At 72.4% G+C, this 57,671-nt stretch carries 41 protein-coding genes (1 of these 41 running past the window's edge); 16 read left to right on the forward strand and 25 right to left on the reverse strand.

Features of this window, described 5'->3' with window-relative positions; genetic code table 11:
• The 7 genes from AC07DC_RS39120 to AC07DC_RS39150 all read right to left on the reverse strand — a co-directional run.
• A partial coding sequence (locus AC07DC_RS39120; RefSeq protein ID WP_478919572.1) for an SDR family NAD(P)-dependent oxidoreductase occupies window positions 1–9,094 on the reverse strand: 9,094 nt, incomplete at its 3' end.
• 190 nt (window positions 9,095–9,284) lie between these two features.
• Complete coding sequence (locus AC07DC_RS39125) at window positions 9,285–9,533, reverse strand: phosphopantetheine-binding protein (protein WP_478919574.1); 249 nt, start codon at window positions 9,531–9,533, stop codon at window positions 9,285–9,287.
• 23 nt (window positions 9,534–9,556) lie between these two features.
• Window positions 9,557–10,585 (reverse strand): methyltransferase, encoded by a 1,029-nt coding sequence (locus tag AC07DC_RS39130; RefSeq protein ID WP_478919575.1) that lies wholly within the window; start codon window positions 10,583–10,585, stop codon window positions 9,557–9,559.
• A 53-nt stretch (window positions 10,586–10,638) separates the two neighbouring features.
• Entirely contained in the window at window positions 10,639–12,471 is a 1,833-nt protein-coding gene (locus AC07DC_RS39135; protein ID WP_478919576.1) for a non-ribosomal peptide synthetase, read from the reverse strand.
• A 3-nt stretch (window positions 12,472–12,474) separates the two neighbouring features.
• Window positions 12,475–13,278: a hypothetical protein gene (locus AC07DC_RS39140; protein ID WP_478919577.1), complete on the reverse strand. Its 804-nt coding sequence runs from the start codon at window positions 13,276–13,278 to the stop codon at window positions 12,475–12,477.
• Between the two features lie 127 nt (window positions 13,279–13,405).
• Entirely contained in the window at window positions 13,406–14,173 is a 768-nt protein-coding gene (locus AC07DC_RS39145; RefSeq protein ID WP_478919578.1) for a thioesterase II family protein, read from the reverse strand.
• A gap of 8 nt (window positions 14,174–14,181) precedes the next feature.
• Window positions 14,182–15,705 carry an amidase gene (locus tag AC07DC_RS39150; RefSeq protein WP_478919580.1) on the reverse strand — a complete coding sequence of 508 codons (1,524 nt, stop codon included), beginning with the start codon at window positions 15,703–15,705 and terminating at the stop codon, window positions 14,182–14,184.
• 228 nt (window positions 15,706–15,933) lie between these two features.
• Here AC07DC_RS39150 and hypE point away from each other — a divergent pair, with 228 nt between their 5' ends.
• The gene (hypE, locus tag AC07DC_RS39155; RefSeq protein WP_478919666.1) at window positions 15,934–16,941 is read left to right on the forward strand and encodes a hydrogenase expression/formation protein HypE; all 1,008 of its coding nucleotides are present in this window, start codon (window positions 15,934–15,936) and stop codon (window positions 16,939–16,941) included.
• Between the two features lie 65 nt (window positions 16,942–17,006).
• Window positions 17,007–17,834, forward strand: a complete 828-nt coding sequence (locus tag AC07DC_RS39160; RefSeq protein ID WP_478919581.1) for a helix-turn-helix domain-containing protein — start codon at window positions 17,007–17,009, stop codon at window positions 17,832–17,834.
• Here the strand turns inward: AC07DC_RS39160 and AC07DC_RS39165 are convergent.
• Complete coding sequence (locus AC07DC_RS39165) at window positions 17,807–19,174, reverse strand: MFS transporter (protein WP_478919583.1); 1,368 nt, start codon at window positions 19,172–19,174, stop codon at window positions 17,807–17,809. The genes AC07DC_RS39160 and AC07DC_RS39165 overlap by 28 nt on opposite strands.
• A gap of 246 nt (window positions 19,175–19,420) precedes the next feature.
• On the opposite strand from AC07DC_RS39165, the gene AC07DC_RS39170 reads away from it, so the two are divergent.
• The 5 genes from AC07DC_RS39170 to AC07DC_RS39190 all read left to right on the forward strand — a co-directional run bounded on the left by AC07DC_RS39170 (window position 19,421) and on the right by AC07DC_RS39190 (window position 29,126).
• Complete coding sequence (locus AC07DC_RS39170; protein ID WP_478919585.1) at window positions 19,421–20,824, forward strand: helix-turn-helix domain-containing protein; 1,404 nt, start codon at window positions 19,421–19,423, stop codon at window positions 20,822–20,824.
• 331 nt (window positions 20,825–21,155) lie between these two features.
• Window positions 21,156–22,157, forward strand: a complete 1,002-nt coding sequence (locus tag AC07DC_RS39175) for an AfsA-related hotdog domain-containing protein (protein ID WP_478919586.1) — start codon at window positions 21,156–21,158, stop codon at window positions 22,155–22,157.
• Between the two features lie 79 nt (window positions 22,158–22,236).
• Window positions 22,237–24,993 (forward strand): AfsR/SARP family transcriptional regulator, encoded by a 2,757-nt coding sequence (locus AC07DC_RS39180; RefSeq protein WP_478919587.1) that lies wholly within the window; start codon window positions 22,237–22,239, stop codon window positions 24,991–24,993.
• Between the two features lie 102 nt (window positions 24,994–25,095).
• Window positions 25,096–27,357: a helix-turn-helix transcriptional regulator gene (locus AC07DC_RS39185; protein WP_478919588.1), complete on the forward strand. Its 2,262-nt coding sequence runs from the start codon at window positions 25,096–25,098 to the stop codon at window positions 27,355–27,357.
• Window positions 27,348–29,126 carry an AMP-binding protein gene (locus AC07DC_RS39190; protein ID WP_478919589.1) on the forward strand — a complete coding sequence of 593 codons (1,779 nt, stop codon included), beginning with the start codon at window positions 27,348–27,350 and terminating at the stop codon, window positions 29,124–29,126. The genes AC07DC_RS39185 and AC07DC_RS39190 overlap by 10 nt, the downstream gene beginning before the upstream one ends.
• 11 nt (window positions 29,127–29,137) lie before the next feature.
• On the opposite strand, the gene AC07DC_RS39195 is transcribed toward AC07DC_RS39190, so the two are convergent.
• Window positions 29,138–30,091 (reverse strand): polyprenyl synthetase family protein, encoded by a 954-nt coding sequence (locus tag AC07DC_RS39195; protein ID WP_478919590.1) that lies wholly within the window; start codon window positions 30,089–30,091, stop codon window positions 29,138–29,140.
• A gap of 312 nt (window positions 30,092–30,403) precedes the next feature.
• On the opposite strand from AC07DC_RS39195, the gene AC07DC_RS39200 reads away from it, so the two are divergent.
• The 3 genes from AC07DC_RS39200 to AC07DC_RS39210 all read left to right on the forward strand — a co-directional run bounded on the left by AC07DC_RS39200 (window position 30,404) and on the right by AC07DC_RS39210 (window position 32,469).
• A complete protein-coding gene (locus tag AC07DC_RS39200; protein WP_478919592.1) occupies window positions 30,404–30,652 on the forward strand; it encodes a hypothetical protein in 249 nt (82 codons plus the stop codon).
• Window positions 30,653–30,798: 146 nt separating this feature from the next.
• Window positions 30,799–31,560 (forward strand): SAM-dependent methyltransferase, encoded by a 762-nt coding sequence (locus tag AC07DC_RS39205; RefSeq protein WP_478919594.1) that lies wholly within the window; start codon window positions 30,799–30,801, stop codon window positions 31,558–31,560.
• Window positions 31,561–32,469 carry a hypothetical protein gene (locus AC07DC_RS39210; protein WP_478919596.1) on the forward strand — a complete coding sequence of 303 codons (909 nt, stop codon included), beginning with the start codon at window positions 31,561–31,563 and terminating at the stop codon, window positions 32,467–32,469. It begins immediately after the preceding gene.
• Here AC07DC_RS39210 and AC07DC_RS39215 read toward each other — a convergent pair.
• The 3 genes from AC07DC_RS39215 to AC07DC_RS39225 form a co-directional block, all read right to left on the reverse strand.
• Window positions 32,434–32,655: an MbtH family protein gene (locus AC07DC_RS39215; RefSeq protein WP_478919597.1), complete on the reverse strand. Its 222-nt coding sequence runs from the start codon at window positions 32,653–32,655 to the stop codon at window positions 32,434–32,436. The two genes, AC07DC_RS39210 and AC07DC_RS39215, sit on opposite strands and share 36 nt — an antisense overlap.
• 51 nt (window positions 32,656–32,706) lie before the next feature.
• Window positions 32,707–35,556 (reverse strand): helix-turn-helix transcriptional regulator, encoded by a 2,850-nt coding sequence (locus AC07DC_RS39220; protein ID WP_478919598.1) that lies wholly within the window; start codon window positions 35,554–35,556, stop codon window positions 32,707–32,709.
• Between the two features lie 239 nt (window positions 35,557–35,795).
• Window positions 35,796–36,641, reverse strand: a complete 846-nt coding sequence (locus AC07DC_RS39225; RefSeq protein ID WP_478919599.1) for a metallophosphoesterase family protein — start codon at window positions 36,639–36,641, stop codon at window positions 35,796–35,798.
• Window positions 36,642–36,978: 337 nt separating this feature from the next.
• Here AC07DC_RS39225 and AC07DC_RS39230 point away from each other — a divergent pair, with 337 nt between their 5' ends.
• Window positions 36,979–37,701, forward strand: coding sequence for a 4'-phosphopantetheinyl transferase family protein (locus AC07DC_RS39230; RefSeq protein ID WP_478919601.1), 723 nt, complete (start codon window positions 36,979–36,981; stop codon window positions 37,699–37,701).
• Window positions 37,702–37,777: 76 nt separating this feature from the next.
• Here AC07DC_RS39230 and AC07DC_RS39235 read toward each other — a convergent pair whose 3' ends face one another.
• Window positions 37,778–37,990, reverse strand: coding sequence for a hypothetical protein (locus AC07DC_RS39235; RefSeq protein ID WP_478919602.1), 213 nt, complete (start codon window positions 37,988–37,990; stop codon window positions 37,778–37,780).
• A 222-nt stretch (window positions 37,991–38,212) separates the two neighbouring features.
• Here AC07DC_RS39235 and AC07DC_RS39240 point away from each other — a divergent pair, with 222 nt between their 5' ends.
• The gene (locus AC07DC_RS39240) at window positions 38,213–39,244 is read left to right on the forward strand and encodes a LuxR C-terminal-related transcriptional regulator (RefSeq protein WP_478919603.1); all 1,032 of its coding nucleotides are present in this window, start codon (window positions 38,213–38,215) and stop codon (window positions 39,242–39,244) included.
• Between the two features lie 30 nt (window positions 39,245–39,274).
• Here AC07DC_RS39240 and AC07DC_RS39245 read toward each other — a convergent pair whose 3' ends face one another.
• The 8 genes from AC07DC_RS39245 to AC07DC_RS39280 form a co-directional block, all read right to left on the reverse strand.
• Window positions 39,275–40,123, reverse strand: a complete 849-nt coding sequence (locus tag AC07DC_RS39245) for a 4'-phosphopantetheinyl transferase family protein (RefSeq protein ID WP_478919604.1) — start codon at window positions 40,121–40,123, stop codon at window positions 39,275–39,277.
• A gap of 63 nt (window positions 40,124–40,186) precedes the next feature.
• A complete protein-coding gene (locus AC07DC_RS39250; RefSeq protein ID WP_478919605.1) occupies window positions 40,187–40,447 on the reverse strand; it encodes a phosphopantetheine-binding protein in 261 nt (86 codons plus the stop codon).
• Window positions 40,434–42,374 carry an HAD-IIIC family phosphatase gene (locus AC07DC_RS39255; protein WP_478919606.1) on the reverse strand — a complete coding sequence of 647 codons (1,941 nt, stop codon included), beginning with the start codon at window positions 42,372–42,374 and terminating at the stop codon, window positions 40,434–40,436. Before AC07DC_RS39255 ends, AC07DC_RS39250 begins: the two co-directional genes overlap by 14 nt.
• Before the next feature lie 29 nt (window positions 42,375–42,403).
• Entirely contained in the window at window positions 42,404–43,423 is a 1,020-nt protein-coding gene (locus AC07DC_RS39260; protein ID WP_478919607.1) for a 3-oxoacyl-ACP synthase III family protein, read from the reverse strand.
• Window positions 43,424–43,469: 46 nt separating this feature from the next.
• Window positions 43,470–46,514: a type I polyketide synthase gene (locus AC07DC_RS39265; protein ID WP_478919609.1), complete on the reverse strand. Its 3,045-nt coding sequence runs from the start codon at window positions 46,512–46,514 to the stop codon at window positions 43,470–43,472.
• Window positions 46,514–46,807, reverse strand: coding sequence for an acyl carrier protein (locus tag AC07DC_RS39270; RefSeq protein ID WP_478919610.1), 294 nt, complete (start codon window positions 46,805–46,807; stop codon window positions 46,514–46,516). Before AC07DC_RS39270 ends, AC07DC_RS39265 begins: the two co-directional genes overlap by 1 nt.
• Window positions 46,808–46,845: 38 nt before the next feature.
• A complete protein-coding gene (locus tag AC07DC_RS39275) occupies window positions 46,846–48,627 on the reverse strand; it encodes an acyl-CoA dehydrogenase (protein WP_478919612.1) in 1,782 nt (593 codons plus the stop codon).
• Window positions 48,621–50,441 (reverse strand): fatty acyl-AMP ligase, encoded by a 1,821-nt coding sequence (locus tag AC07DC_RS39280; RefSeq protein ID WP_478919613.1) that lies wholly within the window; start codon window positions 50,439–50,441, stop codon window positions 48,621–48,623. Before AC07DC_RS39280 ends, AC07DC_RS39275 begins: the two co-directional genes overlap by 7 nt.
• A 386-nt stretch (window positions 50,442–50,827) precedes the next feature.
• Here AC07DC_RS39280 and AC07DC_RS39285 point away from each other — a divergent pair, with 386 nt between their 5' ends.
• Window positions 50,828–51,835 carry a helix-turn-helix transcriptional regulator gene (locus AC07DC_RS39285; protein WP_478919614.1) on the forward strand — a complete coding sequence of 336 codons (1,008 nt, stop codon included), beginning with the start codon at window positions 50,828–50,830 and terminating at the stop codon, window positions 51,833–51,835.
• Window positions 51,836–51,989: 154 nt separating this feature from the next.
• On the forward strand, window positions 51,990–52,181 hold the full coding sequence (locus tag AC07DC_RS39290) for a hypothetical protein (protein ID WP_478919615.1): 192 nt from the start codon (window positions 51,990–51,992) through the stop codon (window positions 52,179–52,181).
• A 312-nt stretch (window positions 52,182–52,493) separates the two neighbouring features.
• Here the strand turns inward: AC07DC_RS39290 and AC07DC_RS39295 are convergent, their stop codons facing one another.
• The 3 genes from AC07DC_RS39295 to AC07DC_RS39305 all read right to left on the reverse strand — a co-directional run bounded on the left by AC07DC_RS39295 (window position 52,494) and on the right by AC07DC_RS39305 (window position 54,589).
• Entirely contained in the window at window positions 52,494–53,126 is a 633-nt protein-coding gene (locus tag AC07DC_RS39295) for a hypothetical protein (protein WP_478919616.1), read from the reverse strand.
• Window positions 53,127–53,426: 300 nt separating this feature from the next.
• Window positions 53,427–53,915 (reverse strand): glutathione peroxidase, encoded by a 489-nt coding sequence (locus AC07DC_RS39300; protein ID WP_478919617.1) that lies wholly within the window; start codon window positions 53,913–53,915, stop codon window positions 53,427–53,429.
• Between the two features lie 23 nt (window positions 53,916–53,938).
• The gene (locus AC07DC_RS39305) at window positions 53,939–54,589 is read right to left on the reverse strand and encodes a pentapeptide repeat-containing protein (protein WP_478919667.1); all 651 of its coding nucleotides are present in this window, start codon (window positions 54,587–54,589) and stop codon (window positions 53,939–53,941) included.
• Between the two features lie 99 nt (window positions 54,590–54,688).
• Here AC07DC_RS39305 and AC07DC_RS39310 point away from each other — a divergent pair, with 99 nt between their 5' ends.
• Both AC07DC_RS39310 and AC07DC_RS39315 read left to right on the forward strand, forming a co-directional pair.
• Window positions 54,689–56,038, forward strand: coding sequence for an FtsW/RodA/SpoVE family cell cycle protein (locus tag AC07DC_RS39310; RefSeq protein ID WP_478919618.1), 1,350 nt, complete (start codon window positions 54,689–54,691; stop codon window positions 56,036–56,038).
• The gene (locus tag AC07DC_RS39315; protein ID WP_478919619.1) at window positions 56,035–57,486 is read left to right on the forward strand and encodes a penicillin-binding transpeptidase domain-containing protein; all 1,452 of its coding nucleotides are present in this window, start codon (window positions 56,035–56,037) and stop codon (window positions 57,484–57,486) included. Before AC07DC_RS39310 ends, AC07DC_RS39315 begins: the two co-directional genes overlap by 4 nt.
• Window positions 57,487–57,525: 39 nt before the next feature.
• Here AC07DC_RS39315 and AC07DC_RS39320 read toward each other — a convergent pair whose 3' ends face one another.
• On the reverse strand, window positions 57,526–57,671 hold the 3' end of the coding sequence (locus AC07DC_RS39320) for a polysaccharide deacetylase family protein (protein ID WP_478919620.1). The gene runs 625 nt beyond the window's last position; only the last 146 of its 771 coding nucleotides appear in the window; its start codon lies off the right edge, out of view; its stop codon occupies window positions 57,526–57,528.

Here is a 57,671-nt window from a genome sequence, read left to right on the forward strand (position 1 = left end):
CCGGGATCTCCCCAGTGTCGGAGTCGGTGTCCAGAAGGACGATACGGCCGGGATGTTCGGACTGCGCGGAGCGTATGAGACCCCACACCGCCGACTGACCCAGATCCGTCACATCCTCACCCGGCAACACAGCCACCGCACCCCGCGTCACCACCACCAACCGACGGTCGTCATCGGCAGCCAACCAGTCCTGTGTGAAGGTGAGTACGGCGTCGAGCGTCTCGTTCGCCGTCGCCCCGGCCGGGCACCGGTACACCGTCGCGTCGCCCGTTCCGTCGGCCGAAGCTGCCGGCGCGGGGAGCGCGGTCCAGTCGAGGTGGAAGAGCGAGTCGTGGGCGAGCCGCTCAGGGGTGGCGAAGTCGTCGGCCGCGATCGGCCGCAGCACGAGTGCGCCGACCGTCGCCACCGGTACGCCCTGGTCGTCCGCGAGCTGCAGCGCATAGCCCGAATCCGCGGGGGTGATGCGCACCCGCAGCGCGGTCGCGCCGGTCGCGTACACAGCGACGTCGGACCAGGCGAACGGCAGCTCGGCCGCGCCGTTGTCCGTCTCCCGCAGGGCGATGCCGTGCAGGGCGGCGTCCAGCAGGGCGGGGTGGAGGGCGAAGGCGTCGGCCTCGGCCCCCTCGGGCAGGACGACCTCGGTGAAGACCTCCTCGCCGCGCCGCCAGGCGGCGTGCAGACCCTGGAAGAGCGGTCCGTACTCCAGGCCCAGGCCGGCCAGATCGGCGTAGAGGCTCTCCACGGCGACCGGCTCGCTCCCGGTCGGCGGCCACTGCGCCAGGTCGAACCCGGCGTCCGGAACGTCGGCGCTCAGAACACCTTCGGCGTTCCGCACCCACTCCCGGTCGTCCGCCGTGTCCTCGCCGCGCGAGAACACGCTCAACGTCCGCCGGCCACGCCCGTCGGCCTCGCCGACCTGGACCCGCAGCTGTACGGCGCCCTGTCCGTCGAGTACCACGGGCGCCTGGAGCATCAGCTCCTCCAGCGCGCCGCATCCGGCCTCGTCTCCCGCCCGCACGGCGATCTCGACGAGCGCCGCGCCGGGCACGACAACCGTGCCGGACACCGCGTGCTCCGCCAGCCACGGGTGCGACGACAGCGACAGCCGGCCGGTGAAGAGCACCCCGTCGGAGTCGGGAAGGGCGATGGCCGCGCCCAGCAGGGGGTGTTCCGCGTCGGCCAGCCCGGCCGCCCGGACGTCGCCCGCGGTGACGGCCGCCCGCTCCGGCCAGTAGTGCTGGTGCTGGAAGGCGTAGGTGGGCAGATCCAGCGGCGGGATGGTGGCGCCGATGCCGAAGAAGGCCTGCCAGTCGACCTCGACGCCCCGCGTGTGCAGCGCGGTGACGGACGACACGAAAGTTTCGGCCTCGTCCTCGTCCCGCCGCAGCGAAGCGATCAGCGCGGTACCGGCCGCATCCGTGACGCTGTCCGCGCCCATCACCGTCAGAACGGCGTCGGGGCCCAGCTCCAGGAACGTGGTGACGCCCTGCTCCTGGAGGGTGGTGACGGCGTCGGCGAAGCGGACGGCCTCGCGAACGTGCCGGACCCAGTACTCGGGGTCGGTCAGCTCCTCGATGGTCGCGGCCTGCCCGGTGAGCGTCGACACGATCGGGATCGAGGGCGCGTTGTACGTGAGCCCGGCCGCGATGGCACCGAACTCGGCGAGCATCGGCTCCATGTGCACGGAGTGGAAGGCGTGGCTGACGGTCAGCCGCTTGGTCTTACGGCCCACGGTGGTGAAGTGGGCGATGACCGCGGCGACAGCCTCCTCGTCACCGGAGACGACGATCGACGTCGGGCCGTTGACGGCCGCGATCCCCACCCTGTCCGTGAGCTGGGGCAGCACCTCGGCCTCGGTGGCCTGAAGCGCCGCCATCGCACCACCGGACGGCAGTTGCTGCATCAACCGGCCACGAGCCGCGACCAACAGCGCCGCATCCTCCAGCGACCAGAGCCCCGCCACATGCGCTGCCGCCAGTTCGCCAATGGAGTGACCCGCCAGCACCTGCGGCCGGACCCCGAAGGACTCCAACAGGCGGAAGAGTGCGACCTCCAGCGCGAACAACGCCGGCTGCGTGAAGCCCGTCTCGTTCAGGCGGTCGCCCTCGGCGAACAGGACGTCCTTGAGCGGCAGTTCCAGCTTCCCGTCGAACGCCGCAGCAACCGTGTCCAGCGTCTCCGCGAACACCGGGAACGCCGCGTACAGCTCGCGTCCCATCCCGGCCCGCTGGCTGCCCTGACCGGTGAAGAGGAACGCCAGGTCACCAGGGCCGGCCACAGCCGTCTTGGCCTCGCCGTCCACCACCGCACCGAGAGCGGCCAGCAGACCGTCACGATCAGCGGCCACCACACCCGCACGGTGTGCGAACCCGGCACGCGTCGTCGCCAACGCCGCGCCCACCGAGGCCGGATCCAGACCCGCATCGGCCAGCACGAAGTCCCGCAGTCGCGCCGCCTGAGCCTTCAACGCCTCCGGCGTCTTGCCCGACACCACCCACGGCACGACCGGAAGATCAGCCGAGGAAACGACTACCGGAACGTCGGCGGCCGGAGCCTCCTCGACGATCACATGCGCGTTCGTGCCGCTGATCCCGAACGACGACACACCCGCACGGCGCGGACGCTCCCCCGCCGGCCACGGCTGCGCCTCCGTCAGCAGTTCAACAGCGCCCGCCGACCAGTCCACGTGCGAACTCGGCGCGTCCACACCGAGCGTGCGCGGCAGCTCCTCGTGCCGCATCGCCAGCACCATCTTGATGATCCCCGCGACACCGGCCGCGGCCTGCGTGTGCCCCAGGTTCGACTTCACCGAACCGAGCCACAGCGGACGACCCTCCGTCCGCTCCTGCCCATACGTCGCCAGCAGCGCCTGCGCCTCGATCGGGTCACCCAGCCGGGTGCCCGTGCCGTGCGCCTCGACGGCGTCGACGTCACCCGTGGTGAGCGAACCGGCGGCCAGCGCCTGGCGGATCACTCGCTGCTGGGAGGGGCCGTTCGGAGCGGTGAGACCGTTGCTGGCCCCGTCCTGGTTGATCGCGCTGCTGCGGACGACCGCCAGCACGCGGTGGCCGTTGCGCCGCGCGTCGGAGAGCCGCTCCAGGAGCAGCATGCCGACGCCTTCGCCCCAGCCGGTGCCGTCGGCGGCCTCGGCGAACGGCTTGCAGTAGCCGTCGGGGGCGAGACCCCGCTGGCGGCTGAAGTCGACAAAGGTGTCGGGCGTCGCCATGACCGTCACGCCGCCCGCGAGGGCGAGCGAGCACTCGCCGGAGCGCAGCGCCTGGCCGGCCAGGTGGACGGCGACGAGCGAGGACGAGCAGGCGGTGTCCACGGTCACCGCGGGGCCTTCGAGGCCCAGGGTGTACGAGACGCGGCCGGAGGCGATGCTGCCGCCGACGCCCATGAAACCCTCGGTGTTGCGGTGCGCGGACTGCTCCAGGACCGATGTGTAGTCGTGGTACATGACGCCCGCGAAGACGCCGGTGGAGCTGCCGCGCACCGAGGCCGGGTCGATGCCGGCGCGCTCGAACGCCTCCCACGACGACTCCAGCAGCAGCCGGTGCTGCGGGTCCATCGCGAGCGCTTCGCGCGGGCTGATCCCGAAGAAGCCGGGGTCGAAGTCCGCGGCACGGTCGAGGAAGCCGCCGTGGCGCGAGTACGTCTTGCCGACCGCGTCCGGGTCGGGGTCGTAGATCCCTTCGATGTCCCAGCCACGGTCCAGCGGGAACGACGAGACACCGTCACCACCGGCCGCCAGCAGGGCCCACAGCTCCTCGGGCGAGGTGACCCCGCCGGGGAACCGGCAGGCCATTCCCACGATGGCGATCGGCTCGTCGAGCACGGATCCGGCCGCCGGAACCACCGGGGCGGTCGCGTCGGCCGCTGCCGCGGCCTCCTCGCCCAGCAGCTCCACGAGCAGGAACTCGGCCACGGCGATCGGCGTCGGGTAGTCGAAGACGAGCGTCGCCGGGAGCCGCACCTCGGCTTCGGCGCCGAGGCGGTTGCGGAATTCGACCGCCGTGAGCGAGTCGAAGCCGAACTCCTTGAACGGCTTGTCGCCCGCCACCTTCTGCACGCCGTCGTAGCCGAGCACGGCGGCCACGTGCCGCCGGACGAGGTCGAGCAGCAGCCGTCCGCGTTCCGCTCCCGTCAGCGCGCCGAGGCGCTCCGCCAGCCCGGCGGCGTCCGCCGAGGCCGAGCCCGCCGCCTTGCGGGCGGTGGGGGCCGGACGCGTCAGGCCGCGCAGGACGGCGGGGAGGGTGTTGACCCGGGCGCGCTGCTCCAGGGCGCTCTGGCCGAAGGCGACGGGGAGGAGGTGGGCGTGGCTGTCGGCGAGGGCTGCGTCGAGGAGGGCCAGGCCCTGCTGCCGGCCGATGGCGAGTACTCCGGAGCGTTCCATCCGCTCGACGTCCGCCGTGGTCAGTTCGGCGCCCATGCCGCCGACGGCCGGGTCCCACAGGCCCCAGGCGAGCGACAGTCCTGCCAACCCCCGGCTCTGGCGGTGGATCGCGAGCGCGTCGAGGTAGGCGTTGGCGGCGGCGTAGCCGCCCTGTCCCGAACCGTCGAACGTGCCGGCGGCGGACGAGAACAGCACGAACGCGTCGAGGTCCGCGCCGGCCGTCAGCTCGTGGAGGTGACGGGCGGCGTCCGCCTTGGGGGCCAGGACCGCGGCCACCCGGTCGGCGGTGAGCGAGGTGATCATGCCGTCGTCGACCACGCCCGCCGCGTGCACGATCGCGGTGATCGACTCTTCGGCGAGCAGCTGAGCCAGCGCGGCACGGTCGGAGACGTCGCACGCGGCGACGCTCACCGACGCGCCGGCCGCCTCCAGTTCGGCCACCAACTCGGCCGCGCCGGGGGCCTGGAGGCCGCGGCGGCTGGTCAGCACCAGGTTGCGGACGCCGTGCCCGGCGACCAGGTGGCGCGCGGTGAGTGCACCCAGGCCGCCGGTTCCGCCGGTGATCAGTACGGTGCCGTCGGCACGCCACGTCACTCCGCCGGTGGCGGGAGCGGTACGCGCCAAACGCGGGATGAGCAACTGGCCGTCTCGAAGGGCGAGTTCAGGCTCACCCGAGGCGAGAGCCGCGGAGACGAAGGGATCGGTGTCCGCGTCGTTCGCGTCGAGGAGGACGATGCGGCCCGGGTGCTCCGTCTGCGCGGCCCTGACGAGCCCGTGGACGGCCGCCTGGCCCAGATCGGTGATGTCCTCGCCGGGAAGCGCGGCGACCGCACCCCGGGTGAGGACCACGAGGCGCGCGTCCGACGCTTCCTCTGCGGCCAGCCATTCCTGCAGCCGTGCCAGGACTCCGGTGACCGCCTCGGCGGGGTCGAGACCCGCGGGGACGCTCAGGATCTCCGCTGCAGCACCCGCGTCCTCGTGCGACGCCTGCTGCGGCAGCGGGCTCCACCGGACTTCGTACAGCTCGCGGTCGCGCGCGCTCTGCAGTTCACCGGTCGCGACCGGTCGCAGCACCAGCGAACCCACCGTCGCGACGGGCGCGCCCTGGGGGTCGGCCAGCCGCAGGGTGTAGCCGGAGGCGGCAGGGGTGATCCGCACCCGCAGCGCGGTCGCGCCGGATGCGTGCAGGGCGACGTCGGACCAGGCGAACGGCAGCTCGGCCGCTCCGCCGTCCGGCTGCGCGAGCGCGATCCCGTGCAGGGCGGCGTCCAGCAGCGCGGGGTGGATGCCGAAACCGGCCGCCTCGACGCCTTCCGGCAGTGCGACCTCGGCGAAGATCTCCTCGCCGTGTCGCCAGGCGGCCCGCACTCCCTGGAACACGGTCCCGTACTCCAGGCCGCTCGCGGCCATCGCCGCGTACAGCCCGTCGACCGCCACGGTCTCGGCCCCGGCCGGCGGCCACTGCGCCAGGTCGAACCCGGCGGCCGCGATGGAGTCGTCGGGCGCGAGCAGACCGTCGGCGTGCCGCGTCCAGGCGCTCTCGGAGGCGTCCTCGACGCGCGAGAACACCACTACCGTCCGCCGTCCGTCCCGACCGGGCTCACCGATCTGGACCCGCAGCTGAACCGTCCTGCTGCCGGGCAGCACCAGCGGTGCGTGCAGCGTGAGTTCGTCCAGTACGCCGCAGCCGGTCTCGTCGCCCGCCCGGACGGCGATCTCGAGGAGCGCCGCACCCGGCACGACGACTGTGCCCGCGACGGCGTGATCCGCCAGCCACGGGTGGGAGCCGAGCGACAGCCGGCCGGTGAAGAGCAGCCCGTCCGATTCCGGCAGGACGACGGCCGCGCCGAGCAGCGGGTGTCCTGCGTCCACGAGCCCGACCGCGGCCATGTCCCCGGCGGCCGAGGCCGTCGGGGTGTCCAGCCAGTAGCGGCTCGACTGGAAGGCGTAGGTGGGAAGGTCCACGACGGGGCGGCCGGTACCGAAGAGGGTCGGCCAGGCGACGGTGACGCCCCGGGTGTGGAGGGTCGCGAGCGAAGTGACGAAGATCTGCGCTTCGTCGTGGTCGCGGCGCAGCGTCGGGACGAGGGTCGTGTTCTCGGTGGCGCTGTCGGCGGCCATCGCGGTCAGGACCGCGTCCGGACCGAGTTCGAGGAACGTGCTGACGCCCTGGTCCTGGAGGGTGGTGACGGCGTCGGCGAAGCGGACGGCTTCGCGGACGTGCCGGACCCAGTACTCGGGGTCGGTCAACTCCTCGGTGGTGGCGGGCCGCCCGGTGAGCGTCGACACGATCGGGATGGTGGGTGCGCTGTAGGTGAGGCGGGCAGCGATGGCACCGAACTCGGCGAGCATCGGCTCCATGTGGAGCGAGTGGAAGGCGTGGCTGACCGTGAGGCGCTTGGTCTTCCGTCCCAGAGCGTCGAAGTGCGCGATGATCTGGGCCACGGCCTCGTCGTCACCGGAGACGACGATCGACGTCGGACCGTTGACGGCGGCGATGCCGACCCGCTCCGTGAGCTGGGGCAGGACTTCGGCCTCGGTGGCCTGAAGCGCCGCCATCGCACCACCGGACGGGAGCTGCTGCATCAGGCGACCACGAGCAGCCACCAGCAGGGCCGCATCCTCCAGCGACCAGACGCCCGCCACGTGCGCGGCGGCCAGTTCACCGATGGAGTGACCCGCCAGCACCTGCGGCCGGACCCCGAAGGACTCCAGCAGCCGGAACAGCGCCACCTCCAGGGCGAACAACGCCGGCTGGGTGTAACCCGTCTCGTTCAGCGAGCCGCCGTCACCGAACAGCACGTCCTTCAGCGGGCGGTCCAGGTGCGCGTCGAAAGCCGCCGCCACCTCGTCCAATGCCTCGGCGAACACCGGGAACGCCGCGTACAGCTCACGCCCCATCCCGGCCCGCTGGCTGCCCTGACCCGTGAACAGGAACGCCGTCCGGCCGGAGCAGGCCAGGCCGCGCACCGTGCCGGGCGCGTTCTCGCCCTCGGCGAGTACCGCCAGCCCGGCCAGCAGGCCGTCACGGTCGGCGGCCACGACGGCGCCGCGGTGCGCGAACACCGCGCGCGTCGTCACCAGGGCCGAACCGACCGCGGCCGGGTCGAGACCCGCGTCGGCCAGCACGTACTCCCGCAGGCGTGCCGCCTGTGCCTGCAGCGCCTCGGGCGACTTGCCCGACAGCACCCACGGCACCACCGGCAACTCCGGGACCACGGGCGCCACGGCGTCCTCCGCCGGAGCGTCGGCCGCAGCCTCGGCCGGGGCTTCCTCCACGATGACGTGGGCGTTCGTGCCGCTGATCCCGAACGACGACACGCCCGCACGGCGCGGACGCTCCCCCGCCGGCCACGGCCGCGCCTCGGTCAGCAGCTCGACCGAGCCCGCCGTCCAGTCCACGTGCGAGCTGGGCGCGTCCACGTGCAGGGTGCGGGGCAGTTCTTCGTGCCCGAGCGCGAGCACCATCTTGATGATTCCGGCGACGCCGGCGGCGGCCTGCGTGTGGCCGAGGTTGGACTTGACCGATCCGAGCCACAGCGGACGGCCGTCCGCCCGCTCCTGCCCGTACGTCGCGAGCAGCGCCTGCGCCTCGATCGGGTCGCCGAGCCGGGTGCCGGTCCCGTGGGCCTCGACGGCGTCGATGTCCTCGGCCGAGAGCCGGGCGCCGGCCAGTGCCTGTCGGATGACGCGCTGCTGGGAGGGCCCGTTGGGGGCCGTGAGCTGGCTGCTGGCGCCGTCCTGGTTGACCGCGCTCCCCTTCACAACGGCCAGCACGCGGTGGCCGTTGCGGCGTGCGTCGGAGAGTCGCTCCAGGACGAGGACGCCGACCCCTTCGCCCCAGCCCGTACCGTCGGCGGCGTCGGCGAACGGCTTGCAGCGGCCGTCCGCGGCAAGGCCGCGCTGCTGGCTGAAGTCGACAAAGGTGTCGGGTGTCGCCATGACCGTCACGCCGCCCGCGAGGGCCAGCGAGCATTCGCCCTGGCGCAGTGCGGAGGCGGCCAGGTGGACGGTGACGAGGGAGGAGGAGCAGGCGGTGTCCACGGTCACGGCCGGGCCTTCGAGGCCCAGGGTGTACGAGACGCGGCCGGACAGGACGCTGCCCGCGGTTCCGGTGCCGAGGAACCCTTCGACGCCTTCGGGGACGACCGTGCGGTCGGTGCCGTATTCGTGGTACATGATGCCCGCGAAGACGCCGGTGGAGCTGCCGCGCATGGTGGCGGGGTCGATTCCGGCGCGCTCGAACGCTTCCCAGGACGCCTCCAGGAGCAGGCGCTGCTGGGGGTCGGTCGCAAGGGCCTCGCGCGGGCTGATGCCGAAGAACTCGGCATCGAACTCCGTGGCGTCGTGGACGAATCCGCCTTCGCGGGAGTACGTCTTGCCGGCGGCTTCGGTGTCCGGGTCGGGGTCGTAGATGCCCTCGACGTCCCAGCCGCGGTCCGACGGGAAGTCCGATATCGCGTCGCCACCGGCGGCGAGCAGGTCCCACAGTTCCTCGGGATTGCGTACACCGCCGGGGAAGCGGCAGGACATTCCGATGATGGCAATGGGTTCGCGCTGCTTGTCCTCCTCTTCACGGAGGCGCCGACGAGTCTCCCTCAGCTCGGCCGTAGCCCGCTTGAGGTAGTCGAGGAGCTTTTCTTCATTCGACTCTTTCGACACGTGGTCCACCTCATGAGGAAGAACTGGAACAGCCATTCGTTCCGGCCACGCTATTTCGGCCCTTCCGGACCAACCACCCCTGCCCACCCCTATCCGGCGATGGCGGTCAGGGGTGGGCAGGGGTGGCCGGGATCGAACGGTCCCAGTCCCCGCAAACGCCGCAGGGCACGGCATCCCGCCAAGGATGCCGTGCCCCCGTTGCGTTGCTCAGAGCCCTCTTCGCCGGTCAGCCGACGGGGACCAGGAGACCCGACAGGGTGCCCCACAGGGCGCCCGGCGTCTCGAACGTCTCCATGGCCAGCGCGTCGTCGGTGAACTTGACCTCGTAGGCGTTCTCCAGCGCGATCAGCAGATCGACGATACCGAGGGAGTCCAGGCCGAATTCCCTGAGGTCGAGCTCGGGGGTGAATTCAGCTTCCTCGGGGAGGAAGGAGAGATGGGGCCGGACGATTTCTTCGAACTGGGCGTCCCACATACGAATGCTTCCTTTCGGTCCCGTCAGTCCCGGGCCAGGATCATTTCGACCACGCTGTGCTCCGTGGACAGGTGCTTGATCGAGCGGATTTCAAAGCCGGCGCCTTCCGCCTGCTTGCGCATGTCCGGCTCGGAGCGGATACGGGTGCCCTCCTCGCAGACGACCATCTGGAAGAGCGAGCGGATCGCGGACGCGTTGTCGTGTCCGAGCAGTGGCTCGATCACGAAGAGCACCGGCTCGGCCGCCAGGCCCTCGGAGTCCTCGACGGTGCGGACCATGGCCTTGCGCACGGTCTCCAGGATCTTGACGCTGCTGTCCGGGCTCCAGTTGTGCAGCACGTTCTTGAGGAAGTACGCGTCGCCGCCCGCCGGGACCTCCGCGAAGAAGTCCGACTCGACGAACGTCAGCCGGCGGATGAGGTCCTCGTTGCCGGTGGCGGCGAGCTCCTTGGTGCCGCGCTCGGCGACGTCGGCGCGGTCGGCGACGACGCCCTCGACGTCGGGGTGCGCGCCCAGGATGCCCTTGAGCAGGTGGCCGGTGCCGCCGCCGATGTCGACGACCTTGCGGATCCACGAGAAGTCGAAGTCACGGGCGAGCTCGGCGGCGGCCGGGCGGGTGATGTCCGCCATGGCCTTGTCGTAGATCTCGCCGGCGTCGGTGTCCTGGTCCATGTACGCGTAGATGGAGCCGCCGTACTCGGACTGGGAGGCCGGCTTGCCGGTCTTGACGGTCGTCAGCAGGTCGCGCCAGACGTCGTAGTACATCTCGCCGCCGAGTACGCACCAGTAGCGCATCGACTCGGGGTGGTCGTCGCGCAGCGGCTGCGACGTCTCGGTGTGCTCGAACGTACCGTCCTCGTTCTCCTTGAAGACGCCGACGATGCCGAGCACCCGCAGCAGGTACAGCACCCCGTCCGGGTCGGAGTCGGTGAGCTGCGCGAGCTCCGCGGGCGACTTGGGACCGTCCGCGAGGTGGTCGGCGATACCCAGCCGGGCGGCGACGCTGAGCGAGCGGGAGATCCACCCCATGCCCGCGAGTTGCAAGAGCGACATCGTGTTCATCCTCTACTGGTTGAAGACCGAAGGGCAGGAGGGAGTTACCGGACCTACGTGGTGGAGAGCGAGGGGACCGGGGCCGCGGCGTCGGAGTCCTCGGAGACGGCCGCGGCCAGCCGCAGCGCGGTCCGGTGGTCGACCACGTCCTGGAGGCTGAAGCGGATCCCGGTCTTGCGGGCCTTGTTGGCCACCTGGGCGGCTCCGAGGCTGGTGCCGCCGAGAGCGAAGAAGTCGTCGTCGACGCCGACCCTGGCCGCCCCGGAGTACTGGGCGAAGAGCTCGCACAGCAGCGTCTGGACCTCGGTCCACGGCGCGCGGAACGCGGTCAGGGAGGCGAAGCGGGGCACCGGCAGGGAGCCGGCCTCCAGCTTGCCGTTGGCGTTCAGCGGGAGGGCGTCCAGGGTGAGGATCACGCTGGGGACCATGTACTCGGGCAGCGTCTCGGCGGCGTACGCGGACAGCCGGCCGACATCGATGCCGCCCTTGGACGACGGCACCACGTAGGCGATCAGGTGCGCGCTGCCCGCGCCCTCCTGATGGACCGTCACCGCGGCCTGGCCGACCTCCAGCCGGCGCAGCAGCGCGGACTCGATCTCGCCCAGTTCGATACGGAAGCCGCGGATCTTGACCTGGCCGTCGAACCGGCCGAGGAAGTCGAGGGTGCCGTCCGCCGAGCGGCGCACCCGGTCGCCGGTCCGGTACATCCGCGAGCCCGGGGCGCCGAACGGATCGGCGACGAAGCGTTCCGCGGTCAGCCCCGGCCGGTTGAGGTAACCGCGGGCCAGCTGGCCGCCCGCGATGTACAGCTCGCCGGTCTCCCCCGTGGGGACGGGCCGCAGGGCGCCGTCCAGTACGTGGAGTTCGCTGGTGTGGGTGGGGCGTCCGATGGACACCGCGCCGGGCGCGACCTCGTCGTCGGGCGCCAGGATGTGCACGCAGCAGCCGACGGTGGCCTCCGTCGGGCCGTACTCGTTGACGACGGTGACGCCCGGGTTGTCCTTGCGGAACGCCTCGACGGTCTCGGAGAGCAGCAGCTCGCCGCCCACCACCAGTTCCCCGGTGGGCGCGGACTCGGGCGGCAGCGTCGCGAGCAGCGCCATGTGCGACGGGGTGACCTTCAGGAACGTGGGCCGCTCGCGCACCTCCTCCAGCGGGCCGACCTGCACGCGGCCACCGCAGATCAGCGGCGCGTACAGGGTCGTGACGGTCATGTCGAAGGCCACGGAGGAGTGCAGCAGGGCCCGGCCCGCGGCGCTCGGGTAGGTGTCGCGGGCGTAGTCGAGGTAGGCGGCCAGCGGGCGGTGGGTGATGACCACGCCCTTGGGCCGGCCGGTCGATCCCGAGGTGTAGATGACGTACGCGGGGTTGTCCGGGCGCAGTGGCGCGGTCCGGTCGGCGTCGCGGGGGTCGGTGGCCGGCGCCGCCGCGATGAGGGCGGCGGTCTCCGGGTCGTCGAGGGCGATCACCGGCTGGTCGCCGGTGGCCGGGCCCGCTTCGGCGGCGGTGGTCACGAGCAGCGCGGGCCGGGCGTCGGCCATCATGAACGTGAGCCGTTCGGCCGGGTTGTCCAGGTCCAGGGGCAGATAGGCGGCCCCGGCCTTGAGCACGGCGAGGAACGCGACCACCAGGTCGAGAGAGCGGCGCATGCCGACCGCGACGAGCTGTTCGGGGCCGGCGCCGCCGCGTATGAGGTGGTGCGCCAGGCGGTTCGCCCGTGCGTTGAGTTCGGCGTACGTGAGTTCCGTGTCGCCGCTGGAGACGGCGACGGCCTGGGGCGTGCGCCGTACCTGCTCCTCGATCCGGGCGGGCAGCAGCCCGCTGTCCGTGCCGTCGGTCGTGCCGGTCCCGCCGGGACCGGCGTCGATTCCCCCGTGGTCAGCCATGGGTCACCTGCCTGCGGTTGATTCGGTGCGGTCGCCGGAGAGCAGTTCCGACAGGGCTCGGGCGACGCCGTTGATGCGCAGCAGGTCGTCGTGGTCGACGTCGAAGCGGATCTCCCGGCCGACGGGGTACGACGGCGGGCCCGAGGTGATCGCGATGCCGCGGGTCCACAGCGGCAGCGGGTCGATGGACGAGGCGGCGGCGAGGTAGCCGACCAGCGAGCCGAAGACTCCGGCGAGTTCGTCGCGGATGTCGTCGTCGAGTTCGAGGCGTTCCGCGGCGGTGCCGACTGCGCGGGTGAAGATCAGGGCGAGTTCGGGGCCGACGGCCGCCAGGTCGTCGGCGTAGCGCCGCTCGATCCGGCGTCCGGCCTCGTGGAACTCGGCCAGCTCCTCGGGCATCAGCAGCGACGCCATCGAGTCGCCCGCGGCGTGGAAGTCCTTGTACAGGCCGACGGTGTTGGGCAGTTCGGGGTCGAACAGCACCAGTGCCGGGGTGTCCTGCCACTCGCCGATCCGTTCGGCCAGCGCGGCGGCGAAGACCGCTCCCGCGCAGTAGCCGAGGACGGCGGTGACGCGGCGGCCGCTCTCCCGTACGTCGGTGAGCCACCAGTCGACATAGCCGTCGAGGGCGACCGCGTCGTCCGCGGTCGGCGGGAGCGTCGTCCAGACGGCGGCGGCGGGTGGGTCCAGTCGGGGAGCCAGGTCGGCGAAACTCGCCTGGGTGCGCCCGCTGGTGCTGAAATCGACCGACAGAATCAATTCGTCCCGGTCGCCTTTTGTCAGCGATTTCCATGAAAGGAGACTCACGTGATTCCCTATCCAGCCGATTCCAGGAATTCTTCCGTTGGCATGACGCTAGACGAAAGGTGCTGACGGGCGGACCCCCTATGGCCGCCCGCCGCACCCCTAACCGTCGCGGGCGCCGGGGCGCGACCTAGCCGGCGACCGTCACGCCCATGCGCCGGGTGATGGCGTCGAGCACTTCCTTCGGCCGGTCGGCGAGGTAGAAGTGGCCGCCGCCGGGGAACACCTGGAGCTCGCACGCTCCGGTGGTGTGGTCGCTCCAGGCCGCGGCCTCAGCGAGCGTGGTCGTCGGGTCGTTGTCGCCGACGAACACGGTGACGGGGCAGTCGATCCGCACTCCGGCGTCCGCCCGGTACGTCTCGACGGCCTTGTAGTCGTTGCGGATCGAGGGGATGGCGAGGCGCATGATCTCCTCGTTGCCCAGCACTCGCGAATCGGTTCCGCTGAGCCGGCGCAACTCCGTGATCAGGCCTTCGTCGTCCTTCTGGTGCACCCGGTCGGTGCGGGTACGGGACGGGGCGCGGCGGGCGGAGGCGATCAGCCGGGCGGGTGCGGGCAGGCCGGCGTCCGCCATGCGCCGGGCGACCTCGAAGGCCACCGTGGCGCCCATGCTGTGGCCGAAGAACGTCAGCGGTTCGTCGGCGAACTCCCGCAGGTCCTCGAAGACCCGGTCGGCGAGCTCGGCGATGTTGTCGATGAGCGGTTCCTTGCGCCGGTCCTGCCGGCCCGGGTACTGCACGACCAGAACGTCGATGTCCGGGGCGAGCGCCTGCGACACCGGGAAGTAGAAGCTCGCCGATCCGCCGGCGTGCGGGAAGCAGACCAGGCGCGGGGTGCCCGCGAGGGCGGTGTGGTAGCGCCGTATGTACTGATTGCTGGTGGTAGGGGCGGTGGTCATGGTTCTCCTCACGAAGGGGGCAGGGTGGGCGTCAGCGGGCCCTGGTCCACCGGCAGTTCGGGAAGGAATCCGAAGAGCATCGAGGTGAGCCCCCACATCCCGGTGAACTCCGCGACCTCGGCGTCGTCGAGGTCCACTCCGGTGTCGCGCAGCGCGGCGGCGAGCCACCGCTGCTTCTCCGGGTCTCCCGGGGACGCCTGCGGTTCCGACACCGGGACGGCGGCGGGCAGCGATCCGGCGGCGAGATCCGGGCGCCGCAGGTGCCAGTTGGTGTTCGACTGGTAGACGTCGGCCAGCGCCGCGAGCCCGAAGTCGCTCCACGGCAACCCCGCGAGCTGCAGCGACAGCGGCATGCCGTCGCCGCCGAAGCCCATCGGGACGGCGACCGCGGGGAACCCGACGGCGCTCCACAGACCGGGCAGCCAGGAGACGGTGCCCAGGGCCGCGGGGTCGTCGTAGCGGGGTGCGGTGGTCGGCCAGGTCGGGGTGGCCATCGCGTCGAGGCCTTCGAAGCGTTCGCGCAGGCTCGCTGCGGCCGAGGCGCGGACCCGCTGCGCGTGCAGATAGGTCGGCGCACCGACCAGCCCGCCGAGGACGGCGGTGCGGCGGAACGGCCGCCCGTACTCCGCCCAGCGGGTGCGCAACCCGGCGCCGTGCAGCTCGAACGCCTCCGCGAGGAGGGTGATGAACTGCGCCGCGAACAGCGGGTACACCTCGGGAAGTTCCACGGTGACGATCTCGGCGCCGGCTTCCCGCAGCTCTTCGAGGGCTCCGGCGAATGCCGCCCGGCAGTCTTCCGACAGCTGCGCCGACTCCTCCAGCGCCTTGGCCGGCACGCCGATGCGGGCGCCGCGCAGGTCGCTCCGCCAGCCGGTGGCGTCCGGCCGCCCGGCCAGCACCGCGAGGGTGCTCGCGCAGTCCCGGACGTTGCGGGCCAGCGGGCCGACGACGTCCAGCGAGCGGCTCAGCGGGCGGCAGCCGCCGTCGGGGACCAGGCCGTGGGTGGGTTTGAAGCCGGTGACGCCGCACAGCGCCGCCGGGATGCGGATGCTGCCGTTGCTGTCCGTGCCGAGTCCGACGTCGAACAGCTCGGCGGGCAGCCCGTTGGCGCTGCCGCAGCTGGAGCCGCCCGTCCAGCGGTTGATGTCCCACGGGTTGCGCGGCACGGGGAAGTCCAGTGCCGGGTCGGGCCGGCCCAGCGCGTGCTCGGCCATCGTGGTGCGGCCCAGCGGTACCGCGCCCGCCGCCCGCAGCCGGGCGACCGGTACGGCGTCGCGGCCGGCCCACCAGTCCGCGTCGTGCACCTGGCTCTGGCAGGTCGCCGGCGCCTCCCGGGTCGCGAAGACATCCTTCACGCCCAGGGTCAGCCCGTGCAGCGGCCCGGCCTCGGCGCCGTCCGCCACGGCCCTGTCCAGCTGTTCCGCCGCGGCGGCGGCCTGTTCGGTGAACCGGCCGAGATACGTACCGAGCACCGGGTCGAGCCGGTCCGCCCGGTCGAACGCCTCTGCCACCCGGGTCCTGACGTCAGCCATTCCCGTCCATCCTGTCCTCGGCCGATCCCCGCTGAATTCGGACTCCGAGTCTAGGTAAGAGGAATTGTGGTCCAGACCCCCTTTCCCGCCCCCTAACACCCCCTGTCCACCTGCTGTCAGACCTTTCCCCGACTACCGTGAACGTGCCTGGAGGGAACAAGGTGCGACCGTGCCCGTCCGGGCTCTGAGGGCATATTCGGCCGGTTCACGGGGGAGCCTTCCTTGATAATGGATGTGAATTCCTGGCCGGTCGGGCAGGTCGCGCTCGCCGACGACTCCGGAACCGGTCCACGGCAGTTGACGACCCTGGTTCTCGACGTGCTCGGGCCGGGGCTCGCGCCCGCCGGGCTCCCGGCGCTGTCCGGCGACACGCTCGCCGTCCGAACCGGCTGCTATGTCGTCGATCCGCCGTTCTTCGGCAACGGCGACCTCGGCCGGCTCGCGGTGGCCGGGACCGTCAACGCGATCGTCGCGACCGGCGCCGACCCGTACGCCCTCACGCTCGGGCTGATCGTCGAGGCCGGGACACCGCTGCAACTCCTGCGCCGGATCACGGAGTCCATCCGCGATACCGCCCACGAGGGCGGGATCGCCATCGCCGGTGTCGACACCCAGGTGGTGCGGGCGGGCGACGCCGACCAGCTCTTCCTCACCACGACGGGCATCGGGGTCCACCGCCGTCCGCCGCTGCCGATCGCCGGCGTCCGGCCCGGCGACCGCGTCCTGGTGACCGCGCCGCTCGGCAACCATGCCGTCCATTTGCTGTCGCTGCGCGCCGGACTCGGCTTCGAACACCATGTGCCCAGCGACTGCGCCCCGTTGACGTCCCTCCTGAACGGCCTGCCGCCGGACGCCGTCCGGGCCGCCGCGCCGATCACCTCGGGCGGGCTCGCCGCGACGCTGCGCGCCTGCGCCACGGCCCGCGGCCTCACGCTCCGGATCGACGAGGGCGCGCTGCCCGTGCAGTACGAGGCCCGGCCCGCCTTCGAACTCCTCGGACTCTCGCCCCTGCACGCCGCGAACGCCGGCTCGATGTGCCTGTTCGTGCCGCCGGCGGCGGCCGACGCGGTCCTCGCCGCGCTCCGCTCGCACCCGTACGGCCGGCAGGCCGCGATCGTCGGCACCGCCACCGACGAGCCCGCCGGGGCGGTCGAGCTCCGCTCCCCCGACGGCTCGGTCCACCTGCTGCCCGCCGGGGTGCCGCCGGGCAGCGCGGAACCGCCGCGGCTGCGCTGACGGCCGGCGCCGTCCGGAGCGGAAGGCGGCTGGCCAAACGGCCGGGTCCGGGTTAGAACTGGCCCGTGACCACCGGAATCGAGCCGAACCAGTTCGCGACCGAGTTGCGCCGCTGGCGCAGCGCACGCCGGGTGAGCCAGCTGGAGCTCGCCATCCGCGCGGGTACCACCCAGCGCTATCTGAGCTTCATGGAACGCGGCCGGTCGATGCCCGGCCGGCCGATCGTCGTCCGGCTCGCCGAGTCGCTCGGGCTGAGCCTGCGGGAGCGCAACGCGTTGCTGCTCACCGCCGGTTACGCGCCGGTGTTCGGCGAAACGCCCCTGGACGAGCCGCTGCTGCGCCCGGTCCGGGAGGCGCTCGACAGCATCCTGGACGGTCATCTGCCGTTCCCCGCCATGGTCGTGGGCCCGTACGGCGACCTGATCGCGGCCAACAGCGCCGTCTCCGTCCTCACCGAGGGCGCCGCCCCCGAACTCCTCGAACCGCCCTGCAACGTGCTGCGCCTCGCGCTCCATCCGCGCGGTCTGGCGCCCCGGGTGGCGAACCTGGACGCGTGGGGCCGGCACATCATCGAGAGCCTGCGGGCGCGCGCCCTGCGCAGCCCGGACCCGCGGCTGGCCGAGCTCATCGCGGAGCTGGAGGGGTACGTCCCGCTGACGCCTCCGGACCCTGATCACCTGGGGTTCGCCGTTCCGCTGCGGTTGCGTTCGGACGAGGGCGAGCTGCGGCTCCTGACCACCATCACCTCGTTCGCCACCGCCGTCGACATCACGCTGGCCGAACTCCACCTGGAGGCGTTCCTGCCGGCCGACGAGGCGACCGCCGCGATCCTGAGGAAGCGGGCGGCCTCGGACACCGGGCTGCCTCAGGCCGCCGAAACCAGCCGGTCGTAGCCGCGCAGGAGCGTCAGTGCGGCCGCTGTCGCCAGGACGGGCAGCAGGGTGAAGCCGAGCAGCACGCCCAGTTCGGCCGTGGAGCTCTGTCGGGCGGACTCGCCGTCGGTGGACGACACATAGCCGAAGATCTGCAGGACCAGCCCGTAGAGGAACGGCGCCAGGGCGAGGCCGAGCATCTCGCCGGTGGTGAAGACACCGGAGAAGACACCGGCCTGGCGGCGGCCGGTGCGTTCGGTGTCGTGGGTGGTGCGGTCGGTGAGCATCGCGTACAGGAAGAGCAGCTGGCCGGCGTGGCCGGTGCCGGTCACGGCGATGGCGAGCGCGACCACGGCGAGCGGCAGACCGGGCGAGGCGAGCAGCAGCAGGCAGCCGCCGATGAAGAGCCCGCAGGCGGCGGCGTATCCGCGGCGGTTGCCGATACGGGAGCCGAGCCGCGACCAGAGGTTGACGGTCAGCAGGTTCGGCAGGACGAAGGCGCCGACGACCAGCCCGGTGGCGTCCGAGTCGTGCAGCACGTGATCGGTGAAGTACGGGGCCCCGACGAGCATGAAGCCGGTGGCGAGCGACTGGACGACGCCGCAGCGCAGCAGCGCCATGAACGGCGCGTTGGCGCGGGCCACGGCGAACTGGTGGCGCAGGCTCGGTTCGCTCTCCAGCACCCGGTCACCGCGGGTCCCGGCGGTGCCGAGGAAGGCGCCGACCGCACCGACGGTGATGACGAGCGCGCCGAACAGGCCGACCCAGCGGTGCCCGGGAATGCCCCCGCCGCCGGCGTCGGCGATGGCGGGTCCCGCGGCGCCCGCGATCAGGGCCGCGACACCGATGACGGCCACCCGTCCGCCGACCAGCCGCAGTTGGTCCTGGCGCCGGGTGGTGATCTCGGCGGGCATGGCCGCGTAGGGCACCTGGAAGAACGCGAAGGCCGTCGCGGAGAGCAGGAATCCGGCGCCGGTGAACCAGGCGCCGGCCGTTCCGGCCGCCACTCCCGAGAACATCAGCGCGAACGTCAGGGCGGCGGCGAGACCGCCGAGGAGCACGTACGGCCGGCGCGCGCCCCAGCGCGTACGGGTACGGTCACTGGCCCGGCCGACCAGCGGGTTGAGTACGGCGTCCCACACCTTGGGGAGCAGCACGACGGTGCCGGCCAGGGCGGCCCCGATACCGAGGGTGTCGGTGAGGTAGGGCAGCAGCAGGAGCCCGGGCAGGGTGTTGAAGGTGCCGGTGACCAGCGAGCCGGAGGCGTAGCCGAAGCGCAGGCGCGCGCCCGGGACGGCGGGCGCGGCCTGCGGTCGGGGCCGCGGCGGCAGGACAGCTTGTTCGGGTTCGACGGCTGTCATGACGTGCTCCTCCGGCATCGGTCGGGGCGTGGCGGGATGCCGTCAGGCCCACTTGCCCCCGAGCCTGACCAACGGGCAGCCTGGGCGGAAGTCGGGGATTCCCCCCACATGGCACTTCCTGTCGTGCAGGTTCCGGACAGGGGAACGCTCTTGGCTCGGCCGCCCGGGTACGGGCACGCTGCGAGAGCCGCCGAGATCACCGGGACCCCTGGAATCACCGAGGACAGCGAGGACAACGTGCCGCCTGTGGAGACCGCCCTGTCGCAGGCCACCGGCTCCGCACCGGTCGGCCGTCACAAGGAACTGCACGTCCTGGAGGAGTCGTTGCGGCTCGCCCGGACGTCGGCGCAGATCGTCTCGCTGGCCGGTGAGCCATGGGTCGGCAAGTCCCGGCTGCTGGCGGAGCTGATCGCCTCGGCGCACGACCGCGGCTGGACCGTGGCCGCCGGCCGGGCCGGACGGCTCGGCGGGACCGTGCCGTTCGAGGTGTTCGTCGACGCGCTCGACGACCGGCTGGCCCGTATCGGCCCGGAGCTGGCCGGGCGGCTGGGCCCCCAGGAGGCGGCCCGGCTCGCCGAGGTCTTTCCCGCGCTGGCCGCGGGGCGCGCGGAGCCGGCCGCGCCGGCCGCCGCCGACCCGGACGCGTACTGGCTGATCCGCGCGATGCGCACCCTGATCGGGCGGGCGGCGGACGCGAACGGCCTGCTGCTCGTCCTCGACGACGTGCACCGCGCCGATCCGCTGTCGCTCCAGCTGCTGGACCATCTGGTCCGGCATCCGCCCGAGGCACCGGTACTCATCGCGCTCGCCTACCGCGACTCCCCCACCGCGCGCCATCTGTCGTCGCTGCGCACCCTGCGCGCCCACGGCGCGACACCCTCCTGGCTCCACCTCGATGTCGGCCCGCTCCCCGAGCGGGACGCCGCCACGCTGCTGCCGTCCGGGCTCGACCCGATTCGCCGCCAGTTGCTGCTGCGCGACGCGGCCGGGGTGCCGGGTCTGCTCCACGCCCTGCGCGACGCGGGCCGGCTGCCGGTCAATCCCGACGCCGCGTCCGTGGACTTCCGCGCGCTGTCCCCGGTGGCGTGGCGGACCGCCTGCGCCGCCGCCGTGCTCGGCGACCCGTTCGCTCCGGCCACCGTCGCCAAGGTGGCGGAACTGCCGCTGGAGCGGGTGCTCAGCGGGCTCGACGATCTGCAGAGCGAGGGCCTCGTCCGGCCCGACGGCCATCTGCGCCGCTTCCGTTTCCGGCACCCGGCCGTCGCGGGTCTCGTCCTGCGCGCCACCGACGCGGGCTGGCGCTACGGCGCGCAGGGCCGTGCGCTGGGCACCACGGCATCGGCGGTCGCCGCCGCGCCGGCCGTCACGGCGATGCCGCTGTCGGCGATGACGGACGCGATGGCCGCGGAGGCGCTGACGGCCGAACTCCCCGACGGGCCCGGCGCCGTCGAGCTGGCGTCGTTGAGCCGCCGCGAGGTCCAGGTCGCCGTACTCGTCAGCGCCGGGTTCACCAATCAGCAGATCGCCGGCCGGATGCAGCTCAGCCCCAAGACCGTGGAGACGTATCTGAGCCGGATCTTCAAGAAGCTGGGAGTGGTGTCCCGTACCCAGGTCGCCCATCTGGTGGGGCGCGGCGGTCGTCACCTGTAGGGGAGAGCGGCGACATCCGCAGGGGGCCGCACCGCCCGGCTCATGGCGAAGGCCCCGCCCAGGGGTCCGGGGGAAGACCCGGGGGCGGGGCTCGCGGGTTGCCCAGGGCTCCCCTCCGGGGGAGAAAGGGAGCGGGGGCAGCGGCACGAGCGTGCGCCTGACCTCATGGGCTTCGCTAAAGCCTCACCGGAGGATCAACGGGGCGGAGTTCCGGCCGTGCAGCTTGCTGCCACCGCTCCCAGCTGGCCCGGACCCCCCTCACTCCGGAACCTTGGACGAGGAGACTCCCGACGCCGCATCCGCGGGGAAGACGCCGGACCAAGGAGACGCCATGACAGTAGAAAGCGCGGCCACCGCTGAACTGGCACTCGGCAACGGCACCCGCCACCTCATCCACTGCCCGCCGTCGTGGGACCACTACCTGCTGGATGCCCCGAGCGTCGGCGAGGAACACTTCGTCCTGGCCGGTGAGATGCCCCGGACGCATCCGCTCTTCAACGACGGGCCCAGCCACTTCCACGACGCGCAGATCGTCACGGAGACGATCCGGGAGATCGGCGAGTTCGTCGGACACCGCTACTTCGGGGTGCCGCAGGACCGGCCGGGTCTCTTCTTCGGCTTCAATCTCCACCTCACCGAGTTGCGCGCCTGGCGCACCGACTGGGCCAACGCGACGGACTCGGGCACGGCGAGGATGACGACGGGGATCAGGGCGAAGCCCGCGAACGCGATGAACGGCGTTCCGCGCGGCCTCGACTTCCACATCGACGTGAAGATCAACGACATGCCGTGCTGCACCGGCACGGCGGGACTGGTCTTCCTGATGCCGCAGCTGCACCGCAGCCACCTGGCCCACAGCCGCCAGGCGCTGCGCGCCGCACCGGAGCTCGACGACGCCCCGGACGGGGCGCTGCGGCCCGTCGATCCGGCCGAGGTCGGCCGCTGCGCGGTCTCGAACGTCGTGGTCAGCGAGCCGTCCGAGTCCTCGCGGGGGCGGCTGACGACGTGGGTGCTGACCGACAACCCGAATCCGGTCTTCGCCCCCGAGGGCGGCCACCTGTCCGGGACGCATCTGCTGGAGTCGCTGCGCCAGACCTCGTTGCTGGCGGCCGGCCGCGCCTTCGGGCTCGCCCCCGCACGCAGCACGCTGGCCTCCTCGGAGGTGCACTTCCGCAGCTACGCGGAGCCCGAACTGCCGCTGCGCTGCACGGCGGTGCCGGGAGCGCTGGGCCGTGACGAGTACGGCCGGCCGGCGGTCCCCGTCACGCTGACGGTGACGCAGCGGCGCCGCGCCGTGGCGGAGGCCAGGACCACCGTGGTCCAGGACTTCTGACACGGCACCACACGACGTGACGAGTACGTACGACGGTTGACGAGCACGCGGGAACGCAGAGCGGGACGGGGGTAACGCGATGAGATTCTGGATTCTGGGCCCGATGGAGATCGGTGGGGACGACGGGCAGGAGGCGGTCACCGACGGTTCCGCCACGCCCGCCGTCTCCTACACGCCGCGCGCCGCCAAGCTGCGCGTGGTCCTGGCCGCCCTGCTGGTGCGGGCCAACGAGGTGGTGTCGGTCGAGAGCCTGATCGACGAGCTGTGGCAGGACAATCCGCCGCGCACCGCCACCACCACGCTGCAGGTCTACGTCTCCCAGCTGCGCAAACTACTGCACTCCGCGGATCCCGTGTACGGCCGCGACACGCTCCTGACCCGCCCTCCCGGCTATCTGCTGCGGCTGGAACCCGACCGGCTCGACATGACCACGTTCGAGGAGCTGCACGCCCGCGGGCGCAAGGCCCTGGAGGCCGAGGACTACGTGTCCGCCGCGGAGTTGCAGCAGCGGGCCATCGCGCTGTGGCGCGGGCCGCTGCTCTCGGACACCCCGCACGGCCCGCTGCTGGGCGGTGCGGCGGTGCGGCTGACCGAGGCCCGGATGACCGCTCTCGACCAGCGGATCCGCGCGGACCTCCAACTCGGCCGGCACCGCGGGCTCATCGCCGAACTGCAGTCGCTGGCCTCGGAACACCCGCTGCGCGAGGAGTTCCACGCCCATCTGATGGTGGCGCTGTACCGGACCGGCCGGCAGGCGGAGGCGCTGCGCACGTTCGGCCGGGTGCGCCGCACCCTCGTCGACGAGCTGGCCATCGAGCCCGGCCCGCGGCTCCAGCGGCTGCACCGGCGCATCCTGGCCGGGGACGCGGCCCTGTTGAGCGCGGGCGGCAACGGCGCCGTCGTCGTCGGGACGGCGACCGGGTCCGGATCCGTGGGCGGCGAAGCCCTGGTGCCCGCCGTCGCCGAGCGTCCCGCGTTCCAGGCCGTCACCTCGTTGCCCGCCGCGGACGGCGCGTTCACCGGCCGCGACGTGGTCCTCGCCGAGGTGGAGCGGCTGCTGCGGGACGCCCCTGCCGGGACGAGCGTCGCCATCACCGGCAAGCCCGGTGTCGGCAAGACCGCGCTGGCGGTCGAGGCCGCGCAGCGCAGCGCCGACGCCTTCCCCGACGGCCGGATCTTCCTCGACCTGGAGCCCGACCCCGGACGGCCGCTCGGCGCGGCGGACGCGATGACCCGGCTGCTGCGCCGCGCGGGAACGCGGGTCGCCCTGCCCGCCGAGGCGCAGGACCTCCAGGACGCGCTGCGCGACCTGCTCACCGACCGCCGGATCCTGCTGGTCCTGGACAACGCCACCTCCGAGGCGCAGCTGCGCCCGCTGCTGCCCGCCACCGCGGGCTCCACCGCCCTCATCACCGGCCGCCGGCTGCCCGCCGGGCTCGGCGGCGTCCGCCCGGTGGTGCTGGACGCCCTCGACCCCGAGGAGTCGCTGCGGCTCTTCGACGCGCTGGCGGGGCCCGGTCCGGCGGCCACGGAGCCCGCCGCGGCGGCCGAGATCGTAGAGCTCTGCGGCCATCTGCCGCTCGCCGTGCACATCGCGGCCGCCCAGCTGCGCGCCCGGCCGCACTGGACCGCCGGCTCGCTCGCCGCCCGGCTGCGCGACGAGCGCTCCCGGCTCACCGAGCTCCAGCTCGGGGACCTCGACGTCCGCGGCACGCTGATGGTCGCGTACCTGGACTCCTCCCCCGCCGCGCAGCGCGCCTTCCGCCTGCTGGGGCTGCTGCCTCCCGGCCCGTTCGGGCTGTGGGCGGCCGCCGCCGTCCTCGGTCTGGAGGAGGGCGAGGCGGGCCGTGTCGTCGAGAACCTGGTCGACGGGCGGCTGTTGGAGGCGTCCGTGCACGACGGGGTCCGCCAGGGCCGCTACCACTTCCACGAGCTGCTGCGGATCCTCGCCACCGAACTCCTCGCCGCCGAGGAGAGCCCGGAGTCGGCACGCGCCGCCACCGAGCGGATGTGCGAGGCGTACACGCAGGCCGCCGAACGCGCCGACGCGGCGCTCACCCCGCGCCCGGTGACCGGACCGGTGGCTGTCCCCGGTCCGGTCACCGACCACCCGCAGGAATGGTTCGCCCAGGAGCAGCCGGCCCTGGTGCACGCAGTGCGCGCAGCGCACGCCGCCGGTCTGTGGTCCGCGGCGCTGCGCCTCGTCGACGCCATGACCGGCTATCTGGAGGCGCACGCCTCCTGGACCGACTGGCACTCCACCCACACCCTCGCGCTCGACGCCGCCCGGCACAGCGGCGACCGGGCGGGCGAGGCCCGGATGCTGCGTTCGCTGGGGGACCTCGCCTGGCAGAACCGCCGGCTCGCCGAGGCCGGCGACCTGTACGCGCAGGCCCGCGACACCGCGGAAGGCTGCGACGACCCGTACGAGTACGGCCGCGCCCTGGTCGGCCTCGCCGACCTCCACCTGGACAAGGGCGACACGTCCGCCGCCGCCGTCCTGCTCGAACCGGCGCTGGCCGCCCTCGCCGCCCCGGCCCGGGCCCGCGGCCGTTACGACGCGCTGCGCGCACTGGCTCTGCTCGCCCTGGAGGCGGAGGGCCCGGAGGCCGCCCGGGCCCGGTTCACCCAGTGTCTCGACCTCGCGACGGCCCTCAAGGACCGCCGGCTGGAGGCCTACGCCCGCCGCGCGCTGCGGGCGCTGCGCGACCCGGCACCGGCGGCCGGCAGGCCCACCGACCTCGAAGTACGCCCCGGGATCTGGCGCCTGCGCGCCCCGGCACCGCGCCGGACGCCGCTCCCGGCCCCCGGCCGCCTGACGGCCCTTACCGCCTGAGACCGCCTGAGACCGCCTGAGCCGGCTGCACGGTGCACGGCTTTAGTACTACTTTGGCCCACGGGCCGACCATGACCGCGTCCTATGAGGGCAGGGGGAACGATGCCGGTATCGCAGCAGGAACGGGAACGGCAGCAGGACCGCCCACAGGCCGGTCCCGAACGGTTCGGTCCGCGCCGGAGTCTGGTCGGACGGGAGATGGAAACGGTCGTGCTGGCCGGGCGGTTGCGGGATCCGTCGGTGCGGCTGCTGACCCTGACGGGGCCCGCCGGGGTCGGGAAGAGCCGGCTCGCGGCGGAGGCCGCCGCCGGTGCGACGGACTTCTTCGACGAGGTGCGGTTCGTGGACCTGGCGCGGGAGGCGCTGCCCGACCGGGTGCCGGACGGACACGTCCTGCTCGTCCTGGACGGCTGCGACCAGCCGGACGTGCCGCCGGTCGCCGGGATCGGTGAACTCATCGCGTCCAACGATCGGTTGGTGGTACTGGCCACCGGCCAGGAACCACTGCGAGCCTACGGGGAACGGCTGCTGCCGGTCGCACCGCTGCCGGTGCCGGAACCGGCCACGTCGGGGGAACCCGATGTGCAGGAGGTGCAGGACGTACCGTCGGTCGCCCTGTTCATCCGGCGGGCCCGGGACGCCGATCCGGGCTTCGCGCTGACGGCGGAGAACGTCGCGGCCGTCGCGGAGATCTGCGCGCTGCTGGAGGGGCTGCCGCTCGCCGTCGAACTGGCCGCCGGGCGGCTGCGGCTCTTCCCGCCGCACGTACTGCTCGCGCGCCTGCGGCACCGGACCACGATCCTGGCCGGCGGTCCGGTGGACGCGCCCGAACGCCACCGGTCGCTGACGGCGCTGGCGCAGTGGAGTTGCCGGCACCTGGACCAGGAACAACGCGGCCATCTGGAGCAGTTGGCGGTGTTCGCGCGGGGATTCGGGCTGGCGATGCTGGTCCGGGTCGGCGCCGAGGACGTGCTGGAAACCCTGATCGACAAGAACCTGCTGACCGTTGTCGACCAGGAGCAGGGCGAGCCCCGGTTCGCCGTCCCCGAGCCGGTGCGGTCGTTCCTGCTCACCGCCCTGGAGCAGTCAGGCGCGGACGCCGCGGCCCTGGACCGGCACGCGAGCGAGTACCAGCGGCTGGTGACGGCCACGGAACCACGGCTGGCCGGCACCGAACAGGAGAAGTGGCTGGGCGTCCTGGCCGCGGAGAGCGCCAACATCAGCGCGGCACTGCGCCGGCTGCGCGCCCGGGGCGACCGGGAGGCCGTCGCCGCGCTGGTCACCGCGTGCCGGCAGCCGTGGCTCGTCCAGGGACGGCTGCGCGAGGGCCTCGACTGGTGCGACGGACTCGCGGAGGACGGGCCGGCCGACGGCGGGGCGCTGCCGGAACCGGTGCGGGCCCGGCTCGTCGATCTGTCGGGCACGTTCACGGCGGCCCTCGGCGACCCGGACATGGCGGTCAGGCGGCACCGCCGCGCGCTCGCGCTGTGCAAGCGGCTCGGCGACCGCCGACAGGGCGCGCTGGTGACGGCCCGGATGGGCATGGCACTGCTGCTCCTGGGAGATCCGTCCGGCGCACAGGCGGCACTCGCCCCCGCACTGGCCACGTTGGAGTCGCTGGGCGCGGCGGGGCCAGCCGCCGAGGCCGGCACCGCGCTGGCCGGGGCGCTGCGCGTCCAGGGCGAGACCCGCAAGGGCAGGGAGCTGCTGGACCGGGCGCTCGACGCGTACCGGCGGATCCGCGACCCGCGGGGGCTGGCGACCGCGCTGCGCGAGTCCGCGGCCTTCGCCGAGGACGGCGAGGACCTGGACACGGCGGGCCGGGAGCTGCGCGAGAGCCTGCGGCTCTACGACTCGATCGGCGAGCGCACCGAACTCCCCGCGACCCTGGAGTCGTTCGCCCTGCTGCTGCTCCGCGCCTCCCCCGGCCAGCAGCCGCGCGCCGTCCGGCTGATCGCGGCCGCCGACGCGCTGCGCCGGAGCTTCGGGGGCAAGGTGCCCGACGAGCGGTGGGGGGTCCTGGAGGAGGCGCTGGCGGGGCTGCGCGAGCGACTGCACTGGACCGGCTTCGCCACCGCCTGGGCGGAGGGGCTGCGGCTGGCGCCCGGCGCGGCCGTGGCGGAGGCGCTGGCGGCGGCCGTTCCGGCCCCGCACGCCGAGCAGGAGAGCCCGGCGGCGCAGCCGCTCACCCCGCGCCAGGTGCAGGTCGCGATGCTGGTCTCGGAGGGTCTGACCAACCGGCAGATAGCCGGTCAGCTCGGCATTTCCGAATGGACGGTGGTCAACCACGTCCGTCAGGTGATGCGCCGTCTCAACTGCACCTCCCGGGTGCAGGTCGCCTGGTCGGTCGGCCGATGGCCGTAACCGGGCACGAAGAAGCGGGCGCGGCGGAGCAGGCGACCGGGCACCTGTCCGGCCTGCTGGCCGCCGTCGCCCCGCCCGAGGACGTGGCGGCCCGGTTCCGGGCCGAGGGCTGGTGGCGGGACGAGACGTTCCTGCACGACCTGTACCGGACCGCGGCCACCGATCCCGGCCGGCCGGCGATCATCTCCCAGCGCATCCACCGCCCCGCCGACCGCCGTACGGTCACCGTCAGCTACGCGCAACTGGCCCGCTACGTGGACCGGTTCGCCGCCGCGCTCGACAGTCTCGGCATCGGTGCGGGCGATCCGGTCGCCTTCCAGCTGCCGAGCTGGTGGGAGGCGGCCGCGCTCGCGCTCGCCTGCCTGCGGGTGGGCGCGCTCGCCGTCCCCGTCCTGCCGACTGTGCGCGCGCACGGCCTGGAACGGATCCTGGAGGGCAGCCGGGCCCGGATCTGCGTCGTGCCCGACGTCTGGGAGGGCTTCCCGCACGCGCAGGCCCTCGCCGATCTCGCCCCGGCGCTGCCCTGGCTGCGCCACCGCGTGGTGATCGGTGACGCCGCCGCGACGGGCGCCCTCGACTTCGCCCGGTACTTCCAGCGCACCCCGCACGAACGCGGGCCGCACGCGCGGCGGTTGAGCCTGCGCACCGACCGGGCGGACCGGATCAGCCTCATGATCACCGTGATGAGCCTGGGTGACACGTACGCCGCCGCCCTGCACACCCCGAACACCCTGTACGCGAACATCAGCACCCAGCGCGACCCGGCGGGACCCGGCCGGCGCCCGGGCGAGGTCTTCTACTCGGCGCTGCCGCTGACCTCCCTCGCCTCGCTGCTGTACAGCGTCTACTGGCCGCTCGCGGTCGGCGGCACCGGCGTCTACCAGGACGTCTGGGATCCCGGCAACTGTCTGGACCTGCTGGCCGCCGCGCGGGTCGACCAGGCGTACGCGGCGCCCGTCTACTGGTCCGAGGTGCTGGCCGCGCAGCAGCACCGCCCCCGCGAGCTCGGCTCCCTGCGCCTGCTGCTCTCCGGCGGCCGGACCAGCACACCGGCCCAGCTGCTCGCCGACCTTCCGGGCGCGCTGGGCGCCCCGGTCCGTACCGTCTGGGGCGCCCCGGAGCTCGGCATGGGGACGGTGACCCGCGGCGACACCCCGGCGGAACGCAACGCCGAGAGCGACGGGCGCCCGCTGCCCGGCCTGGAAGTCTCCGTCGTGCCCGCCGAAGGCGTCGGCGACGCGGAGACCTCGCGGCTGCGGGTCCGCGGTCCGTCCGTCTGCCTGGCGACCTGGCAGCGCGGCGGCGGACCGGCCCCGCTGATCACCTGGGACCGTGACGAGGGCTGGCTCGACACCGGGGACCTCGCCAAGGCCGACGGTCTCGGCGGTGTCCAGGTGATGCGACGGGCCGGCGAACGGCTCGGCGGCATCTTCCTGGTGCCGGTGGCCGAGCTGGAGGAGCGGCTGCTGACCCATCCCCGGGTGCGCGAGGCCGCGGTGGTCGGCTACGTCGATCCGGAGTACGGAGAGATGCCGTGCGCCGTCGTCGTGCCCACCACCGAGGCGGAACCGCCAGGTCTCGTCGAGCTGCGGGACCATCTGGCCGGGCGCGGCGTCGCCGCCGCGTTCCTGCCGACGCGGCTGGAGCTGGTCGGTTCGCTGCCCAGGGACGACCGGGGCGAGCTGCGGAAGGAGGGCCTGCGCAGCTGGCTCGCCCGCATCCGGCCGGGCGTACCCCGCCCGGTGCCGGTTCCCGCGTCCGACGCGTAGGGCTGTCCGGTCTACTCCGACAGCCCGGAGATCCGGATCGCGAACGCGGCGAGTTCGTCGCGCCAGCCGGGGGCGAGCGGCGCGGCGTCGACGACGCGGTCGGCGCGGGCGACCAGCTGGGAGATGATCCGCTCCGCCGTGTCCCGCTCCTCGGTGCCCAGCAGCACCTCGCGCAGCATCTGCGCGTCCCAGTCGTAGCCGGGCCCGCCCTCCAGGAAGCCGCGCAGCCGCCAGGCGGCGTGCAGGGGGCGGGCGTAGTCCCGGTAGGAGGCGGCGAGGTCCTGCCGGCCGGCCAGCGCGGCGCCGAGCAGCAGCGGGTGGTGCAGGGCGTACCAGCCGGCTCCGCAGCCCTTGGCGCAGCCCGCGATGCAGCGGCCCGGCCACGGGTCGTCGAGGTACTCGGTCGCGCAGGCCGCGTCGGTGTGGGCGCCGATGACGCGCTCGGTGCGCAGTTCGTCCCACAGCTGCCACGCGGATGCCGGCAACCGGGACGCGAGCCGGTCCGCGTAGGCGAGCGCCAGGTCGCCCGCGAGCACCGCGGTGCCCTCGCCGAAGCGCCGGGACTCGCCGCGCCAGCCGCTGCGCTCGTGCTCGGCGGCGTGGCTGACGTGCAGGGTGGGGATGCCGTGCCGCAGCGGGGCGTTGTCGCGGATGTCGCTGCGGATGAGGAAGCAGGTGTCGAGCAGCTCCAGCGCGGCGGCCGCGTCGACGATCGCGGTAGAGGTGGGGTCGCCGCCTGCGGCGAGGTAGCCGGTGACGCAGATGGCGGGGCGGACCCGGTCGCCGCCCGCCCGCACCAGCTCGGTGATCGAACCGACCAGGCTCGCCGCCCGCGGGTTCACCGCGTGCCAGCGGTCGAACTCCCCGGCCAGCAGGCCGCGCAGCCGCTCCTCCACCTGGTCGAGCAGTCCGGCACGCAGTTGCCCGGGGACGAGTGTCTGCGGCGGCAGAGAATGCGTGGTCATGGTGATCCTCCCTGGATCGGCTGCTTCCGAGCCTTCCTGGGCGGTCGGTGCTGCTCAAGGTCGGTGGGCGGCCCGTCGGCGAACCGGGCGCGCGGCGGGCGCCGAAGAGCCCGTTCCCTGCCATTCGCGGGGCTGCCCGGCGGGGGGTTGCTATGCGCTTGTCATGGGGCCGTGCTGGTGGGCCGGGTGGGCGGCTTCGGCACAAACTCCGCGCATACCCGGCTTTAGCGCAGTGTCGGTTCATTGGGGTGCTGCTCGACGCGGGCAGACCGGGCACCATGCCCGACCCACAGCACTGCTGCAGGAGGACTCGTGTCCAACAACTCGTCGAACAACAACAACGACTCGAACAACAGCAACAACTCGAACAACAACAACGCGAACGTGAACAACAACGCGACCACGAACTTCGCGGACAACAACAACAGCAACATGAACAACAACTCGAACAGCAACAACAACAGCAACAACAGCAACAACACCCCCCGCCTGCAGAGCGTCGTCCCGGCCGACCTCGCGCAGATCCTCGAGGACATCGACGCGGACAACGGCGAGGCGTGACACCCCCGGGGCGGTGCGGTCCTGACGACCGCACCGCCCCGCGCACAAGCACCACCACCGCCGCACAGGCATCACCACCGCCGCACAGCACCACCGTCGCCGTACAGCGGCACCGCCACCGTCACCGCCACCGGGAAGGAACCGCGATGGATCGCATCAGGGTTGTCGGGCTCGGCGTCCAGGGGATCGAGCAGCTCACCCTCGCCGGACTGCGCCAGTTGCGGGAAGCCGAAGCGGTGCTGCACCTGGTCGACCCGGCCGTCGACGTCCGCGAACTGACGGACCGGCCCACCGAATCCCTGCACGCGCTCTACCTCGCCGGCGTCCGGGACCACGACGATTTCGGCCGGCTGCTCGCCCGCATCCTGGACCGGGCCAGGACCGACGGCGATGTCGCCGTCCTGCTGCCCGGCGACCCGCGGCTCGGCGTCACGGTCGTCCAGCAGCTCCAGCGGCTGGCCGACGCGGGTGAACTGGCCCTGCATGTCGAGCCGGGCGTCTCCAACTTCACCACCACCGTCAACAACCTGGGGATCGACCCGCTGGAACGCGGCACCCTGGTCGTCGACGCCAACCGCCTGCTGCTGTTTGAGCAGCTGCCGAACCCCGCGTTCAACACCTTCGTCTACCACGTCGGTGGCGCGGACCGGGCGGAACTGCTCCAGCGACTGCTGCTGCGCGCCTACGACGCCGGCCACCCCGCCTGCCTGGTCGAGGCCGGCCAGGCCTCGGACGGCACCGCCGCGGTGGCCTGGGGCAGGGTCGGCTCCCTCTGGGAACTGCTCGCCAACGTCTCCTTCGCGAGCCCGCTCTTCCTGCCGGCCGCCGCCCCGCACCGCGTCGACCGCGCCATCCTGGCCCTGCTGGCGCCACGGCACTCCGAGCCGGCCGAGCCGGCCACCTGGTGAATGAGCCCCCAGAACACCGCGGTTGACGCACGCGTACCCGCCGATGCCGTCTTCCCGGGCGACGCCACCGCCGTGGCCGCGTACCGGGACCAGCGCCGCCTGCTGCAGAAGGAAGCGGTCCTGGGGCGCGGCGACCTCATCGAGAGCGTGCTGCGGGGCCGCCGCGCGGCCCTGGCCGGGCTCCGGGAGACCCCCTGGCTGCGCCGGCTGATCGAGAGCACCCACCGGCAGGTCCGGCAGGTGATGGCGCGCCCCGAGTACGCGGACGTCCTGCCGTTGCGCCGCTCGATGCTGACGTTCCTGGCCGAACTGCCGCTGCCCATACCGGCGGACAGCACCATCCTGCGCCACCCCACGCACGCTCCCGCCGCCGAGATCCTGGTCGGGCTGCCGGAGCTGCGGCACCGGCGTGCGGAGGTGGCGCGGATCCTCGCCGAGTCCTCGCTCCAGGAGGCCGGCACCCCGTTCCGCACGGTGGACGACGACAGCGGCCGGGCGATCGTCCTGGGCCAGGACGCGCCCACCGTCGACGCGCTGGCCGGCATCGCCCACGAGCTGGGCCACTGCCTGTACGAACGGGCCCGCCCGGGCCGCTCGGTCCGGTCGCAGTTCGCGTCCGAGCGGCTGGCGCACTGCCTGGAGGAGCGGCTGGTCGCCGCGTACCTGCGGGAGCGCGGCAGCCCCGAGGAGTGCCGCGACTGGTGGTCCTACCAGCGCCGGGTGGACGCCCACAACCTGTACTTCTTCCGGCTTGAGCGCGCGCTGATGTACGAACAGCCCGACTCCGTACCGGAGTTGATGCCGGAGTCGACGACGTCGTTCCGCGAGTCGCTGTTCATCCTGCCGGGGTACCAGGTGGTGTACGCCCGCGCGTCACTCGCCCGGCTGCCCGCCCATGGCGGCGCGTAGGCTCACCGGACGCATGTCCGTCCAGTGCGCCTCGATGTGGTCCAGGCAGGCCTGCCGGCCGCTCTCCTCCAGGACGATCCGCCAGCCGGCGGGCACGTCGTTGGCGGCCGGCCAGACGGAGTACTGGCCCTCGTCGTTGACCAGTGCCAGATAGCCGGCGTCCGGGTCCTCGAACGGTGTGCTCAACTGCTCGTCCTCTCGCTTCAGGCATTCATGTGGTGTGCGGGGCAACGGTGTTCAGGCCATCTCGGTGACGCTCAGCTGCAGGTCCACCGGCAGCTCCTGCCGGCTGCTGATGCTGAGCTTGCGGTAGACCCGGGTCAGGTGCTGCTCGACGGTGCTGACGGTGATGTAGAGCTTCATCGCGATCTCCCGGTTGGTGTGCCCGTGCACCGCGAGCATCGCCACCCGCTTCTCGGAGTCGCTGAGCTTGGCCTCCAGGTCCGCGTATGCCGCCACCGGCGCCGGGTCCTCCGGCATCCCGCCCGCGGCGCTCTGCCCCGGGAGGGTCTTCTCGCGCAGCGCCTCGGCCCCGCACTCCTGCGCCAGGTGCCAGGCCCGCCGGTTGACCATGTTGGCGCGGGTGGGCTCGCCCAGTTCCTTGAGCACCTGGCCGAGTTCGGCCATCGACCGGGCCAGCTCGTAGCGGTCGCCCGACCTGCGCAGCTCGTCGACGGACTTGGCGAGCAGGATCTGCCGCTCCCGGGGCTCACGGGTCGCCGCGCGCAGCCGCAGCGAGATACCGGACACCCACGGGTTGGCGGCGTCGCGGGTGGCGAGCTGGTCGGTCACGAAGCGCTCCGCCTGGTGCGCCTCGCCGAGCTGCAGCAGCGCCTCGGCGGCGTCGGTGCGCCACGGCAGCAGCAGCGGCCGGTCCAGGCCCCAGCGCTTGGTGCGCCGGCCGATGTCGAGGAAGTCGCCGAGGGCGGCGTGGTAGCGGCTGGTCGCCAGGTGGTACTGGCCGCGGGCCCGCAGATAGCCGAGCCCGTGGAAGCTGCCGGCCAGTCCCTCCGGGACCGGCTGGCTCAGCACCCGGGCGGCCGCGTCGTAGTGGCCCATCGCGGTACGGGCGCGGACCAGCGTCGCCGCCACCCCGCACAGGAAGACGCTACCGCCGCGCTCCGGCACCAGCTTGAGGGCGAGCGCGGCCCGTTCCTCGGCGCCGTGCAGATCCCCCTGCCGCAGCAGGGCCTCGGCCCACAGCGACGTGAACAGCGCCTGCCAGCCCGGGGCTTCGCGGCGGGCTGCCTCCTCGGCGATGACCTGGCTCCAGTGGACGGCGCGCTGCGCCCCGCCCAGGTGCAGCAGGACCCGCAGGGCCTGCACGATCGGCTCCACGGTGGCCGCCGCGAGCGTCGTGCCGCGCAGGAACAGTTCGGCGTCCTCCGCGGCCGTGCCGTCCTGGGCACCGTCCGGGATCGCCCACAGGGCGGCCGGCGCGACGGCCACCGTGGCGGCGTTGACGCTGGAGTGGGCGGCGGTGGACGGCTGGGGGGCGCCCGCGACGCGGGTCCGCCCGCCGGACCAGCGCGGGAAGGCGGACAGCCCGTCCAGCGGATCGTCCCGGTGACCCGGCAGCTGGGTGCCAGGTCTCGTGCCGAGCGACGAACCCAGGGACGAGACCGGCGCCGTGCCGTGCTGCGGGTCGGCCCGGCGGCCCGGGTCGCCGGTCGCGGCCGCGAGCCGGGCCAGTACGTCACCGGCCTCGTCGATCCGCCCCTGGGCGGCCAGCAGCCGGGCGAGCGGGCCCATCCGGGCCGGTGCGAGCCGGTCGGCGCGCAGCGCTTCCAGCGGCTCGGTGAGATGCCGTTCAGCGGCGCCCGGGTTGGTCCGCCAGGTCACGGCGGCCAGCCGGGTACGGAACTCCGCGCGCTGCTCGTCGTCGGTGCACCCCTGGTACGCCAGCTCCAGGCAGGCCGAGGCCGGTACGGCCTTGCCGTCGGCGAGCAACTGCTCGGCCGCCGCCCGTAGCACCGGCACCGCCCAGTCCTCGTCCGCGTGCTGCGCGGCGAGCAGCTGCCCGGCGACGGCCGCCGCGGGCATGCCGTACTGGTGCGCGAGCCGGGCGGCCCGCCGGTGCAGTCCGGTACGGGCGGCCGGATCCATCCGGTCCAGCAGCGAGCGGCGGACCGCGGGGTGCCGGAAGCGGAAGCTCTCCAGGATCCCGGCGGCGTTCAGTGCGGCGACCCCCTGGACCGCCGCGGGAGTGGTGATGCCCAGCAACTGCGCCGCCAACTCCGCGGTACCGGTCCTGCCCAGGACGGCGAGCGCCTCGGCCAGTTGGGTGGTCCGCGGGCCACAGCGGTACAGGCAGGCCAGTACGGCCTGGGTGAACGCGCCGCCCGCCTCCGGCTCCGGGATCGCCCCGGCCGGGGAGTTGCGCCGGGCGACCCGGTACTCCTCGACGAGCGCGCGCAGCAGCAGCGGGTTGCCGCCGCTGACGGTCCAGAAGTGGCCCGCGTGGTCGACGAGCCGCTCGTCCCCGACGGTGTCCGGCTGCCCGTCGAGCCCCTGGGCGAGCACCTCGGCGACGGCGTACCGGCCGAGCCGCTCCAGCCGGACGCGGGTGAAGTTGGGCTGCCGCAGCAGCTCGGTGCCGAACACCGGGTCGTCGCTGCGCTCGTGCACCGGTTCGGTCAGCACCAGCAGGATCCTGGCGTTGCGGGCCCGGCGGGCCAGCTGCAGCAGGTAGCGGCAGGACAGGTCGTCCACCAGATGCAGATCGTCGACGCAGATCACCACCGGTGTCCGCGTACTGAGGTCATGGACGGCGTCGCTGAACGCCTGCATCGCCTCGATCCTCGACGGCCCCTGGTTCTGCGCCGGTTCCGGGAGTGTCCCGGGCGGCGCGCTGTTGACGAGCTGCCCCAGGACGCCCAGTGGCAGGGCCCGTTCCGCCGCCGATCCCATCGCGCGCAGCACGACGGCGCCCGCCTTCGCGGCCGACTCGGCGACGGTGTCGGCGAGTTCGCTCTTCCCGCAGCCGACCGCGCCTTCGACCAGCACGATCCGGGCATGTCCTGCCATACATCCGGCCAAGGCCGTATCCAGTAGCGCCAGTTCCGCCTCACGGTCGATCAGCACCATCTTCGCCCCACTGTCCCCGTAATCCAGTGCGCTCCGCGCCCCCGCCGGCCGAATAACCGGCCATTTATCCCCAGGGGGAGCACATTGGCACTGGCGAATTGAAACGGAGGATTCTCCCCGTTGAATCAGGAATCCAGTGTAGGCAGGTAACTCGCGCCCCACGGTGGCCGGAAGTTGCACGGCAGTAAGTACTCCAGCGGCACACGAGTGCTCGCCGGGGTGCTGTCCGGCGGGCCAGGTCAGAGGGCTGTGGCGGGTTCCGGAAGGATCTGCCGCGGCACGTTCCTGGGGTGGCCCGGAGTGCGCCACTCCCGCGGGTAGCCGACCGACACCTCTTCGAACCGCACCCCGTCGTACCAGGTGGTGCGTGGGATGTGCAGGTGCCCGTAGACGACGGCCGCCGCGCGGAATCGGGTGTGCCAGTCGGCCGTCAGCTCCGTTCCGCACCATTGGGCGAATTCGGGATAACGCAGGATATTCGTGGGGTCCCGCACGAGGGGGAAGTGGTTGACGAGTACGGTCCGCAGTTCCGGGTCGCAGGCCTCCAGCCGCTCTGCGGTCTCCGCCACCCGGGCCCGGCACCAGGCGTCCCGCGACGGGTAGGGATCGGGGTGCAGCAGGAATTCGTCGGTGCAGACGATCCCGGCCTCGTAGGCCTGCGCGAGCGACTCCTCCTTGGTGGCCGCGGTGGGCGTACGGAAGGTGTAGTCGTAGAGCAGGAACATCGGTGCGACGACGACCGGGCCGCCGGGGCCGCTCCAGACCGGGTACGGGTCCTCCGGGCTGTGCACGCCCAGCGAACGGCAGATCTCCACCAGGTGCCGGTAGCGGGCCTCGCCGCGCAGCTGCACGGAATCGCCGTGCGGGGTCCACAGGTCGTGGTTGCCCGGCGCCCACACGACATGCGCGAAGCGCAGGCTCAGCAGTTCCAGGGCCCACTCGATGTCGTCGAGCATCTCCCCCACGTCGCCCGCGACGATGAGCCAGTCCGACGGGTTGTCCGGGCGCAGCTCCTCGAGGATCTTCCGGTTCTCCGGATGCGCGACATGCAGGTCGCTGATGCCCAGCAACTTCCCTTGAGACATCCGATGAGGGTAGAACGGCGAAGAGTGGGGAAGAACCCCTAAGTCCGGGCAGGCACCCCCTGCCCACGGCCCCGCGGGCCGGCCTGTCATGGCGTGTAGCAACCGCATGGCAAGGTTCCGCGCGCCCATGCCTGCCGACCGGCAGGCCGCTTCCCAGCCGGCTCCCGGATAGCAGCTGGTGGGCATGGATCGCCCCTTCGACCTGCCGTATCACCGCCGCCGGAGCCGCATTCGTTGTCCCGTACCCCCTCGGGGCGCCAGCGTGGAGATCGCTCGCCACACACCGGAGCGAGCACGCAGCAGACGCCGACGAGGCGTCGGACGAAACGGGGCTCCCATGATCGCGCAGCTGCTTCCCACCGAGGTCGTCGCCGTGGATTCGACGATGGACCCGCCCGAGGCGACCCTGTTCCCGGAGGAGGCGGAGCAGATCCGCAACGCGGTGGAGAAGCGGCGGCTGGAGTTCACCACGGCACGCTGGTGCGCCCGCCGCGCCCTGAACGGGCTCGGACTGCCGGCGATGCCGATACTCCCCGGCACCCGCGGCGCGCCGCAGTGGGCCCCGGACGTGGTCGGCAGCATGACGCACTGCAACGGCTACCGCGCCGCGGCGGTGGCCCGCACCAGCGACATGGCGGCGATCGGGATCGACGCGGAGCCCAACGACACCCTCCCGGAGGGCATCCTGGAGTCCATCGCGCTCCCCCAGGAGCGCGGCTGGGTACGGCAGTTGATGCGGACCGCGCCCGAGGTGTGCTGGGACCGGCTGCTGTTCAGCATGAAGGAGTCCGTCTACAAGGCCTGGTTCCCGCTCACCGGCCGGGAGTTGGACTTCGAGGACGCGCTCATCACGGTCAACCCGCTGGCGCGCACCTTCCGCGCGCGGCTGCTGCTGCCGGCGTCCGCCCTGAAAGAGGGGGACCCCACCGGTTTCAGCGGACGCTGGTCGGCGGGCGGCGGCGTACTGGTCAGTGCGATCGCGGTACCGGCGACGGTTCCCGCGACCGTGGGGGCACAGCAGAACGCTCCCTACCAGATGCTGGTAGGGAGCGCCGCGTAGATATCGCGTGGATATCAGGAATATCAGGCCGAACGACCGGGGTTGGTCAGTCCCCCGGGACGATCAGCCGGGACGATCAGTCCCACTCGTCGTCGTCAGCGTGCGTCTGCCCCTTGACGGGAGCAACGGGAACAACAGGAGTGCTGTCCCACTCGTCGTCAGCTATCGACGTCCCCATGGTGTGAGCAGCAGGAGTGCTGATGGCATCCCCGGCCTGCCGCTCCAGTGTGTGCGCCTGTGCCGGGGTGAAACCGACCGCCAGCGCCGCTACCGCACCTGCGACAAGCATCGCCCGTACGGTCACGCTCTTCATAATCGCCGAAACCCTCATGTTTCCCCCAAAAGGATCGGTCTAACGGACTTCACTGCTGTGCTGCCGTCACTTGAGGCTCACTAGAGCCACTGTCCGACCCGCACACAATGCCCAGGTTCGAATCCCCGCTCCAAGGCCAACCCGATGGCCTAAGCTTGCATGGCAGCAACTTCACAAGCTCACGGGGGAGCGCCACGGATGGCCGGAAGCGGCAATTCCAGTTCGGAGTTCGCCGAGTTGGACGACTTGAGCGCTGCCGCTTACGGGGCCGCCGTCGAGTTCGGACGGTTCGACCGGGCGGACATCGCGGAGCGACTCTCGCTCACCGCACCCGAGGTCGACCGGGTGGAACACGTCCTGCGACTTCTACATCTTCTGCAGCCGATGCCGGGTGATCCCGACGTCCTGGTCCCGGTCGGACCGGATGTCGCGGCCGCGGATCTGGTGGGATCCGCCGAGCATCAGATCCGGGACCTGCAGCAGGCCGTCACCGATGTGCGGTCGAAGCTGCTCTCGCTGATGCCGCGGTACTTCGAGGGACGCCGGATGCGCAACCGGCTGGAGGCGTTCGATGTCATCAGCGACAAGGACACCATCCAGTCGATGATCAACCACCTGACGCAGCAGTGCCGCAAGGAGCTGCTCACGGTGCAGCCCGGCGGCGCCCGCTCGTCACCGTCGCTGGCGTCGGCCCGCCAGCGCGCGCTGAACACGCTGGACCGGGGGGTGCGGATCCGCACCATCTACCAGCACACCGCCCGCAGCGACCTCGCCACCAGGGCGTATGTCCGGGACATCTCCGCCGAGGGCGCCGAGGTCCGTACCGCCGACGAACTCATCGACCGGATGATCATTTACGATCGCGAGACCGTCTTCCTGCCGGAGCGCAAGTCCGCCTCGAAGACCCCTGGCGCGGCGATCGTCCGCGAACCGACGCTGGTGGCCTTCCTGTGCGCGGTCTTCGAGCACCTGTGGGACGGCGCCACCCCGTTCAACCCCGACAGCCAGTCGACCTCCTCGGGCACCGACGATCTCCGCGCGTCGATCATCCGGCTGATGGCCAAGGGGTACAAGGACGAGATGGTGGCCCGCCGGCTGGGCATGTCGGTACGCACCTGCCGCCGCCACATATCGGAGATCACCGAACAGCTCGAGGCCACCAGCCGGTTCCAGGCGGGGTTCAACGTCGCGCTCTCCGGAATGCTGGACCAGTTCGGCCTCAAGGAGTGACGTCGTCGAGGACCCCGCTCCGGAGAAACGTCACTCCTGCTCATTGAGCGCGGCGGTGATCGCCTCCGCTGCGTCCTGGTCGAGCATCGTCGTGATGTCGGTGTCCAGCACCGCGCCGAAACCCGCGTCGTAGACCGCCGCGCTCACGCAGTAGCCGGTGTCGAGCACGAAGGTGCGGAACGCCCACTCGGAGCCGGTACCGGCGGTGCCGTCCGGGCGCTGCACGCGCACCGGCTTGCCGTCCGGGCCGAACCCGAACTCACTGAACCGGAACTGCATGCCCTGCCCGATCGCCTTGCTGTACGCCTCCTTGAGCGTCCACAGCCGCACCAGGCTGGGGTTGCGCTGCTCCTGTTCCAGCGAGGCGAGGGTGACCAGTTCGTACGGCGTGCACACATGGCGCCCCAGACCGCTGCCGTACATCTGCCGGTCGGTCCGCTCGGCGTCCACGCCGATCAGCCCGCGGGTGGTGAGGCCGACCAGCAGCAGGTCCTCGGTGTGGCTGAGGCTGATGTCGATCTGGTCGCAGCCGCGCAGATACGGCCGCCCGGTCGGCCCGTAGGCCAGCTCCAGGTCGTCGGGGTCGCCGTTGAGCACCGCGCCGGCGGCGAACTTCAGCAGGATCCGCGAGGCGGCGTAGCGGCTGCGGACGGCGGGGTGGGCGAGGTCGAGATAGCGGGACCAGTCCCGGCCGAGCAGCGCGCGCAGCTCGTCGCCCTCGGGCAGGTCCGGCTGCAGATCGGCCAGTTGGGCGTAGATCAGCGCGGTTCCGTAGGCCGTCAGGTCGGCGCGGACCCTGTCCCAGGCGGCACCCCTCGCGCCCACCTCGACCGGCTCGCCGAGGGGTGGGCCGAGAGTGGAGTTCCCGGGGACGGTCATCCTTGCTCCTCCAGACGGTGGATCAACAGCGGTGGGTTGTTCAGGTGCGCGGTGGCGCGGGTCTCATGGCGTTGTGGCTCTCGTCCGGCTGTCGTCTCTGACCAGGGCGTGGATCTGCTGGAAGGTCCGGGCTTCGAGTACCGCCCGGACCGGCACCCGTTGTCCCGTCTCCTCCTCCAGGAGCGACACCAGCCGGAGCAGGTGCAACGAGTCCCAGCCGTCGACGTCCGCGAGATCGGTGTACGCGTCCCGGTCCGACAGTTCAAGGCCCAGCTCGGTGCGCAGCAGCCGCAGGAAGCCGCCCAGATCGTCAATGCCGCTCATCCGCGGTCCCTTCGAGTCCGTCGAGTCGTTCGAATCGAGCGTTGATGGTGAGGTGCTCCGGCACCGGGGGGACCCTTCGCAGATCATGGCGCAGAACGACACCGTCGCCGTCCTCCCCCACCTCCTCGAAGCCGAGCGAGGGGTAGAAGTCCCGCACCCGGTGGTTCTTCGCGGTCGGCCGGTACCGGGCGTGCACCGCGGCGAGCCCGGCGTCCCGCGCCCGGTCCAGCAGGACCGAGAGGCAGCCCTGTTCAATGCCCCTTGCCAGAACGCGGCAGCTCAACCAGATGTTGTCCAGATGAAGTCCGTCGGCCGCGCGATGACCGAGTACCGCCCCGACGAGTCCGTTGTCGCCGAACCGGTCGGCCGCGCGGGCGGCGAGCACCAGCTGCCGCGGATCGGCGGCCCGTGCCTCCAGGTCGGCCTGCGACAGCCGCAGGCCGGTCAGGTTGAACTGGTTGGTGCGCTGGGTGAGTTGGGCGAGCCGGGCGAACTCGTGCCCCAGCGGCGCGCTCAGCTCCACGCCGACCTGGAGCTCGCGCAGGAAGTCCGCGTGCGAGCCGCTGCCCTCGCGCAGCTCCCTGCGCTCGCGCTCCACCCGGTACTGCCCGGTCCTGGCCCGGTCCTCGTCCGTCAGCCGGGGCGTGTCGAACCAGCCGTCCGCCAGCAGCCGCGTCACGTGCAGTGCGGGTTCGTCGTCGAGCGGGACGACGGCGACCTGCGGGGCGCCGTGCCGCACCTGGGCGCGTTCGGCCGGGGAGTCGTCGGCGAACACCAGGGAGTCGAGCCCTATACCGAGGCGGTCGGCGATCTCGGCGACGTTGCCGTCCTTGGGCTTCCAGTTGGCGTTGACCTGCAGGAAGTCCTTTTCGCGCAGCACCATGTCGGGGTGGTCGCGGAGCACGGCGAGCACCGGCTCCGCATCGTTCTTGCTGCTCACCGCGAGCAGCACGCCCTGCGCGCCGAGCTGCTTGACGGTCCGCTGGAACGCCCCGAACGCCTCACCGCGCAGCGTCCCGGCGGCCGCGATCCCGTCGGCTCCCGCGTCGCCGAGGATGCCGTCCCAGAGCGTGTCGTCCAGGTCGAGCACCAGGCACTTCCTGGTCATCCCCCGCAGCGACCTGGCGAGGTGGGCGGCCTCCCGCGCGTAGGCGGCGAGCAGCGGCGCGGTGTACTGGGCCTTGGCGTAACCGGCCAGCCGGGGATCCGATACGGGGCCGATGTCGGCGATCAGCGGGTCGAGGTCGATGACCGCCAGGCCCGGGAAGCGCTCGGTCAGCCGGAGCAGGGACGCGTTGAACTCCCGCCACACCACGCCGAGTCGGGCCCGCGATTGGTGGTCAATGAGCTGATGGGTGTGGCGGCGCAGCAGCGGCATCGTGTTGAGCACCAGCGTGCCGCCGGTTCCGTTCGCCGCCCCGGCGTGCCGGGCGTGCTCGGCCGCCAGACCGGTGAGCCGCTCCAGTACGCCGTCGGCGGCGCGGGACAGATCGTCGACGTCCCAGGGCACCGGCACCTCGGAGAAGACGGTCTCGGCGTCGAGCAGGCACAGCGAGAGGTCGGCCGCCAGGCCGTGGAAGAGCCCCTGTTCGGAGGTGAGATCGTGCAGGTAGGCGCCGTGGTCGCCGAGGACGGGATGCAGCAGCAGTCCGTGCCGGGCGAGTTCCGCCGTGAGCGGGTCGACGAGCTGGGCCACGGTGGACTGGCCGGTGACGGCGACAGTGACGACCGGCGTGCCCGGGTGGGCGGCCAGGACGGCGGAGCGGTCGAGACCGGCGAGCAGCCGGCCGGCGCGCGGCAGGTCGGCGGCTCCGGACGTGCCTGGGTCGTCGGTGAGCTCCGCGAGCAGCGGGGCGACCCGGTCGTACTCCGCTTCCAGGCGCCCGAGTGCCTTGAGCTCGCGCAGCCGTTCCAGTCCTGTTGTCATGTAACGCAATCCGTCCTTCTCCGACCTTCTCAGACCTTCTCCAGCGCGAGCCCGGTCTTGATCCACTTGCTGGACTCCACCGCGACGGCGAGCGCGCGCTGCCCGACCCGCAGTTCCGGCAGCAGGCGTTCGATCTGCTGGAAGGGCAGGGCGTTTCCGGTGTTGCCGGTGTCGGAGACGCAGCTGATCTCGCGGGCGTCCGGCACCGCCATGTGCTCCACGATGCGCTGCGTCATCCGGGTGGAGAGCTGCGGCGGCAGCAGGAAGTCGAGGTCGCCGATCCCCCAGTCCAGCTGGTCCAGGAGGTCCCAGAGCACCTCCACAGCCATGACGGGGACGCTCTCCTCGATCTCCTTGTAGTCCTCGGAGATCATCTGGCGTTCGGTGTGCCGATCGGTGATCCCGTACCAGTCGATGATCTGGCCGGGCGGGCGGCCGAGCCCGGCGAAGCGGTTGAGCACCCCGCGCAGTGCGACCCGTTCGCCGGCCGGCTCCGCGGTGAGGACGGCGGCGCCCGCGCCGTCCCCGAACAGCACGTAGTTCACCAGCTCCTCGGTGGGCATCCGGCTCAGGTCGCGCCGCAGGTCGAGATGGCGGTTGGTGACGTCTCCACCGATCACCAGCCCCGCGCCGCAGCCGCCGGCGATCAGCGAACGTCCCAGGTCGATGGCTTGTACGGCGCCGGAGCAGCCGGCCTGGAGCTGGTACGCGGGCAGGTAGTTGAGGCCGAGCCGGTCGGCGACCCGGGCGGCGGTGGTCGGCAGCAGTGTGTCGGGGGTGGCGGTGGCGAGGACGAGGAACTCGATGTCGGAGGGGTCGAGGCCGGCGGCGGCGATGGCCAGGTCCCCGGCTTCCGCGCACAGGTCGGTGAGGCTCTGGTGGACCTCGCCGGTGCCCAGGTCCCAGGCGAAGTGCCGGGTCCTGGTGCCGACGAAGATGTCGATCCACTCCTCGCTCACGCCGAGCAGCTTCCCCAGGGTGCTGTTGTCCACCGGTGCTCCGGGCAGCGCTGTACCGGTGGAGGCCAGGTACGCCGTCGTCCTGCTCATGTCGTCGCTCCTTCACCGAACCGTCGGTGGCGCGGGATGGTGCCGGTCACGGGGTGCGCACGCTGATGCACTCGGTCAGGAACTCCGCGAGCGAGCCGACGGACCGCAGTGCGGGCAGGAGTTGCTGTACGGAGATGTCGCCGGCGCTCGACAGCCGGGCCTCGATCCGGTCCTTGAGCTGCATGATCATCACGGAGTCGAATCCCAGGTCCTCGTAGAACCGTGCCGAGGTGACCACCTGCTCCAGCGGGTAGCCGCCGACCTCCGCGACCGCTTCGATGACGGCGGACAGCACCGGGTCCCGCTCCTGCGACAGCGCGTCCAGCCGGGCCGGCGCGGTGTCCTGGTCCGGCTCAGCGAACTCGGCCGGCAGCGCGGCCGGCGGGCCCAGCGCGAGCACGGGCTCCACCGGGCGTACGGCGGTCTTCGCGCTCTCGGCAGTCCTTGCCGACGGCTCGGCCGGCCGGCCGGGAGCCGCGACCGGCCGGTTCCAGAAGCGGTGGCGGTTCGAGAACACGTAGGGCCGCAGCCGTTCGGCCGTGCGCTGCCGTGGTGCGTAGAGCGCGTCCCACTCCGGGTCGAGCCCGGCCCGGAAGAGCGCGGCGACCAGCTCGGCCAGCTCCCGGCCCGACGCCTCGGCGCCCGGCGCCGGGTGCAGGAACTCGATGTCCCCGCGCAGCCCCGCGCGGCCCGCCAGCGGCAGCAGCTGAGGCTTCGGGCCGATCTCGATCAGGTGGGTGGGGGCCATCGCCTCGTTCAGGGCGCCCAGCGCGGACGAGAACAGCACCGGCTCGGCCGCCTGGCCGGTCCAGTACGCGCCGTCCATCGGCTCGTCGCGCAGCATTCGCCCGTAGCGGGTGGAGGCCAGCGGCACCTGCGGCGGCGCGGCGGCGACGGTGCCGGCCGTCTCCGCGAACCGGGCCAGCGCCGGCGCCATCAGGGGTGAGTGGAAGGCGTGCGAGACCGGTACGTGCCGGGTCCGCACCCCCCGCGAGCGCAGGATCTCCGCGATCCGCTCCAGCGGCTTGGCCGCCCCCGACAGCACCACGTCGGCCGGCCCGTTGACCGCGCCGAGACCCACCTGCGGCTCGTCGTCGAGCAGGCTCTTGAGGTCGGCGGGGCTCGCGTTGACCGCCAGCATGCCGCCGCCCGCGGGCAGTTCCTGCATCAGTGCGCCGCGGGCGGCCACCAGCCGGGCCGCCTCGTCCAGGCTCAGCACTCCGGCCAGCACCGCCGCCGGGTACTCGCCGATGCTGTGGCCGAGCACGGCGGCGGGCTGGATGCCGAGTTCGGTGAGGGTACGGGCCAGGGCGTAGCCGACCGCGAACAGGGCGGGCTGCGCGTTGCCGGTCTCGTGAATCCGCTGCTCACCGCCCAGGATCAGGTCGCGGACTGAGCCCCCGGTGTGCGGGGCGAGGGCCGCGTCGGCCTCGTCGAGAAAGTGCCGGTACACGGCTGAGTCGCGGTGGAGCCCGGCGGTCATCGCCGGGAACTGGCTGCCCTGCCCGGTGAAGAGGAACGCCACCACGGGTCGGCTCCACGGCCTGTGCGCGACGCCGGCCGGTGCGTCCTGCCCGGCGGCCTGTCGCAGTCCCGCGGCGAGTTCGGCGGTGTCGCGGGCCGTGAGGGCGAAGCGGAACGGCAGGCCGGTCTTGACCCGGTTGCTGCTCCAGCACAGCGCCGCCGCATCGCCGCGCGGCCGCTTCGCGACGGCCTCCGCCTGGTCCGCGAGGTTGCGGCGCAGCGATTCCGGGGTGTCGCCGGTGAGGGTGAAGACGCCCGCGCCGGAGGCGGTGTCGCGCCGGACGGCGGTTCGCGCCGTCCTGGGCGCGGTGGCGAGCACCGCGTGCGCGTTGGTGCCGCCCATGCCGAAGCTGCTCACCCCGGCCACCGCCTCGCCGGGCGGCAGCCGCAGCGGCGACTTCAGCAGCCGCAGTCCGCGCTCGGCGAGCCGCAGTTGCGGGTTCTCGCGGTCCGCGAACCGGCTGGCCGGGACGATCCGGTGGTGCAGCGCCAGCGCCGCCTTGATCAGCCCCGCGATGCCCGCCGCGCCCTCGGTGTGCCCGAGGTTGCCCTTCACCGAGCCGATCGCGCACGGCTCGTCGCGCGGCACGGCGTGCACCGTGCCGAGCGCCGCGCATTCGATGGCGTCGCCCAGCACCGTGCCGGTGCCGTGCGCCTCGATGAAGTTGACCTGGTCCGGGGTGATGCCGGCGCGCCGGTAGGCGGCCTCGACGACCTTCTGCTGCGACCAGCGGTTGGGGGCGGTGACGCCGTTGCTGCGGCCGTCCTGGTTCACCGCGGTGCCGCGGATCACCGCGTAGATCCGCTGCCCGTCGGCGAGCGCGTCCGCGGTCCTGCGCAGCACGACCAGCCCGACGCCGTCGCTGCGCGCGATGCCGTCGGCGTCCGCGCTGAACGGGCGGCAGCGGCCGTCGGACGAGGCCAGTCCCAGCTGGGTGTAGACGATGCCGAGCGCCGGGGAGAGCACCAGGTTCACCCCGCCGGCCAGCGCCGTGTCGCACTCGCCGGACAGCAGCGCGTTGGCGGCCAGGTGCACGGCGACCAGCGACGAGGAGCAGGCGGTGTCGACGGCGAGGCTCGGCCCGGTGAGGTTCAGGTGGTACGAGATCCGGTTGGCCGTCATCCCCGCGCTGCTGCCCGCACCCAACTGGGGGGTGATCTCCGTGTGGTCGCCCATCCGCAGCCGGCCCCACTCGCCGCCCATCACGCCGACGAAGACACCGGCGTCGGTGCCGGCCAGCGCGCCAGGGGCTCGCCCGGAATCCTCCAGGGCGCGCCAGGCGCACTGCAGCAGCAGCCGGTGGTGCGGGTCCATCGCGGCGGCCTCGCGCGGCGCCACCGAGAAGAAGTCGTTGTCGAACGCGTCCGCGTCGTCGACGAAGCCGCCGCGCGTCATCTCGGAGCGGACGGCGCCGGGCTCCTGCGAGGCGTAGTCGCGCGGGTCCCAGCGCTGCTCCGGAATGTCGCCGACGGCGTCGCCGCCGCGCATCAGCAGGTCCCAGTACGCGTCGCCGCCCGGCGCTCCGGGGAACGCGCAGTCGAGTCCGACGATGGCGATGGAGTCCATCAGCGGTTGTCCTCCGCGACCCGCGGGATCTCCACAGCCATGTAGCCGACCAGGCTCTCGACCGTCGGGTGGTCCCAGAGCAGGGTGGGCTCCACGTACAGCCCGTACTGGTCCTCCAGGTCGCCGCACAGGCTCAGCGCGGCCACCGAGTCCATGCCGAACTCGGCCAGCGGCACCGTCGGGTCGATGCTGTCGGCCGGGCGATTGAGGTAGAGCGCGAGCCGGTCGAGCAACCAGCCACGGTGCAGGTTGTCGGCGAGCACAGCACTGTGCCGGGTCGTCGGAGCGGTCATCGCTGGACTCCTTGGGTACGCGTCAGGCCCATGAACCGTCAGCCGGGAATGGGAGTGTTGTAGAGGTCGTAGCTGCGCTGGGCGCTGAAACGGACGTGGACTTCGTGCCGGAGCCGGGTCTCGCACTCCCCCGGCAGATCGGGGACCTTCGCGCCCAGCCGCCGCGCGATGCGGTGCAGGGCCGCGGCCGCCCAGGCCGGGTCGGCCAGGAACGGGTCGGAGCCGTCCTGGTTGTGCCGCCACACACCCAGCACGGCGGATGCCGCGAGCAGCAGCGCGTACCGGTCCATCAGGGCGAACGAGGCCGGTCCCACCGGGGTGGTGCGGTCCGCGGGCTCCAGGGCCAGGACCCGGTCGCGCAGATCCCGGAACTCCTCCACCAGCTGGCCTGCCAGCCCGCGCAGCGCCCGCTCCACCGGGCTGCGGCCCGGTATCGCGGCCGCGACCGACAGCAGCGAGGCGCTGAGGCTGTCGCGGCCGCAGGCCAGGCTGAGCGCATCGGTGCGCAGCGGCGGCAGTTCGGCGCGCGGCCGGAAGAGCCCGGCGGGCGCGTCGTCCTCGGTGAACCAGGACTGCCTTGCCAGCCGGTGCAGTTGGGGAATGACGGTGGCCTGGCAGGCGACCGAGCCGGCGTGCCCCAGGCTGAGCACCGGCACGTCCCTGACGTGCTTCTGGAAGATGCCCAACGTGCCCTCGCGGGTGTAGAACCCGGCGCCGAGCACGATCGACAGGTCGTACATGGTCTCGGTGAGGATCCGCGGCAGCAGGTACTTCAGCGCCGCCGAGTACACGCTGGTCTGCGTCGGCAGCAGATGGATCGCGCGCATCGCGACGAGCGCCAGGCTGTCGTAGAGCAGCAGGTTGACGAAGGCGCCGGTCGCGGCGGCATCGGTGCGCTGCGAGTCGGAGCGGGCGCCGCCCCAGCCGCCGCCGCGGTGCTCGTGGTCGAAGCGGACGGCCGTGCGCAGGCTGGTGTCCACGGCCGCGAGCGCGGTCGCGGCGATGACGGTGCGGCTGATCTGGAAGGACCGCAGCGCCGTCTCGATACCACTGCCGACCGGCCCGAGCAGCGCGGACTCCGGCACCGGGCAGTCGTCGAACTCCAGCCCCGCGAAGGCGTTGCCGCGCAGTCCGACGGGCATCTGGTGCGGCACGATCCTGGAGCGGTCGGCGGGCAGTTCGCCCGGGTCCAGCAGCAGCACCGAGTGGCTGCGGCTGCCGGGCGCCGGGTCGGTGCGGCAGAACAGCACCAGGGCTTCGGAGCGGGCCAGGTTGTTGATCACCGGCTTGCCGCCGCTGAGCAGGAAGCCGCCGCCGTCCGCCCGGCGTGCGGCGACCTGGCTACGGACCAGGGTGTTGCTGTGCGCCGTCTCGTGCTGCGCGATGGCCGCCTTCGCGCCGCGCAGCATCGAGCCGGCGAGCCACTCCTGCTGCTCGTCGCTGCCCGCCATCCAGACGTCGGAGGCGGCCATGTACGACATCATCCCGTAGCTCATACCGAGCCCGACGTCGCGCCGGAAGACCGGGCGCATGACGCGGACCAGGGTGTCGATGGAGTCCAGCCGGCCACCGAGCCTGCTGGGGACGAACTCGCGGTTCATCCCGAAGTCGTCGAGCAGCCGCTCGCCGCGGCCGAACGGCACCGCGGCCCGGTCGGCGTTGAGCACCGCGTGGTAGCCGCAGGGGTTGCCGGGATCGGTGGGATCGCCGAGCAGCGCCTCCAGCTCGGCGACGCGCGCCTGCACCGCAGCCTCACGCTGCTGCGGTGCGGGCGCCTCGACGAGGGAGGCGGGAGTGCCGGTCGCGGGCCTGGTCACCACGGCCTGCCTCTCCCACCGGCCGGTTCCGGTTGCAGCAGGTCCTCGCCGAGCAGGGTGTCGCGGGCCCGCACCACGGCGTGCACGGCCGGGTCCAGCGCCTCGTACTCGCCGCGCAGTTCGCCGTCGAGGAAGAGCTGCCGCATCAGGGTGCGCTGCACCTTGCCGCTGGTGGTCCTGCGGACCGTCCCCGGCCGGACCAGCAGGACGTTGCCGGCCGGGATGTTGAAGTCCTGGCCGATCATCGCCTGCACCTGCTGGGCCAGTACCCGCAGGCTCGCCGCGCTCGCGCCCTCGCCCTTGACCTCCTGCACCACCACCAGCTGCTCGCGCCCGGCCTCGACGCTGAAGGCCGCCCCGGCGCCGTGGCCGAGCGCCGGGCTGGTGGCGCGCACCGCGAACTCGACGTCCTGCGGGTACACGTTCCGCCCGTTGATGATGATCACTTCCTTGAGGCGGCCGGTGACAAAGAGCTCGCCGTCCTCCAGCACGCCCAGGTCCCCGGTGCGCAGGAACCCGGTCTCGCCGTCGTTCAGGGTGCCGTGGAAGGTCGCGTCGGACTCCTCCGGCCGCTGCCAGTAGCCCTGGGCGACGCTGTCGCCGCGCAGCCAGATCTCACCGACGGCGCCGGCCGGCAGCTCCCGGTAGCCGGCCGGGTCCACGATCCGTACGTCGAAGTCGGTGACGCGTCCGCTGCTGACCAGGGTCCGCTGCGGCTTGCCGGGCTCGGCCGGCGCCAACTGGTCGCGCTCCAGGGCCTTGGTGTCCGCCTGCATCTCGGTGAACGGGGCGTCGGGGACGCCGCCGGAGACGATGAGGGTGGCCTCGGCCAGCCCGTAGCAGGGGTACAGCGCCTGGGGCCGCAGCCCGGCCGCGGCGAAGCGCTCGGCGAACGCCTTGAGGGTGTCGGCGCGGACCGGCTCGGCGCCGTTGAGGGCGAGCCGCCAGCGGGACAGGTCGAGCGCCTCGATCTGCTCGTCGGTGACGCGGCGCAGGCAGAGCTCGAAGCAGAAGTTGGGGCCGCCGCCCGCGGTCACGCCGTACTCGTCGATCGCCTGCAGCCAGCGCACCGGCCGCTTGATGAAGGAAGTTGGCGACATCTGCACCGAGGAGCTGCCCAGCCACAGCGGGTGCAGCAGGTGGGCGATGAAGCCCATGTCGTGGAAGTGCGGCAGCCAGCCGCCGAAGCGGTCCTCCCGGGTGGTGCCCAGGGACCGGCCGATGGCCGCCTCGTTGGCCATCAGGTTGCGGTGCGAGACCATGACGCCGCGCGGGTCGGAGACCGAGCCCGAGGTGTACTGCAGGAACGCCAGGTCGTCGGGGCGGGCCGCGACGGGCTGCCAGGCGGCCGGGTCGCCGAAGCCGGTGTTGTCGGTGGCCAGGCAGACCACGTCCTCGCGGCGGGCCCGGGAGAGCCACAGCGCGATGTCCGGGGCGTTGGCCCGGTCGGTGAGCACCAGCTTCGCTCCGGAGTCCCGGATCACCGCCGAGGTGCGGCTCAGCCGCTTCTCCTGGCCCGCGTCACCGGGCAGCGGCGCCGGCACGGCCACCGCTCCGGCGTACAGGCAGCCGACGAACGCCTTCAGGAACTCGGCCGTCGTCGGGTACAGGAGCAGCACCGGCTGCCCCTCCACGCCGTGCAGTTGCAGGACGGAGGCGATCCGCCGCGCTTCCCGGTCCAGCTCCGCGTAGGTCAGGTGCTCGGCCGCCATGGCCGGTCCCGCGTCCCGCAGGAAGACATGGGCGTCCGCGTCGGCGAGCTCCGCGGCCCGTTCCAGGACAAGCTCGGTGAAAGTGGCGAAGCCTGACAATGACATCCCCTCGACATCCCCTCGCGGCGCAGCCACCGGTCCGCTGACAGACCGGCGTGGAACGGGTCCCGCACATGTCGTTGGATGATCGGCGCCGCGGCTAAAGCAGCGGTTGCGCGAACCGGTTGACACCGCCCACCAGCGGCCAAGAGGATGCCTTTCAGGTTGGTGAGGTGCGTCACCGACCGTGCGGAGCGGACCCCCGGGAGCCCCGGAAGGGGCCCGTCCGCAGCCCGGCATTCCGGACAGCTTTCAACCACCCTCACCCACATGACCCGGCCACGGCGGCCGGACAACGACCCACGACCGCGACGACCGGCCATCTCCTCACAACGGGCCGCTGGCATATGGCACAACCGTTGCTAAAGTCGCCTCTGGGTGAGGGGGTAGCCATGGCTGTGACTGTTCGAGGCGGGGCGGCGGAATCCGACGATGTCGGTCTTGCCCTGTATCAGGCATTGCGTGATCAGGGGTCGTGCCCGCCGGCGACGGCCGCGGCACGCCTGGGTCTCACCGCGACCGAGGCAGCGGTCGGCTGGGCGGAGCTCCGGGAGCTGGGGCTGATCCGTGCCGGGCGCAGCCCGGAGGAGGTCGACCCTGTGGATCCGGACACCGCGCTGATCAGCCTGCTGGACCGGCAGCGCACCGCGCTGCAGGCCCAGCGCGAGGAGCTGACGGCGATCGTCCGGGCGTCCGAGTCCCTGATGGAGCGCTACCGGCCCGCTGTCCAGCGGAACGCGGCGGACGTCGACGTCGAGATCATCACCGGCGAGGGACGCAAGCGGCAGCTGGTCGGCGACTACTACGCGACCCTCACCGTGCGCTCCCGGTCCATGCACCCGGGACCCCTGCCGCCCTCCGAGGTGCTGGCCGAGTCCCTGCAGGGCGACGCCGACATGGTCAAGCGCGGTATCCGGGTACAGGCGATCTACACCCAGGGCATCAATTCAGCGCCACGGCAGCGCAAGTACCTGTCCGAGCTGGCCGCCGCGGGGGTGGAGGTCCGACTGGCGCCGCAAGTCCCCCTGGACCTGAGCCTCGCGGACATGCACACTGCCATCCTGGCGGCCGACCCGGACAACCCGTCCAATGCCACGCTCGTGGTCCGCGGCACGGCGCTGGTCCGCTCGTACAGCGCCCTTTACGAGGACTGCTGGCTGCGTTCGGTACCGTACTCGGCGAAGGTCGCCGACCGGTTCGACTCGGCGAGCGAGCTGACCGAGCAGCACCGTACGACCATGAGACTCCTGGCCAACGGTCTCACCGATGAGCGGATCGCCCGCAAGCTGGGCATCTCGCTGCGTACGGTGAGCCGTCTGGTGTCCGAAGTCATGCGATATCTGCAGGCAGAGAGCCGGTTCCAGGCAGGCGTCCTCGCGGTGACCCATGGTTTCATCTGACATGCAGACCTTCCGATTCGCGCCATTGCGCACTTACGCACCTGGCCGAACTGGCCGCTCGGCGTCCGATTTTGGCACTCTTGCAGTGCCACCCGAGCATCCCCTACCTGTGAACAACCCGCCGCTTACCCAACCAAGGACCACGATGTCGCGCATGCAGCACTTGACCAAGATCACTGCGGTCGCAGCCATGGCGCTCGCCCTTGCTTCGGCCAGTGGTTCCGCCTTTGCCGCAACGCACGACTCCTCGACCGCGGTAAAGAGCGAGAACGTGAGCGCCGCCCCGGCGATCTGGATCCCCGCGGCAGCGCCCGCGATCTGGATACCGGCGGCTGCGACCGCCTGACACAAGAGCTTCCCCCCTCCCCCCACAGCGCTGTACGGTTCGCGGCTTCGCCGCGAGCCGTACAGCGTTTTCTGCGTCCAGATGCGTTTCAGCCATGGCAGCGACGATTTTCAGCCAGATCGACGGCAGATCAGCAGGAGATGTCGCGGGTGGATGGCGACGCGGGCGCAAGGATGCCTTTTCGGCCACGAGGGGCTGCTTTCAGCCGGCTCGTAGCGAATGATCTCGGCCATTCTCACCGGACCGCGCTCAGCAGCGTGGTTCAGCCGGTAGTTCAGCCCGTGGCTCAGCCACGTGGTGCGGCCGCGTTGCTCAGCCCGTGAGGCGGTCGCGGCCCAGCGTCGCCAGGACGTCCTCCTGGGCGTAGAAGACCTGCCGGCCGTCCCGCTTGCGGCGCCACTGGTGCTCGTTGGCGAGCCAGTAGACCGTACCTGCGGGAATCCGCCAGGCCGAGGAGATCTCCCGGGCGCTGAGCCCCGGAGGGATCCCGTCACAAGCGCGGCCCCGGTACAGGGCGCGCCAGCGCTCCGGCGGCCAGGCATGGGCGCTGTCCGTGTCGCACTCCACCGCCGGGGGAAGCGTGGAGCCGGGCTCACGGATGACGGCGGTGAGACGGCCGCGGCAGGACTGCACGATGCACGGGCCGACGGGGATCCGGCGCTCCAGACGGGGCCGGGCGATCTTCATACAGCGGCGGACGAGTGCGTCGACCTCGGCTGCGGCGTCCTCGGCCGCGGGGTGTACGGCCAGCCACGCCAGGTGGCGTCGTAGGAATGCGGCGAGGGCCGGCACCGTCCGCAGGGGGAGGCGGACGGTGCGGCCCTCGACTATCAGATCGGCCCAGGAGGCGAGGGTGCCTCGGATGTCGGCGCGCGCATCGACAGCCGGCCCGTTCAGCGGGATGCCGGGCCGGCCACCTACGGTGACACGGTCGCCACCTTCCACAGCCGGAACGAGCGCAGCCTCCAACTCGCCATATACCCGGGGAAGCAAGGCGAGTTGCCGATCCAACCGCTCCTGGCAGGGGAGGCACAGCGCAGGATCCGTGTCCACGCATAGATGCCCGGTACGGAATTCGCTCTCCTGCACTCCGCTGTCCCTTCCTCGCCGAGGCGGTAAGAAGAGAAAAGCAGGAGAGCGACCACCCCGACAATGAATAGCAACCTGCCGGATCGCGCCATGGCATGGCCTCGCCCTTAGGGGGCGGGGACACGATCTTGCGAGGTCAGGCGGTCGGCGGCGAGGTCAGGCGGGCAGCACGGCCTCGATGGCCTCGACCAGCTCGGCGGCCTCGGGCTCGGTGCGCGGGCGGAACCTGCCCGCCACCTCGCCGTCCGGACCGATCAGGAACTTCTCGAAGTTCCACTGCACATCGCCGGCCTCGCCCTCGGCGTCCTTCGCCTGCGTCAGCTCGGAGTACAGCGGGTGCCGGTCCTCGCCGTTGACGTCGGCCTTCTCGAAGAGCGGGAAACTCACGCCGTAGCTGGTGGAGCAGAAGGTCTGGATCTCCTCCGCGCTGCCGGGCTCCTGGCCGGCGAACTGGTTGCTGGGCACGCCGAGCACGGTGAAGCCGCGCTCCGCGTAACGCTGCTGCAGCCGCTCCAGGCCCTCGTACTGCGGGGTGAGACCGCACTTGGAGGCGACGTTGACGATGAGCAGCGCCTTGCCGCGCTGGTCCGCCAGCGAAGCGGGCTCGCCGGACAGGGTGCGCAGCGGGATGTCGTACAGGCTCACAGGGGTCTCCTAGATGTCCTTGACTACTTGTCCTTGACGGTGATGCCGAGGGTCTGGGCGAGGGCCGGGGCCAGATCGAAGAGCTGGAGGGTGGTGATGAGCGCACCCTTGAGCGATTCGTGGCCGTCGGCGAGTTCGAGGGAGGTGGCGCCGCGCAGGTCGGCGTTCTTCAACGTGGCGCGGGCGAGGTGGACGCGCTCCAGCCGGGTGCCGGGGAAGGTCACCCCGGTGAGCTTGGCGCCGCCGAGGTCGACATCGCGCAGCACGCAGTCCTCGAAGACGACGTCGTGCAGCGTGGTGGCCCGCAGGTTCACCGAGTCGAACTTGCACTGGCGGAACACGACGCGCCGCAGCACCGAGCCGTACGCCTCGATGCCTGCCAGGGCGCAGGCGGTGAAGGCGGTGTCGAGCCAGGACGACTCGACGAGCGCGGCGCCGGTGAAGCGGGTGGCCTGCGCCCAGACGTCGTTGAAACGGGCGCCGCGCAGCGGGGTGCCGGTGAAGGTGCACTCCGTGATGGCGCACTCCAGGAAGTGTGCCCCGGAGGCCTTCTCGTCCTCGAAGGTGAGCCGGTCGAAGTGCACGGTGTCGTACCGCTCGTCGACCTCCAGGCCGCCCTCGTGCGGGCGCAGCAGGTCGGCGTAGGGCAGGTCGGCGAGCTCCTCGGGTGGCATCACACCAGGCAGCCTACGTCCCGGCCATGACAGCGGGGCTCGCGGTCCCCATCGTTCACATAAGGGACATTGACGGCGTCGCTTGCTACGTTGCAGCCCATGAGCGCAACGACCACCGACGCTCCCCCGCCCCTCGTACTGCTGCCGAAGAGGCGCGGCGTCGAGCTCTCCCTGCTGATCGGCGCGGTCCTGATCTCGGTGTACGGCTACGCGGAGGTGGGGCTGGCCAAGAACGGCGCCGTGCCGCCCGACGCGGTGGGCTACGGAGCCGGTCTCGGCGTCCTGGCGCTCCTCGCCCATCTCGCGGTCAGGGCCCGCGCCCCCTACGCCGACCCGCTGCTGCTCCCGATCGCCGTCCTGCTCAACGGGGTCGGGCTGGTCCTGATCTACCGGCTCGACCTGGAACCGGTGCTCGGTGCGGAGGGTGCTCCCACCCAGCTGAGCTGGTCGACGCTGGGCATCGGGCTCTTCATCGCGGTGGTCCTGGTGCTGCGCGACCACCGGGTCCTGTCGCGCTACGCGTACGTCTGCTGCGCGGCCGCGCTCTTCCTCATGGTCGTCCCGATCCTCTTCCCAGCGGTCAACGGCGCCAAGATCTGGATCCGGGTCGCCGGCTTCTCGATCCAGCCGGGCGAGTTCGCCAAGGTCCTGCTCGCGCTCTTCTTCGCCGCGTACCTGGCCGCCAACCGCAACGCTCTGGCGTACACCGGCCGCACCTTCTGGAAGCTGCAGCTGCCCACCGGCCGGGTGCTCGGGCCGATCGTGACGATCTGGCTGCTCAGCGTGGGCCTGCTGATCGCGGAGCGGGACCTGGGCACCTCGCTGCTCTTCTTCGGGCTCTTCGTGGTGATGCTCTACGTCGCGACCGGCCGGACCGGCTGGATCGCGGTGGGGCTGCTGCTGTCGGGGGTCGGCGCCTTCGCCGTCGGCTCGGTCGAACCGCATGTCCACGCCCGGGTGGAGGACTGGCTGCACCCGTTCGCCGGTATCGCGGCGGGCGAGGGACCCAACCAGCTCGCCCAGTCGCTGTTCGCCTTCGGCGCCGGCGGCATGCTCGGCACCGGTCTCGGGCAGGGCCACTCGTATCTGATCGGCTTCGCCACCAAGTCCGACTTCATCCTTTCCACGGTGGGCGAGGAGCTGGGCATGGCTGGGCTGACGGTGCTGCTCGTGCTCTACGCGCTGCTGGTGGCCCGCGGCTACCGGGCGGGGCTGGCGCTGCGCGACCCGTTCGGGCGGCTGCTGGCGATCGGCCTCGCCTCGATCCTGGCCCTGCAGGTCTTCGTGATCGCGGGCGGGGTGATGGACCTGATCCCGCTCACCGGTATGGCGATGCCGTTCCTCGCCCAGGGCGGGTCGTCCGTCGTCACCAACTGGATCATCGTGGCGCTGCTGATCCGGCTCAGCGACAGCGCGCGCCGCCCGCTGCCGGAGGCGGGTGCCTGGTGATCCGCTACATCCGGCGGGCCGCCGCGTGCTGTCTGGTTCTGCTGGTCGCCCTGCTGATCAACACCAGCCGGGTCCAGATCATCCAGGCCGACTCGTACAACAACAATCCGGCCAACCGCCGCTCCATGATCGCCCGCTACGAGCAGCCGCGCGGCAACATCCTCGTCGCGGGGAGGTCCGTCACCGGCTCCCGCGCGACCGACGGGCAGCTGACGTATCTGCGCACCTACGCCCAGGGGCCGCTGTACGCGCCCGTCACGGGCTACGCGTCGCCGAGGTACGGCACCAGGATGCTGGAGGGCACCGAGGACGACATGCTGTCCGGCACCGCCCCGCAGCTGGCCTCGCTCCCGCTGTGGAACGAGATCACCCGCGCCCGGCAGCGGGGCGGCGACGTCCACACCACCATCAACCCCGCCGCCCAGCAGGCCGCCTTCGCCGGGCTCGGCAACCGCACCGGCGCCGTCGCCGCGCTCGACCCGGCCACCGGGCGGATCCTGGCGCTGGTCTCCACGCCCTCCTACGACCCTTCGGGCATCGCGGGCGCCGACCGGGCCGCCAACGCCGAGTGGACGCGGCTCAACGCCGATCCCGAGCAGCCGATGCTGGACCGGGCGATCCGCCAGACGTATCCGCCGGGTTCCACCTTCAAGGTCGTCACCGCCGCCGCGGCCCTGGAGACCGGCAAGGTCGCCGATCCGAAGGCCCCGACCGACACCCCCGACCCCTACACGCTGCCCGGCACCACCACCCGGCTGGAGAACGAGGCGGAGGGCTGCGCCAACGCCACGCTGCTCGTCGCCTTCACGGTCTCGTGCAACACCGTCTTCGCGAAACTCGGCGTGGACGTCGGGCTGCACGGCATGGTCGAGCAGGCGCGGGCGTTCGGCTTCAACGACCGGATGCTGCGGCTCCCGCCGAGCGTCGCGCCGAGCAACTTCGACACCAGGATGGGCCCGGACCAGGTCGCCCTGTCCTCCATCGGCCAGTTCGACACCACCGCGACACCGCTGCAGATGGCGATGGTCGCGGCGGCCGTCGTCAACGGAGGCGAGCTGATGTCCCCGTACCTCGTGGACCGGATCACCAACTCCAACGGGGTCACGGTCTCCGCAACCGCCGGCCGCCTCCTGCACCGGGCCGTCAGGTCCGCCACCGCCGTCCGGCTCCAGCAGATGATGGAAGCGGTCGTCACCAAGGGCACCGGCACCAACGCCGCCATCCCCGGCGTCACGGTCGGCGGCAAGACCGGCACCGCCCAGCACGGCGTCGGCAACAAGGGCATGCCCTACGCCTGGTTCATCTCCTACGCCCGGGCCGCCGGCGGGCAGCCGGCCGTCGCGGTGGCCGTCGTCGTCGAGGACGCCGAGGCCGTCCGCGCCGACATCTCCGGCGGCGGCAGCGCGGCCCCCATCGCCCGCGACGTCATGCGGGCCGTGCTGGGCTGACCGGCGGCGGCTGTTGTGAACGAGGGGGGGAAGGGGTGGCTAGTAGATCTTGGGGAAGCTGAACGTGTAGCCCTGCTGCTGCAGCCACGGAAGCACCTTCCCCAGTGCCGCGACCGTCTGGTCCCGCTGGCCGCCGCCGTCGTGGAAGAGGATGGTCGGGCCGCCCGCCACCTCGTGCTTGACGG

It is taken from the genome of Streptomyces sp. NPDC045021, assembly GCF_056432645.1.

What these genes read in the sequence shown, in the direction of transcription:
- AC07DC_RS39125 (WP_478919574.1), bottom strand. Translation starts at nt 9,533, where the DNA reads ATGTGGGACGCCCAGTTCGAAGAAATCGTCCGGCCCCATCTCTCCTTC.
- AC07DC_RS39130 (WP_478919575.1), bottom strand. Translation starts at nt 10,585, where the DNA reads ATGTCGCTCTTGCAACTCGCGGGCATGGGGTGGATCTCCCGCTCGCTC.
- AC07DC_RS39135 (WP_478919576.1), bottom strand. Translation starts at nt 12,471, where the DNA reads ATGGCTGACCACGGGGGAATCGACGCCGGTCCCGGCGGGACCGGCACG.
- AC07DC_RS39145 (WP_478919578.1), bottom strand. Translation starts at nt 14,173, where the DNA reads ATGACCACCGCCCCTACCACCAGCAATCAGTACATACGGCGCTACCAC.
- AC07DC_RS39150 (WP_478919580.1), bottom strand. Translation starts at nt 15,705, where the DNA reads ATGGCTGACGTCAGGACCCGGGTGGCAGAGGCGTTCGACCGGGCGGAC.
- hypE (WP_478919666.1), top strand. Translation starts at nt 15,934, where the DNA reads ATGGATGTGAATTCCTGGCCGGTCGGGCAGGTCGCGCTCGCCGACGAC.
- AC07DC_RS39165 (WP_478919583.1), bottom strand. Translation starts at nt 19,174, where the DNA reads ATGACAGCCGTCGAACCCGAACAAGCTGTCCTGCCGCCGCGGCCCCGA.
- AC07DC_RS39175 (WP_478919586.1), top strand. Translation starts at nt 21,156, where the DNA reads ATGACAGTAGAAAGCGCGGCCACCGCTGAACTGGCACTCGGCAACGGC.
- AC07DC_RS39180 (WP_478919587.1), top strand. Translation starts at nt 22,237, where the DNA reads ATGAGATTCTGGATTCTGGGCCCGATGGAGATCGGTGGGGACGACGGG.
- AC07DC_RS39185 (WP_478919588.1), top strand. Translation starts at nt 25,096, where the DNA reads ATGCCGGTATCGCAGCAGGAACGGGAACGGCAGCAGGACCGCCCACAG.
- AC07DC_RS39190 (WP_478919589.1), top strand. Translation starts at nt 27,348, where the DNA reads ATGGCCGTAACCGGGCACGAAGAAGCGGGCGCGGCGGAGCAGGCGACC.
- AC07DC_RS39195 (WP_478919590.1), bottom strand. Translation starts at nt 30,091, where the DNA reads ATGACCACGCATTCTCTGCCGCCGCAGACACTCGTCCCCGGGCAACTG.
- AC07DC_RS39205 (WP_478919594.1), top strand. Translation starts at nt 30,799, where the DNA reads ATGGATCGCATCAGGGTTGTCGGGCTCGGCGTCCAGGGGATCGAGCAG.
- AC07DC_RS39210 (WP_478919596.1), top strand. Translation starts at nt 31,561, where the DNA reads ATGAGCCCCCAGAACACCGCGGTTGACGCACGCGTACCCGCCGATGCC.
- AC07DC_RS39220 (WP_478919598.1), bottom strand. Translation starts at nt 35,556, where the DNA reads ATGGTGCTGATCGACCGTGAGGCGGAACTGGCGCTACTGGATACGGCC.
- AC07DC_RS39225 (WP_478919599.1), bottom strand. Translation starts at nt 36,641, where the DNA reads ATGTCTCAAGGGAAGTTGCTGGGCATCAGCGACCTGCATGTCGCGCAT.
- AC07DC_RS39230 (WP_478919601.1), top strand. Translation starts at nt 36,979, where the DNA reads ATGATCGCGCAGCTGCTTCCCACCGAGGTCGTCGCCGTGGATTCGACG.
- AC07DC_RS39235 (WP_478919602.1), bottom strand. Translation starts at nt 37,990, where the DNA reads ATGCTTGTCGCAGGTGCGGTAGCGGCGCTGGCGGTCGGTTTCACCCCG.
- AC07DC_RS39240 (WP_478919603.1), top strand. Translation starts at nt 38,213, where the DNA reads ATGGCCGGAAGCGGCAATTCCAGTTCGGAGTTCGCCGAGTTGGACGAC.
- AC07DC_RS39245 (WP_478919604.1), bottom strand. Translation starts at nt 40,123, where the DNA reads ATGACCGTCCCCGGGAACTCCACTCTCGGCCCACCCCTCGGCGAGCCG.
- AC07DC_RS39250 (WP_478919605.1), bottom strand. Translation starts at nt 40,447, where the DNA reads ATGAGCGGCATTGACGATCTGGGCGGCTTCCTGCGGCTGCTGCGCACC.
- AC07DC_RS39255 (WP_478919606.1), bottom strand. Translation starts at nt 42,374, where the DNA reads ATGACAACAGGACTGGAACGGCTGCGCGAGCTCAAGGCACTCGGGCGC.
- AC07DC_RS39260 (WP_478919607.1), bottom strand. Translation starts at nt 43,423, where the DNA reads ATGAGCAGGACGACGGCGTACCTGGCCTCCACCGGTACAGCGCTGCCC.
- AC07DC_RS39265 (WP_478919609.1), bottom strand. Translation starts at nt 46,514, where the DNA reads ATGGACTCCATCGCCATCGTCGGACTCGACTGCGCGTTCCCCGGAGCG.
- AC07DC_RS39270 (WP_478919610.1), bottom strand. Translation starts at nt 46,807, where the DNA reads ATGACCGCTCCGACGACCCGGCACAGTGCTGTGCTCGCCGACAACCTG.
- AC07DC_RS39280 (WP_478919613.1), bottom strand. Translation starts at nt 50,441, where the DNA reads ATGTCATTGTCAGGCTTCGCCACTTTCACCGAGCTTGTCCTGGAACGG.
- AC07DC_RS39285 (WP_478919614.1), top strand. Translation starts at nt 50,828, where the DNA reads ATGGCTGTGACTGTTCGAGGCGGGGCGGCGGAATCCGACGATGTCGGT.
- AC07DC_RS39290 (WP_478919615.1), top strand. Translation starts at nt 51,990, where the DNA reads ATGCAGCACTTGACCAAGATCACTGCGGTCGCAGCCATGGCGCTCGCC.
- AC07DC_RS39305 (WP_478919667.1), bottom strand. Translation starts at nt 54,589, where the DNA reads ATGCCACCCGAGGAGCTCGCCGACCTGCCCTACGCCGACCTGCTGCGC.
- AC07DC_RS39310 (WP_478919618.1), top strand. Translation starts at nt 54,689, where the DNA reads ATGAGCGCAACGACCACCGACGCTCCCCCGCCCCTCGTACTGCTGCCG.